52 protein-coding genes and 1 pseudogene (2 of these 53 running past the window's edge) are annotated in these 56393 nt (G+C 70.2%); 27 read left to right on the top strand and 26 right to left on the bottom strand.

What is annotated here, in order from left to right; translation table 11 throughout:
- Positions 1 to 2033: the 3' portion of a SpoIIE family protein phosphatase gene (locus J7E89_RS02030; protein ID WP_214967459.1), read on the top strand. It extends 91 nt beyond the left edge of the window; only the last 2033 of its 2124 coding nucleotides appear in the window; its start codon lies off the left edge, out of view; its stop codon occupies positions 2031 to 2033.
- A 32-nt stretch (positions 2034 to 2065) separates the two neighbouring features.
- Here J7E89_RS02030 and J7E89_RS02025 read toward each other — a convergent pair whose 3' ends face one another.
- The 6 genes from J7E89_RS02025 to J7E89_RS02000 all read right to left on the bottom strand — a co-directional run bounded on the left by J7E89_RS02025 (position 2066) and on the right by J7E89_RS02000 (position 6606).
- Positions 2066 to 3115: an AI-2E family transporter gene (locus tag J7E89_RS02025; RefSeq protein WP_214967457.1), complete on the bottom strand. Its 1050-nt coding sequence runs from the start codon at positions 3113 to 3115 to the stop codon at positions 2066 to 2068.
- Between the two features lie 90 nt (positions 3116 to 3205).
- Positions 3206 to 4168, bottom strand: a complete 963-nt coding sequence (locus J7E89_RS02020; protein WP_214967455.1) for a pirin family protein — start codon at positions 4166 to 4168, stop codon at positions 3206 to 3208.
- A gap of 166 nt (positions 4169 to 4334) precedes the next feature.
- Positions 4335 to 4880: a hypothetical protein gene (locus J7E89_RS02015; RefSeq protein ID WP_214967453.1), complete on the bottom strand. Its 546-nt coding sequence runs from the start codon at positions 4878 to 4880 to the stop codon at positions 4335 to 4337.
- Between the two features lie 104 nt (positions 4881 to 4984).
- Positions 4985 to 5446: an SseB family protein gene (locus J7E89_RS02010; RefSeq protein WP_214967451.1), complete on the bottom strand. Its 462-nt coding sequence runs from the start codon at positions 5444 to 5446 to the stop codon at positions 4985 to 4987.
- A 34-nt stretch (positions 5447 to 5480) separates the two neighbouring features.
- Positions 5481 to 5774: a DUF397 domain-containing protein gene (locus tag J7E89_RS02005; RefSeq protein WP_214967449.1), complete on the bottom strand. Its 294-nt coding sequence runs from the start codon at positions 5772 to 5774 to the stop codon at positions 5481 to 5483.
- On the bottom strand, positions 5755 to 6606 hold the full coding sequence (locus J7E89_RS02000) for a helix-turn-helix transcriptional regulator (protein ID WP_214967447.1): 852 nt from the start codon (positions 6604 to 6606) through the stop codon (positions 5755 to 5757). Before J7E89_RS02000 ends, J7E89_RS02005 begins: the two co-directional genes overlap by 20 nt.
- 112 nt (positions 6607 to 6718) lie before the next feature.
- Between J7E89_RS02000 and J7E89_RS01995 the strand changes: the two genes are divergently transcribed.
- From J7E89_RS01995 to J7E89_RS01970, 6 genes are all read left to right on the top strand, one after another.
- Positions 6719 to 6904, top strand: coding sequence for a hypothetical protein (locus tag J7E89_RS01995; protein WP_214967444.1), 186 nt, complete (start codon positions 6719 to 6721; stop codon positions 6902 to 6904).
- Positions 6901 to 7266 carry an ATP-binding protein gene (locus J7E89_RS01990; protein WP_374196772.1) on the top strand — a complete coding sequence of 122 codons (366 nt, stop codon included), beginning with the start codon at positions 6901 to 6903 and terminating at the stop codon, positions 7264 to 7266. Before J7E89_RS01995 ends, J7E89_RS01990 begins: the two co-directional genes overlap by 4 nt.
- Before the next feature lie 214 nt (positions 7267 to 7480).
- Positions 7481 to 9307, top strand: a complete 1827-nt coding sequence (locus tag J7E89_RS01985; protein ID WP_214967571.1) for an acyl-CoA dehydrogenase — start codon at positions 7481 to 7483, stop codon at positions 9305 to 9307.
- Positions 9308 to 9387: 80 nt separating this feature from the next.
- The gene (locus tag J7E89_RS01980) at positions 9388 to 10101 is read left to right on the top strand and encodes a hypothetical protein (protein ID WP_214967441.1); all 714 of its coding nucleotides are present in this window, start codon (positions 9388 to 9390) and stop codon (positions 10099 to 10101) included.
- Positions 10102 to 10160: 59 nt separating this feature from the next.
- Positions 10161 to 11456: a M18 family aminopeptidase gene (locus tag J7E89_RS01975; RefSeq protein ID WP_214967439.1), complete on the top strand. Its 1296-nt coding sequence runs from the start codon at positions 10161 to 10163 to the stop codon at positions 11454 to 11456.
- A gap of 91 nt (positions 11457 to 11547) precedes the next feature.
- On the top strand, positions 11548 to 11775 hold the full coding sequence (locus tag J7E89_RS01970) for a DUF6458 family protein (protein WP_214967437.1): 228 nt from the start codon (positions 11548 to 11550) through the stop codon (positions 11773 to 11775).
- Positions 11776 to 12467: 692 nt separating this feature from the next.
- Here the strand turns inward: J7E89_RS01970 and J7E89_RS01965 are convergent.
- On the bottom strand, positions 12468 to 14273 hold the full coding sequence (locus J7E89_RS01965; protein ID WP_214967434.1) for an NHL domain-containing thioredoxin family protein: 1806 nt from the start codon (positions 14271 to 14273) through the stop codon (positions 12468 to 12470).
- A gap of 116 nt (positions 14274 to 14389) precedes the next feature.
- Here J7E89_RS01965 and J7E89_RS01960 point away from each other — a divergent pair.
- A pseudogene (locus J7E89_RS01960) lies at positions 14390 to 14856 on the top strand (Uma2 family endonuclease).
- Positions 14857 to 14878: 22 nt separating this feature from the next.
- On the opposite strand, the gene J7E89_RS01955 reads toward J7E89_RS01960, so the two are convergent.
- Entirely contained in the window at positions 14879 to 15664 is a 786-nt protein-coding gene (locus J7E89_RS01955; RefSeq protein WP_214967430.1) for a carbon-nitrogen family hydrolase, read from the bottom strand.
- Between the two features lie 188 nt (positions 15665 to 15852).
- On the opposite strand from J7E89_RS01955, the gene J7E89_RS01950 reads away from it, so the two are divergent.
- Complete coding sequence (locus J7E89_RS01950) at positions 15853 to 16677, top strand: maleylpyruvate isomerase family mycothiol-dependent enzyme (protein WP_214967428.1); 825 nt, start codon at positions 15853 to 15855, stop codon at positions 16675 to 16677.
- Between the two features lie 15 nt (positions 16678 to 16692).
- Here the strand turns inward: J7E89_RS01950 and J7E89_RS01945 are convergent, their stop codons facing one another.
- Both J7E89_RS01945 and J7E89_RS01940 read right to left on the bottom strand, forming a co-directional pair.
- The gene (locus tag J7E89_RS01945) at positions 16693 to 18003 is read right to left on the bottom strand and encodes an MFS transporter (protein ID WP_308315297.1); all 1311 of its coding nucleotides are present in this window, start codon (positions 18001 to 18003) and stop codon (positions 16693 to 16695) included.
- Positions 18000 to 18659, bottom strand: a complete 660-nt coding sequence (locus J7E89_RS01940) for a GntR family transcriptional regulator (RefSeq protein ID WP_214967426.1) — start codon at positions 18657 to 18659, stop codon at positions 18000 to 18002. The genes J7E89_RS01945 and J7E89_RS01940 overlap by 4 nt, the downstream gene beginning before the upstream one ends.
- Positions 18660 to 18946: 287 nt before the next feature.
- Here J7E89_RS01940 and J7E89_RS01935 point away from each other — a divergent pair, with 287 nt between their 5' ends.
- The gene (locus tag J7E89_RS01935; RefSeq protein WP_251059957.1) at positions 18947 to 19891 is read left to right on the top strand and encodes a D-alanyl-D-alanine carboxypeptidase family protein; all 945 of its coding nucleotides are present in this window, start codon (positions 18947 to 18949) and stop codon (positions 19889 to 19891) included.
- A 185-nt stretch (positions 19892 to 20076) separates the two neighbouring features.
- On the opposite strand, the gene J7E89_RS01930 is transcribed toward J7E89_RS01935, so the two are convergent.
- The 3 genes from J7E89_RS01930 to pdhA (J7E89_RS01920) are packed head-to-tail and all read right to left on the bottom strand — an operon-like array spanning position 20077 to position 23672.
- Complete coding sequence (locus J7E89_RS01930; protein WP_214967424.1) at positions 20077 to 21507, bottom strand: dihydrolipoamide acetyltransferase family protein; 1431 nt, start codon at positions 21505 to 21507, stop codon at positions 20077 to 20079.
- 14 nt (positions 21508 to 21521) lie between these two features.
- On the bottom strand, positions 21522 to 22511 hold the full coding sequence (locus J7E89_RS01925; RefSeq protein ID WP_214967422.1) for an alpha-ketoacid dehydrogenase subunit beta: 990 nt from the start codon (positions 22509 to 22511) through the stop codon (positions 21522 to 21524).
- Between the two features lie 3 nt (positions 22512 to 22514).
- Positions 22515 to 23672 (bottom strand): pyruvate dehydrogenase (acetyl-transferring) E1 component subunit alpha, encoded by a 1158-nt coding sequence (gene pdhA, locus J7E89_RS01920; protein ID WP_214967420.1) that lies wholly within the window; start codon positions 23670 to 23672, stop codon positions 22515 to 22517.
- Between the two features lie 326 nt (positions 23673 to 23998).
- Between pdhA (J7E89_RS01920) and J7E89_RS01915 the strand changes: the two genes are divergently transcribed.
- The 3 genes from J7E89_RS01915 (at position 23999) to J7E89_RS01905 (ending at position 26295) form a co-directional block, all read left to right on the top strand.
- A complete protein-coding gene (locus tag J7E89_RS01915; protein WP_214967418.1) occupies positions 23999 to 24682 on the top strand; it encodes a response regulator transcription factor in 684 nt (227 codons plus the stop codon).
- A gap of 63 nt (positions 24683 to 24745) precedes the next feature.
- On the top strand, positions 24746 to 25213 hold the full coding sequence (locus tag J7E89_RS01910) for a pyridoxamine 5'-phosphate oxidase family protein (protein WP_214967416.1): 468 nt from the start codon (positions 24746 to 24748) through the stop codon (positions 25211 to 25213).
- Positions 25214 to 25236: 23 nt separating this feature from the next.
- On the top strand, positions 25237 to 26295 hold the full coding sequence (locus tag J7E89_RS01905; protein ID WP_214967413.1) for a phosphotransferase: 1059 nt from the start codon (positions 25237 to 25239) through the stop codon (positions 26293 to 26295).
- 19 nt (positions 26296 to 26314) lie between these two features.
- On the opposite strand, the gene J7E89_RS01900 is transcribed toward J7E89_RS01905, so the two are convergent.
- Positions 26315 to 27970: a protein kinase gene (locus tag J7E89_RS01900; RefSeq protein WP_214967411.1), complete on the bottom strand. Its 1656-nt coding sequence runs from the start codon at positions 27968 to 27970 to the stop codon at positions 26315 to 26317.
- Between the two features lie 396 nt (positions 27971 to 28366).
- Between J7E89_RS01900 and J7E89_RS01895 the strand changes: the two genes are divergently transcribed.
- The 6 genes from J7E89_RS01895 (at position 28367) to J7E89_RS01870 (ending at position 36070) form a co-directional block, all read left to right on the top strand.
- Positions 28367 to 30055 (top strand): protein kinase, encoded by a 1689-nt coding sequence (locus tag J7E89_RS01895; RefSeq protein ID WP_214967409.1) that lies wholly within the window; start codon positions 28367 to 28369, stop codon positions 30053 to 30055.
- Between the two features lie 199 nt (positions 30056 to 30254).
- Positions 30255 to 30956, top strand: a complete 702-nt coding sequence (locus J7E89_RS01890) for a hypothetical protein (RefSeq protein ID WP_214967407.1) — start codon at positions 30255 to 30257, stop codon at positions 30954 to 30956.
- A gap of 95 nt (positions 30957 to 31051) precedes the next feature.
- Positions 31052 to 31717 carry a PadR family transcriptional regulator gene (locus tag J7E89_RS01885; protein ID WP_214967405.1) on the top strand — a complete coding sequence of 222 codons (666 nt, stop codon included), beginning with the start codon at positions 31052 to 31054 and terminating at the stop codon, positions 31715 to 31717.
- 163 nt (positions 31718 to 31880) lie between these two features.
- Positions 31881 to 32597: an ABC transporter ATP-binding protein gene (locus J7E89_RS01880; protein ID WP_214967403.1), complete on the top strand. Its 717-nt coding sequence runs from the start codon at positions 31881 to 31883 to the stop codon at positions 32595 to 32597.
- A complete protein-coding gene (locus J7E89_RS01875) occupies positions 32594 to 35434 on the top strand; it encodes an ABC transporter permease (protein WP_214967400.1) in 2841 nt (946 codons plus the stop codon). The genes J7E89_RS01880 and J7E89_RS01875 overlap by 4 nt, the downstream gene beginning before the upstream one ends.
- A gap of 96 nt (positions 35435 to 35530) precedes the next feature.
- The gene (locus tag J7E89_RS01870; protein ID WP_214967397.1) at positions 35531 to 36070 is read left to right on the top strand and encodes a bacterial proteasome activator family protein; all 540 of its coding nucleotides are present in this window, start codon (positions 35531 to 35533) and stop codon (positions 36068 to 36070) included.
- Between the two features lie 136 nt (positions 36071 to 36206).
- Here J7E89_RS01870 and J7E89_RS01865 read toward each other — a convergent pair whose 3' ends face one another.
- The 7 genes from J7E89_RS01865 to pdhA (J7E89_RS01835) all read right to left on the bottom strand — a co-directional run bounded on the left by J7E89_RS01865 (position 36207) and on the right by pdhA (J7E89_RS01835) (position 44263).
- On the bottom strand, positions 36207 to 37190 hold the full coding sequence (locus J7E89_RS01865; protein ID WP_214967394.1) for an NAD(P)H-quinone oxidoreductase: 984 nt from the start codon (positions 37188 to 37190) through the stop codon (positions 36207 to 36209).
- Positions 37191 to 37294: 104 nt separating this feature from the next.
- On the bottom strand, positions 37295 to 38368 hold the full coding sequence (locus J7E89_RS01860; protein ID WP_214967563.1) for a TrkA family potassium uptake protein: 1074 nt from the start codon (positions 38366 to 38368) through the stop codon (positions 37295 to 37297).
- Between the two features lie 20 nt (positions 38369 to 38388).
- Entirely contained in the window at positions 38389 to 39768 is a 1380-nt protein-coding gene (locus J7E89_RS01855) for a molybdopterin molybdotransferase MoeA (RefSeq protein ID WP_214967392.1), read from the bottom strand.
- On the bottom strand, positions 39765 to 40652 hold the full coding sequence (locus J7E89_RS01850) for an NTP transferase domain-containing protein (RefSeq protein ID WP_214967389.1): 888 nt from the start codon (positions 40650 to 40652) through the stop codon (positions 39765 to 39767). Before J7E89_RS01850 ends, J7E89_RS01855 begins: the two co-directional genes overlap by 4 nt.
- A gap of 121 nt (positions 40653 to 40773) precedes the next feature.
- Positions 40774 to 42072 (bottom strand): dihydrolipoamide acetyltransferase family protein, encoded by a 1299-nt coding sequence (locus tag J7E89_RS01845; RefSeq protein WP_214967386.1) that lies wholly within the window; start codon positions 42070 to 42072, stop codon positions 40774 to 40776.
- Positions 42072 to 43100 carry an alpha-ketoacid dehydrogenase subunit beta gene (locus J7E89_RS01840; RefSeq protein ID WP_214967384.1) on the bottom strand — a complete coding sequence of 343 codons (1029 nt, stop codon included), beginning with the start codon at positions 43098 to 43100 and terminating at the stop codon, positions 42072 to 42074. Before J7E89_RS01840 ends, J7E89_RS01845 begins: the two co-directional genes overlap by 1 nt.
- Complete coding sequence (gene pdhA, locus J7E89_RS01835; protein ID WP_214967382.1) at positions 43097 to 44263, bottom strand: pyruvate dehydrogenase (acetyl-transferring) E1 component subunit alpha; 1167 nt, start codon at positions 44261 to 44263, stop codon at positions 43097 to 43099. The genes J7E89_RS01840 and pdhA (J7E89_RS01835) overlap by 4 nt, the downstream gene beginning before the upstream one ends.
- Positions 44264 to 44436: 173 nt before the next feature.
- Between pdhA (J7E89_RS01835) and J7E89_RS01830 the strand changes: the two genes are divergently transcribed.
- The gene (locus J7E89_RS01830; protein ID WP_214967379.1) at positions 44437 to 44976 is read left to right on the top strand and encodes an Lrp/AsnC family transcriptional regulator; all 540 of its coding nucleotides are present in this window, start codon (positions 44437 to 44439) and stop codon (positions 44974 to 44976) included.
- A 6-nt stretch (positions 44977 to 44982) separates the two neighbouring features.
- Here the strand turns inward: J7E89_RS01830 and J7E89_RS01825 are convergent, their stop codons facing one another.
- Both J7E89_RS01825 and J7E89_RS01820 read right to left on the bottom strand, forming a co-directional pair.
- Positions 44983 to 45585: a TetR/AcrR family transcriptional regulator gene (locus J7E89_RS01825; protein ID WP_214967377.1), complete on the bottom strand. Its 603-nt coding sequence runs from the start codon at positions 45583 to 45585 to the stop codon at positions 44983 to 44985.
- Positions 45582 to 47093, bottom strand: coding sequence for a 3-hydroxyacyl-CoA dehydrogenase (locus J7E89_RS01820; protein WP_214967375.1), 1512 nt, complete (start codon positions 47091 to 47093; stop codon positions 45582 to 45584). Before J7E89_RS01820 ends, J7E89_RS01825 begins: the two co-directional genes overlap by 4 nt.
- A 123-nt stretch (positions 47094 to 47216) precedes the next feature.
- Here J7E89_RS01820 and paaN point away from each other — a divergent pair, with 123 nt between their 5' ends.
- Positions 47217 to 48908, top strand: a complete 1692-nt coding sequence (paaN, locus tag J7E89_RS01815) for a phenylacetic acid degradation protein PaaN (protein WP_214967373.1) — start codon at positions 47217 to 47219, stop codon at positions 48906 to 48908.
- Between the two features lie 27 nt (positions 48909 to 48935).
- Here the strand turns inward: paaN and J7E89_RS01810 are convergent, their stop codons facing one another.
- From J7E89_RS01810 to J7E89_RS01800, 3 genes are read right to left on the bottom strand one after another with little or no spacing between them, the layout of a single operon-like run.
- Positions 48936 to 49727 carry an RNA methyltransferase gene (locus tag J7E89_RS01810; RefSeq protein ID WP_214967371.1) on the bottom strand — a complete coding sequence of 264 codons (792 nt, stop codon included), beginning with the start codon at positions 49725 to 49727 and terminating at the stop codon, positions 48936 to 48938.
- Positions 49724 to 50920: an HTTM domain-containing protein gene (locus J7E89_RS01805; RefSeq protein WP_308315296.1), complete on the bottom strand. Its 1197-nt coding sequence runs from the start codon at positions 50918 to 50920 to the stop codon at positions 49724 to 49726. The genes J7E89_RS01810 and J7E89_RS01805 overlap by 4 nt, the downstream gene beginning before the upstream one ends.
- The gene (locus tag J7E89_RS01800) at positions 50917 to 51759 is read right to left on the bottom strand and encodes a DUF5819 family protein (RefSeq protein WP_214967369.1); all 843 of its coding nucleotides are present in this window, start codon (positions 51757 to 51759) and stop codon (positions 50917 to 50919) included. Before J7E89_RS01800 ends, J7E89_RS01805 begins: the two co-directional genes overlap by 4 nt.
- A 148-nt stretch (positions 51760 to 51907) precedes the next feature.
- Between J7E89_RS01800 and paaA the strand changes: the two genes are divergently transcribed.
- From paaA to J7E89_RS01770, 6 genes are all read left to right on the top strand, one after another.
- On the top strand, positions 51908 to 52897 hold the full coding sequence (paaA, locus tag J7E89_RS01795) for a 1,2-phenylacetyl-CoA epoxidase subunit PaaA (protein ID WP_214967367.1): 990 nt from the start codon (positions 51908 to 51910) through the stop codon (positions 52895 to 52897).
- Positions 52894 to 53181, top strand: a complete 288-nt coding sequence (gene paaB, locus J7E89_RS01790) for a 1,2-phenylacetyl-CoA epoxidase subunit PaaB (protein ID WP_028810644.1) — start codon at positions 52894 to 52896, stop codon at positions 53179 to 53181. Before paaA ends, paaB begins: the two co-directional genes overlap by 4 nt.
- Positions 53182 to 53192: 11 nt before the next feature.
- Positions 53193 to 53894 carry a 1,2-phenylacetyl-CoA epoxidase subunit PaaC gene (gene paaC, locus J7E89_RS01785; RefSeq protein ID WP_214967561.1) on the top strand — a complete coding sequence of 234 codons (702 nt, stop codon included), beginning with the start codon at positions 53193 to 53195 and terminating at the stop codon, positions 53892 to 53894.
- Positions 53888 to 54385, top strand: coding sequence for a 1,2-phenylacetyl-CoA epoxidase subunit PaaD (paaD, locus tag J7E89_RS01780; protein ID WP_214967364.1), 498 nt, complete (start codon positions 53888 to 53890; stop codon positions 54383 to 54385). Before paaC ends, paaD begins: the two co-directional genes overlap by 7 nt.
- Positions 54386 to 55444: a 2Fe-2S iron-sulfur cluster-binding protein gene (locus tag J7E89_RS01775; protein WP_214967362.1), complete on the top strand. Its 1059-nt coding sequence runs from the start codon at positions 54386 to 54388 to the stop codon at positions 55442 to 55444.
- A 99-nt stretch (positions 55445 to 55543) separates the two neighbouring features.
- On the top strand, positions 55544 to 56393 hold the 5' portion of the coding sequence (locus J7E89_RS01770) for an acyl-CoA dehydrogenase family protein (protein WP_214967360.1). It continues 284 nt past the right edge of the window; 850 of the gene's 1134 nt are visible here — the first part of the coding sequence; its start codon is at positions 55544 to 55546; the stop codon falls past the right edge of the window.

The raw sequence follows: 56393 nt of genomic DNA, 5'->3' as shown, positions 1-56393 counted from the left end.
CCCGGCTCCTAGGGCTGCCCGCCGAGCCCGTGGCGCTGCCCGAGGCCGCCGTACGCTCGCGTTTTCATCCGGTCGACTGGAACGAGATCAACGGCGTCGTGAACCTCGCGGTCGCCGAAGGCACCCTCGCCGAGGCCCGGCTGCGGATCATGGATACGGAAGGACGGCTGCTCAGGACCGTACGCAGCCGCTCCAAGCCGGTCATCGAAGGCAACGACTACCAGCTCTTCGGCACCCTCCAGGAGGTCGCCGAGCCCCGGCCGGGCGACGCCGCGCACACCCCCGTCACCGGCGACTGGCGCCGCTCCCGCGAGGCGTTCCTGCTGGACGCGGGACGAGCGCTCGCGGAGGCGCGGTCCACGGCGGAGGTGCTGGGGGTCGCCGCGTCGCTGTCCATGCCGGGGTTCTCGCCGGACAGTCTCGCCGTCTTCGGTTCGTCGGGCGGGCGGATCAAGGTCCTGGGCCACCACGGGTACGGCCCCGGTGACGACCTCCCGTTCACCGACATGCTGCTGGACACGGACCATCCCGCCCCGGAGGTCGTACGGACCGGGCGGGCCATCTATCTGACGTCCCCCGAGGAGTACAGCCGCCGCTACCCCGCCGGCCGCCCCCTCGCCCGCAACGCCGAGCGCCGCTCCTGGGCCTTCGTGCCGCTGACAGTGGCCGGCCGCACCATGGGCGCCTGGATGGCGGGCTTCGCGCACCCCGTGGCGTTCACCCCCGACGAGCGCTCCGTGCTGGCGACGGTCGCCAGGATGCTCGCGCAGGCGCTGGAGCGGGCCTCGGTGGCCGAGAACGAACGCGAGCTGTCGCTGGGCCTCCAGCGGTCGATGATGCCGACGCTGGGGCCGGAGATCCCCGGCATGACGGTGGCCGCGCGCTACGTGCCGACCGGCGGCGGACTCCAGGTCGGCGGCGACTGGTACGACATGATCCCGCTGCCCAGCGGACGAATAGCCCTGGTCATCGGGGACGTACAGGGGCATGACGTACGGGCGGCCGGCCTGATGGGCCAGCTGCGGATCGCCCTGCGCGCGTACGCCTCCGAGGGCCACCGGCCGGACGCGGTCCTCTCCCGCGCCTCCCGCTTCCTGCACGGGCTGCATGATTTTCCAGGGGCGGACACCTACGACCCCGGCGACTACTCCAGCCCGCGCTTCGCGACCTGCCTCTACATCGAGGCGGACCCCGCCACCGGGCTCCTCGACATCGCCCGCGCGGGCCACCCCGAACCGGCGGTGCGCCTCAGCGACGGGACGGTGCTCGTCCGGCCGACGGCGGGCGGCCTGCCGCTGGGCATCGTGCCGGACACGGACTATCCGACGACGCGGCTCGTCCTCGAACCGGGCGAGACGATCATGATCTGTACGGACGGCCTCATCGAGACCGGCGGCCACGACCTGGACACCGGCTGGGCCAGGCTCCGCAGGATCATGGAAGAGCACACCGGCGACAGCCTGGAGAAGCTCGCCGACGCCCTCGTATCGGGCGTGCACGGCCCCTCCTCGCACCACACCACGGGCCCGCTCGTGGACCGCCGCGAGGACGACATCGCCGTGCTGCTGCTGTGCCGCGAGGGCGCCGGGTGCGACTGCGGCCCCGGCTCGACGGTGACGATGGCCCCGGCGCGGCGTACGGCGATGTCCGTGGCCCAGGCCGAACCGGAACGTATCGCCACCGCCCGGCAGCAGCTGCGGGACCTGCTGCACGACTGGGCGAACGGGGAACAACTCGACGCGGCCGTGCTGATGGTCTCGGAGATGGTCACCAACGTCCTGGTGCACACGGACGGCGACGCGATGCTGGTCGCCGAGGCGACGGGTGACCCGGGCGTACGGCGGCTGAGGGTCGAGGTGACGGACTCCAGCGACGAACTGCCGCACAAGCGGCGCCCGGGGGAGATGGCGTCCAGCGGGCGCGGGCTGATCCTGATGGAGATGCTCGCGGACGCGTGGGGTGTGGACCCGAGGGGCGAGGGCAAGTCGATCTGGTTCGAGCTGTACGAGGACGGGGAGTCCCGGAGCCTTTAGATCCTGCGACGGTGGGGTAGCCCTCCCGCCCCTCAGGGGCCCCCTGCTCGTAATGCCTGCCGCAGCTCTCCGATCACCCCGAACACGGCCGCCGTCAGCGGCACGGCGAGCAGCATCCCGAGGATGCCCGCGACGGACGCCCCGGCGGTGATCGCGAGCATCACCACGGCCGGGTGCATCTGCACGGTCCGGCTCTGGATCACGGGCTGGAGGACGTGCCCCTCAATCACCTGTACGGCGAGTACGACCCCGAAAGCCCACAGCGCGATCGCGAACCCCCGGTCGGCGAGGGCGACGAGCACCGCGACCGCGCCGGAGATGAAGGCGCCGAGGTACGGGATGTACGCGCCGACGAACACCAGCGCGCCCAGGCCGACCGCGCCGGGCACTTGCAGGACCAGCAGCCCGACGGTAATGAGGATGGCGTCGATCAGCGCGATGAACGTCGTACCGCGCATGAAGCCCTCGACGGCCTCGAAAGCGCGGCGGCCCATCGCTTCGACGGTGTCGCCGGTCGAGCCGGGTGCGAGCGACTTCAGGGTGTCGGCGGCCTTGTCCGAGTCCCGGAGGAAGAAGAAGATCAGCAGCAGGGCCAGGACGGCCATCGCGATCACCTCGCCGACGACGCTGAGCCCGGTGATCAGCCCGGTGGCAGCGGTCCCGCCGAACTTGCCGAGGAGCTCCCTGGCGTTCTTGGCCATGTCGTCCAAGGAGGTACCGGCCGCGCCGAGGTGCTTGGCCAGGTCCTTGGCGGCCTGCCGCAGCGAGTCGAGGATCTGGTCGCCGGTCTCGACGAGCGCGCTGACGACGATGTACGCGGCGCCGCCGACGACGGCGACGACCGCGACGCAGGTCAGCCCGGCGGCGAGCGACCGGTTCAGCTTCATCTTGATGAGCCGCCGGTGCAGGGGCCCGAGCAGCGCGGTCCCGAGGATGGCGAGCAGGACGGGCGTCACGGCGGTCGCGAAGGTGACGCACAGCCAGATCCCCACCGCGGCGACCCCGGTGACCAGCAGGGCGACGACACACCAGGCGGCGACCCGGCGTGCGAGCTCGGGAAGGAGCGGCTGCGTCGTCTGCACCGACCCAGCGGATCACGGACGGCGCGGGGCGGCCCGTCGGAGAGGACCGCCCGGGTGACTGGTCGTCAACCGGGTGGTCCGGAGCGGTCTTTACTCACCCATGCCGTGGACGGCCGGGATGGTGCCGAGACGGCCGCGCTGGAAGTCCTCGAAGGCGATCTTCAGCTCTTCCTGCGTGTTCATCACGAACGGCCCGTAGTGCGCCATCGGCTCCCGGATCGGCTGCCCGCCGAGGAGGACGACCTCCAGGTCCGGGGTGTTGGAGTCCTGGTGCTCGTCCGCGCGTACGGTCAGCGAGCCGCCGTCGCCGAAGACCGCGGTCTGGCCCTTGTGGACGGGACGGCGATCCGTACCGACGGCGCCGCGCCCGGCCAGGACGTACGCGAGAGCGTTGAAGTCCGAACGCCAGGGCAGCGTGATCTGCGCACCCGGCCGCAGGGTCGCGTGGATCATCGTGATCGGGGTGTGGGTGATGCCGGGGCCGTCGTGCCCGTCCAGCTCGCCCGCGATGACGCGGAGCAGCGCGCCGCCGTCGGGCGACGTCAGCAGCTGCACCTGGCCGCCGCGGATGTCCTGGTAGCGGGGGGCCATCATCTTGTCGGAGGCGGGCAGGTTGACCCACAGCTGGAGGCCGTGGAACAGGCCACCGGAGACCACCAGCTCCTCCGGCGGCGCCTCGATGTGGAGGATGCCGGAGCCGGCGGTCATCCACTGGGTGTCGCCGTTCTGGATGTTGCCGCCGCCACCGTTGCTGTCCTGGTGGACGAAGGTGCCGTCGATCAGGTACGTGACCGTCTCGAAGCCGCGGTGGGGGTGCCAGGGCGTGCCTTTCGGCTCCCCGGCTCCGTAGTCCACTTCACCCATCTGGTCCATCATGATGAACGGGTCGAGGTACTTGTAGTTGATGCCGGCGAAGGCGCGGCGTACCGGAAAGCCCTCGCCTTCGAAACCGCCCGGAGCGGTGGTGACGGCCAGCACGGGACGCGCTACGGCGTCGGTCGGTGCGGCGACCTTCGGCAGGGTCAGCGGGTTCTCAACGGTTACTGCGGGCATGGCGGGCCTCCTTGTACGTCCACTTTAGTTGAACGTAGAACTTCCTGCCAGTGCAAGGAGAAGCGCCCGGGAGGAATTCCCCCCGGGCGCGAGTGGCGCGGCCGATGTGCGGCGACCAAATGGCCCCCCGGTCCGGGGGGCGGCGTCTTCGCCTGCCTCTACTTCTCTACTTCTTGATCTCGTTGATGCAGAGCACGAACTGCTTGCCCGAGCTGCGCCGACCGCCGGTCTGCTCCTGGTAGCCGATGTCCGACTTGCCCTCGCACCTGGAGGTCTCCAGCGTGTCGGGGATCACCTCGACCACCTTGAACTTGGCGTCGGCTCCTCCGCACTCCACCACCTGAAGGTCAGGGGTCACCGTGGAGCCGTTGTTCTTGAGGCAGTCGCCGGCCTCCGCCTTGTCGGCGTCGTCCTTGCTCGCGATGTAGCCGACCACGCACATGATGGCGACGATCACGCCGGCGATGATCTTCAGGATCGTCTTTGCGCCCAGGCCACCACCCCTGGACGGCCCGGTGGGCGCCGGCGGCGGCGCGGCCCACTGCTGCTGGGGCGCGTACGGCTGCTGCTGTTGCTGCGGGTACCCGTATCCCTGCTGGGGCGGGTATCCCTGCGGCGGCTGCTGCTGCGGGTATCCCTGCGGCGACTGCTGCTGCCCGTGCGGGTAGGGCTGCCCATACGGGCCGGGGCCTTGCTGCGGCGGATAGGTCATGCGGGAGTCCCCCGTGAGTGTTACGTCCTATTGACGTGAGCACGCTATGACATGCCGCCGACATCCCCCCAACGGGGCCCTGCGTACGGGAATTGCGGTCTCGCTCAGCCGTACATCCGGCGCATCGCGAAGTCGACCATCTGCTCCACGGCCTTCGCGTCGAAGACCATGCGGTGCTCGCCCTCCATGTCGAGTACGAAGCCGTACCCGGTCGGCAGCAGGTCGATGACCTCCGCACCGGTGATCACGAAGTACTTCGACTCCTTGCCGGCGTACTTCCGCAGCTCCTTGAGCGAGGTGAACATCGGGATCACCGGCTGCTGGGTGTTGTGCAGCGCGAGGAAGCCCGGGTTGTCACCGCGCGGGCAGTAGACCTTCGACGTGGCGAAGATCTGCTGGAAGTCCTCGACGGACAGCGTCCCGGTGGTGAAGGCGCGCACCCCGTCGGCGAGCGAGGGCGGCGACGGCTCCGGGTAGAGCGGCTGCTCGCCGTAGCCGCCCTGGGGCGGGGGCTGCGGCGGCGCGTACTGCTGCTGTCCACCCTGGTTCTGGTCGTAGCCGTACATGCGCGTAAGAGTACTGAGTAAGGAGCCCCCGCGCTCAGCCGTCCAGCCGACCGGCCTTGAGCGCGGCGACGAAGGGGACCCATGCGGTGGCGGGGAGGACGAGGGCGGGGCCGTGGGGGATCTTGGAGTCGCGGACGGGTACGACGCCGGGGATGTTGTCAGCGACTTCGAGGCAGAGCCCTCCGGAGCCGTTGCTGTAGCTGCTCTTACGCCAGCGGGCGGCGCCCGGGAACGCTTCGGCGACCTCGACGCACTCGCCGCCGTCGCCGTTGCTGTAGCTGCTCTTGCGCCAGACGGCGGCGCTCAAGTCAAAGTCGCTGCTTGCCATTTCGGTACTCCTCGGCCGCATCTTCGATCAAGGCGAGGGACGCCTCCGGCGGCAGTGCGGCGGCCCTGAGCCGATCGTATGCCTTGCGGTACTGCTTCACGAGGGCCGGATCGTCGACGGTCTGGCCGTGATACGGCCCCTCCGTGTACATGAGCGGCGGTTCGTCGTCGAACTCCATGAACATGAGCGACAGCTCCATGAAGGGCTGGGTCGGCGCGTTCCACTGCACGATCTGTGGAACGATGCGGCCGCGTCCCGCCAAGGCCGCGATCTGGTCGAGCTGTTCGGCCATCTCCGCAGGCGGCAGCAGTGAGTTCCGCAGCAGTGACTCGTGCAGGATGACCCAGTACTCGGGCTTCTTCGGGTCGTCGAAGAGACCGGCCCGCCGCAGCCGGGCGCAGATCCTCGCGTCGACCTCCTCCGGGAGGTCCAGCGGGTGCGTGGCGCGGATGACCGCGCGTGCGTACGCCCCAGTCTGGAGCAGCCCCGGAATGAGCGCGTTGCTCCACCGCTCGATAGTCCGCGCCCGCGACTCCGCCTCCGCGATCGGCGCGAAGTACTCCGCGTGCGCGCCACGCCTCGCCTTCCGGACGTCCTCGCAGCGGCGCTCAAAGAACCCGTCCGTCACCAGCGCGCGGTCTACGTGCCGCGCCAGATCCAGCGGCATCCGCCGCGTACCGCGCTCGATCTCGCTCAGATAACTCGCCGCGTAGAAGCTGCCCTCGACGGTCTGCTGAAGCGTGCGGCCCGCCTCCTCCCGCCTCCAGCGCAACTCCTTGCCGTAAAAGGCAGGAACGCTCTCCGAGCCGTCGATGTCCTTGCGTGCCGCCACGGTTGACCGCCTTCCACACCGCGCCCTGTGGCGCCGAAACCCTTCCACGGTACGCCGCGACACGTCAGCGTGTGACTACTTCGTCACAGCACGCAACGGAAGGGTGCCCCCCATGAACCTGGACCTCGAAGCGCAGACCACCATCGAAGAACTCCGCGCCGCGCTCACCGAGCACGGCATCACGCTGCCGTCCCTCGGCCGGGACTTCGGCACGCCGCCGCTCGTGATCCTCGGCAACTGCAACCTCGCCACCGCCCGCGCGCTGACCGCCGTCCTCCGCAAGGCGGCGGACCGGTGACGCCGTTCACCGCCGGCCTCCTCGCCACCCCGAAGGCGGTGCCGATGCTCCGCCACGCCGTGCGCGAGCACCTCGGCGGGCAAGCGTGCCCCGACCTGCAGCTCTGCGTCAGTGAGCTGCTCAGCAACGTGATCACGCACCTCGGCGAGGGCACCCCCGTCACCGTCCACATCACCCGAACCGCCGACAACGCCCGCACCCGCGTCGAGGTCACCGACCCCGATCCGCGCGTGTGGCCCGTACTGCGCCAGGCCATCTGTGACGACGAGTCCGGTCGCGGCCTCGCGCTGCTCGCCGCCGTATCGCTGCGCTGGGGCGTGAACCAGGGGCCCGGCAGCAAGACGGTCTGGTGCGAGCTGTAGGGCTGCGCAACGCAGGGCAACGCCGGGGATGCCGCGAAACCACTGATTGCGTCTGGGGGGGGACCCGCGTCCCCTACCCTCCGCACCTCGACCACCACCCACCGTCACCCGCGCTAGAGACGCTTCACAAAAGGATGGATTGGGGTTGCCCTTATTACCGACGGGTAGCATCATCGTAGTTACTTGCTGGTATGTGTACGAGAGGGCCGTCGCCATGGGGCACTACAAGTCGAATCTCCGCGACATCGAGTTCAACCTCTTCGAGGTACTCGGCCGCGACAAGCTGTACGGCACCGGCCCGTTCGCGGAGATGGACGTCGAGACCGCCAAGAGCATCCTTGACGAGATCGCCCGCCTCGCGGAGAACGACCTCGCCGCCTCCTTCGAGGACGCCGACCGCAACCCCCCGGTCTTCGACCCGGCCACCAACACCGCTCCCGTACCGGCGTCCTTCAAGAAGAGCTACCAGGCCTTCATGGACAGCGAGTACTGGCGTCTCGGCCTCCCCGAGGAGATCGGCGGCACCACCTCGCCCCGCTCGCTGATCTGGGCGTACGCGGAGCTGCTGCTCGGCGCGAACCCGGCGGTCTGGATGTACTCCTCGGGTCCGGCGTTCGCCGGCGTGCTCTTCGAGGAGGGCAACGAGGCCCAGAAGAAGATCGCGAAGATCGCCGTCGACAAGCAGTGGGGCTCGACGATGGTCCTGACCGAGCCGGACGCCGGTTCGGACGTCGGCGCGGGCCGCACGAAGGCGATCCAGCAGGCTGACGGCTCCTGGCACATCGAGGGCGTGAAGCGCTTCATCACGTCCGGTGAGCACGACATGTCGGCCAACATCCTTCACTACGTGCTGGCGCGCCCCGAGGGCGCGGGACCGGGCACCAAGGGCCTGTCCCTCTTCCTCGTCCCGAAGTACGAGTTCGACTGGGAGACCGGCGAGCTGGGCGCGCGCAACGGCGCCTACGCCACGAACGTCGAGCACAAGATGGGCCTCAAGGCGTCCAACACGTGCGAGATGACCTTCGGCGACCAGCACCCCGCCAAGGGCTGGCTGATCGGCGACAAGCACGACGGCATCCGCCAAATGTTCATGATCATCGAGTTCGCCCGGATGATGGTCGGCACGAAGGCGATCGCGACGCTCTCGACCGGTTACCTCAACGCTCTTGAGTACGCCAAGGAGCGCGTCCAGGGCCCGGACCTCGCCAACTTCATGGACAAGACCGCGCCCAAGGTCACCATCACGCACCACCCCGACGTCCGCCGCGCGCTCATGACGCAGAAGGCGTACGCCGAGGGCATGCGCGCCCTGGTCCTGCACACCGCGTCCGTCCAGGACGAGATCGCGGCCAAGGAGGCCGCGGGCGAGGACGCCTCCGCGCTCGTCGCCATGAACGACCTGCTGCTGCCGATCGTGAAGGGCTACGGCTCCGAGAAGTCGTACGAGCAGCTGGCGCAGTCGCTCCAGACGTTCGGCGGCTCCGGGTACCTCCAGGAGTACCCGATCGAGCAGTACATCCGCGACGCGAAGATCGACACCCTGTACGAGGGCACGACCGCGATCCAGGGGCAGGACTTCTTCTTCCGGAAGATCGTCCGCAACCAGGGCGCGGCGCTGAACTCGCTGGCGGAGGACATCAAGAAGTTCATCGCGGTCGGCACCGGCGGCGACGAGTTCGCCGCGGCCCGCGACCAGCTCGCCAAGGCGGCCGTGGACCTGGAGGCCATCGTCGGCGCCATGCTGACGGACCTCGCGGGCACCGAGAAGGACGTCAAGTCCATCTACAAGGTGGGCCTGAACACCACCCGCCTGCTGATGGCCTCCGGTGACGTCGTCGTCGGCTACCTGCTGCTCAAGGGCGCGGCCGTCGCGGCCGAGAAGCTGCCGACCGCGTCCCCGAAGGACGTGCCCTTCTACACGGGCAAGATCGCGGCGGCGAAGTTCTTCGCCGCGAACGTCCTGCCGGGCGTCGGTGTCGAGCGCGCCCTGGCCGAGTCCGTGGACCAGTCCCTGATGGAGCTGGACGAGGCGGCCTTCTAGTCCACTGCGAAACCCTCTGGCGACGGGCCGGGCACTTTGTGCCCGGCCCGTTGTCAGTGGCCCGTGCGACTCTTGTCGACATGAGTTCCATGGAACCCCGCAGGGGTGGCTATTCCGTCCCGGCCGGCCGGCCGTACGCGCTCAGTGAGCTGCGCGGAAAGCTCGGCTCTGTGGGCGACCAGATCGGCGACCTGTACGACGGCTCCCATCCGCTTGAGTACGAACCCATCGCCGACACCCTGTACGTCGCCTTCAAGACGGCCGCCGACCTCGCCCCCGTCAAGAGCTACACCGGCTGCGAGCTGCACCCCAACGGCGCCATCGACCCCGAGGCCCCCGGCGGCTGGGGCCGCTGCCTGCTCTGCAACGACCGCCGCCGCCGCGGCGAGCGCAGCGTCCCCGCCCCGGCCGAGCAGCGCCGCCTCGGCTACCCCGTGCCGGATCCGCCGTACACGCTGGACGCGCTCAAGGGGTACGTCCAGAGGGTCAACGACCGCGCCTTCGCCGTCACCGTCTCTTCCCCCGGCGAGGAGTTCGTGGAGCTCGCGGACACCCTGCACCGCGCCTTCATCGTGGCCCGCGAGCTCTCCCGGCCGCGCAACGCGTCGGGCTGCTCCGAGCACCCCGGCTCGCCCATCGACCCGACCGCGCCGCCCGGCGAGGGCTGCCTGTTCTGCGTGGGACGCCGCCGTCAGCAGCAGCGTCCGCCCGGCGCCCCGCAGATGCTGCCGCAGGTGCGCCGCGGCGAGCGCCGGACGATACAGCGGCGCTTCGAGCGACCTCCGGGCCTCTGACGAACCGGCTCCGAGACAGGCTGCACGGCCCGTAGTTAACCCTGGTTATGGTGAACCCCATGAGCGCACCCGCCCGCTTCGACCGCGGCCACACCGACGACCTGATGTCCTTCCTGGCGGCCAGCCCGACGCCGTACCACGCGGTGGCCAACGCCGCCGAGCGGCTGGACAAGGCCGGGTTCCGGCAGGTCGCGGAGACCGAGGCCTGGGACGGGACAACGGGCGGCAAGTACGTGCTGCGCGGCGGGGCGATCATCGCCTGGTACGTACCGGAGGGCGCGGAGGCGAGCACGCCGTTCCGGATCATCGGCGGCCACACCGACTCCCCCCACCTGCACGTGAAGCCGCTGCCCGACATGGGCTCGGAGGGCTGGCGGCAGATCGCCATCGAGATCTACGGCGGGACGCTCCTCAACACCTGGCTCGACCGCGACCTGGGCATCGCGGGCCGCCTCACACTGCGCGACGGCTCGCACCGCCTCGTCAACATCGACCGGGCACTGCTGCGCGTGCCGCAGCTGGCCGTGCACCTGGACCGGTCGGCGAACACCGAAGGCCTCAAGCTCGACAAGCAGCGGCACATGCAGCCGATCTGGGGCCTCGGCGACGTACACGAGGGCGACCTGATCCGCTTCCTGGAGGAAGAGGAAGGCCTCACCGAGGGCGAGGTCGCGGGCTGGGACCTGATGGCTCACAGCATCGACGAACCGGCCTACCTCGGCCGCGACCGCGAGCTGGTCGCCGGTCCCCGCATGGACAACCTGATCTCCGTACACGCGGGAGTCGCCGCGCTGACGGCCGTCAGCACTGCGGACGGCCCTCTCCCGTACATCCCCGTCCTCGCCGGCTTCGACCACGAGGAGAACGGTTCACAGTCCGACACCGGCGCCGACGGCCCTCTCCTCGGCAACGTACTGGAGCGCTCGGTCTTCGCGCGCGGCGGCAGTTACGACGACAAGGCGCGCGCCTTCGCCGGCACGATCTGCCTCTCGTCCGACACCGGCCACGCGGTGCACCCCAACTACTCCGAGCGTCACGACCCGACGCACCACCCGCGCGCCAACGGCGGACCGATCCTCAAGGTCAACGTCAATATGCGGTACGCGACGGACGGCAGCGGCCAGGCGGTGTTCGCGGCGGCGTGCGAGAAGGCGGGTGTGCCGTGGCAGGTCTTCGTGTCGAACAACTCGATGCCGTGCGGCACGACGATCGGCCCGATCACCTCCGCCCGGCACGGCATCCAGACCGTCGACATCGGCGTAGCGATCCTCTCCATGCACAGTGCGCGTGAGCTGTGCGGAGCGGACGACCCGTACCTCCTCGCGAACGCGATGACGGCATTCCTGGAAGGCTGAACCCCACTCGCAGGCTTGTCTGTTGAAGGGCCGGGTACGCGAAGTGCGTACACCGGCCCGGACCAGCCGGGCCGACAGGGAGGCGGAAGTCATGGGACTGGGAGGATTCATACTCCTCATCGCGGGCGGGGCGATACTCGCCTTCGCCACCGACTGGGAGATGGAAAGCGTCAACCTCGACCTCGTCGGGGTCATCATGATGCTCGTCGGCATCATCGGGGTGGCGGTCTACGCCAGCGTCGCCAGGCGCCGCCGCATGGTCGTGCCCCCGGCCACCACCGTGGTCACCGACGACGACCGGCACCACCACACCCCCTGAGCCGACCGGCTCACCTCGCCCCTTCCCGCTGTGACCTTTTGCGGCTCGGCCGCGCGGTGGGGGCAAGCCCCCGGACGCCCTACGGGCGTGTCCTCAAACGCCGGGCGGGCTTGATTTCGCGGGGTCGCACATTGCAAGTGCCGCCCGGCCCGAAGGGGACCCGCCGGACGGGCTGGACTTCGCCCGCCCGGCGCCGGTCTCGCACGCACGGTGCCAGGAGGGGACGTGCCGGGGCGCTCCCCGCAGGGCGCCGAACGCAACAAGCCCGAATACAAAAACGAGTACCCGAACGTTCGACGCCCGAGGAGACGCCACGGCGCGGCGCCGACCCCCGGAGCCCCCAAAAGACGGCCACCGCACCGGCGCCACCCGACGGACGAAGTCCGGCGCAGCGGCACGAAGCCCGGGAGGCCCCTGGGGCCGAGCGGCGCGAGTGCGGCGTCCCAAACAGCCGCCCCGGCGCGGCGCCGACCCCGCAGCCCCCGCAAAAGACAGCCACCGCGACCCCGACGGACGGAGTCCGGCGCAGCCACACGAAGCCCGGGAGGCCCCTGGGGCCGAGCGGCGCGAGTGCGGCATCCCGAAACAGCCGCCCCGGCGCGGCACCGACCCCGCAGCCCCCGAAAAAGACAGCCACCACGACCCCGACGGACAGAGTCCGGGAGGCCCCCGGTCCCGAGCAGGCGCCCGGCTCAGGAATCCATCCCCGCCAACACCAGCGGCAGCCGCGGCGCTCCCCCCGCGGTCACGCGGACCGGCACACCCCAGTCCTGCTGGTGGACATGGCACGCCGGGTACTCGTTCTCCGGGTCGTCGTCGCACGAAGCGGCCGTCGCCGACACGTGCAGCACACCCTCCACAACCTCCGGGTTCAGCTCCAGCTCGCGGCTGAGATCCGTTCCCGAACCCTCGCCCTCAGCCAGCAGCTCCGGCGGCGTGGAGGACACCAGCAGCCGCGTCGAAGGCCCGTACCGCGTGTCCAGCTTCTGCCCGCTCGGCGCCTGGAAGACGATGTCCAACCGGAGCTTCCCGGGCGCCACTTCGGTCGCCGCCCGCTGCGTGCGGTGCGCGACGGCCTCCACCCGTACCGCCTCGTCGGGCAGCCGCAGCCGCGTGAGCCGGTGGCGGGCGGACTCGACGACGACGATGTCGTCACCGACGAGCACCGCGTCGCTCGGCTCCCTCAAGTCGGTGGCCACAGTGGTCACTTCACCACTGGCCGGGTCGTAGCGCCGCAGCGCCTGGTTGTACGTGTCGCTGATCGCGACCGACCCGTCGGGCAGCGCGGTCACCCCGAGCGGATGCTGGAGCAGCGCCTGCCCCGCCGCGCCGTCCCGGTGCCCGAAGTCGAAGAGCCCGGTCCCGACGGCGGTGTGAACCACCAGCTCACTGTCGACGTACCGCAGCGCACTCGTCTCCGAGTCCGCGACCCACAGCCGGTCGCCGTCCGGCGCGACCGCCAGGCCCGAGGGCTGCGCGAACCACGCCTCGGGGGCGGGTCCGTCCACCAGCCCCTCGTTCGTCGTCCCGGCCGCGACCTGCACGGTCCCCGCCTCGGGGTCGTACGTCCACAGTTGGTGTACGCCGGCCATGGCGATCCACACCTTGCCCTGCCACCACGCCACGTCCCACGGCGAGGACAGATCGACCTCACGGGCGGGCCCGGAGGTGGGCGAGCCCTGCCACCACTGCTTTCCGGTACCGGCGACGGTCTCGACGGCGCCGGTCGCCGGGTCGTACGTACGCAGCCGATGGTTGACCGTGTCGGCTACGACGACCCGCCCGTCCGGCAGCAGCGCGAGCCCCTGCGGCTCCTTGAACTCGCCGTCCCCGCCGATGCGCCGTACAACCGTCTCGGCATCCGCCTCCAGCTCGACGAGCTGATGCCGGGTGGTGTCCGAGACCAGGAAATTCCCGGTGCCGGACAGCAGCAGCGCCTTGCCGGGGAAGCGCAGGTCGGTCGCGACGGGCTCGGGCGCGACGTACGGTCCGTCCCCGCGCCGCAGCGTCCCCTTGGCTCCGTGAGCGGCTTCCAGCTCCTCGACGAGCTTTTCGATGGCGTGCGCGTGCCCCTCGCCGGCGTGCTGCGCGACGACGTAACCTTCGGGGTCGATGACGACGAGCGTCGGCCAGGCCCGTACGGCGTACTGCTTCCACGTCGCGAGCTCGGGGTCGTCGAGGACGGGGTGGTGCACGCCGTACCGCTCGACCGCGTCGACGACGGCCTGGTGCTCGGCCTCGTGCACGAACTTCGGCGAGTGGACGCCGATGATCACCACCGTGTCGCGGTGCTTCTCCTCCAGCTCCCGCAGCTCGTCCAGAACATGCAGGCAGTTAACGCAACAAAAGGTCCAAAAATCGACCAGAACGATCTTCCCTCGCAGGGCGGAAAGGGTGAGATCCTCTCCGCCGGTGTTCAGCCAGCCCCCTTTGCCGATGAGCTCGGGGGCACGGACACGGGCGCGGCGGGGCGAGGGCGAGGGCGAGGAAGCGTTCATGCAGACCAGGGTGCCATCCCCGTCGTACGCACTGACGAGTGACGGTGGGCCGCGGCGAAGACGCGGCAGGCCCCGTAGTGGGACCGTGGACGTGACGGCAGGAAGGAGCACGCCAGATGGCCAGCGCGCCCGAGTACACCGAAGGCATCGACCCGGGCGCGCCTTGAAGTACGCCGTTCAGAGGATCCGGGGCAACCGTGCTGACGAATTGGGCTGCATCGAAGGATCGGGGGACCTGGACCTGCCCAGGTCGCCCAATTGGTACGTACCGGACATCGCCGTAGTCCCCGAGGCTCTCGCGAAGGGCGGGGGCGCGCTCCTGCCGGACCAGACGCTCCTCGTCGTCGAGGTGACCTCGGAGTCCAACGCCGAGACCGACCGTGTCGTCAAGCGGAAGCGGTACGCCGAATATGGCGCGCCCCTCTACCTCCTCGTCGACCGGGTCGAGCAGAGCGTCACCCTGTTCTCGGAGCCCGGCCGCCTGGGATACACCCGCGTCGAAGGCCCCCGCCCCTTCGGCACACCCCTGCACCTCCCGGCCCCGTTCGACCTCGACCTCGACCTCGACACCAGCGACCTCTGAGCCGGGGCACTACCGCAGGCGGCTACCGCAGCCGACGGTCCTTCAGGGCCGGGAACTGCTCGCGCGTAGACGCCACCTTCGCCGGATCGAGGTCCACCACCAGCACCTCCTCCGCCGCACCCGCCTCCGCCAGCACCTCACCCCACGGGTCCACGACGATGCTGTGCCCCGCCTGCTCCACCCCCGCGTGCGTGCCGGCGGTGCCGCAGGCCAGGACGTACGCCTGGTTCTCGACCGCGCGGGCGCGGGCCAGCAGCGTCCAGTGCTCGCGGCGCCTGGCGGGCCAGCCGGCCGGGACGACGAAGGCCTGCGCGCCCGCGTCCACGAGGCCGCGGAAGAGTTCGGGGAAGCGCAGGTCGTAACAGGTGCCGAGGCCGAAGGTGAGCCCCATGGCCGACACCGTCACCACCTCCTCGCCCGCGCCCATCATCACGGCCTCGCCCTTGTCGAAGCCGAAGCGGTGGATCTTCCGGTACGTACGGACGAGTTCGCCGCCGGGGGAGAAGACCAGCGAGGTGTTGTAGAGGGGGCCGTCGGGGTCGCGCTCGACGATCGACCCGGCGTGCAGCCACACCCCGGCGTCGGCCGCCGCCTTCGACATCACGTCGTACGTCGGGCCCTCCAGCGGCTCCGCCTCCTCGACGAAGGACTCGTACGCGAAGGCCCCGGTCGGCCACAGCTCGGGCAGGACCACGAGATCCGCGCCGCACTGTTCACGCTGCTCGCGCACGAGTGAAGCGACGCGCTGCCGACGGGAATTAACTGATTCGTCCGGGTCTACTGCGATCTGGATGAGGGAGGCGCGCACACTACCACCGTCCTGGCATTCGAGCCGTCAACACGGGCCTACGATCGTCACACCAAAGCACTGCCAGGGTGCCACGGGGCAGCGTAACTTAGCGTGCGAGCCTCCCACGCAGTCCGGCACGTACGTCCAGCCCAACCCGCCAGTCCAGCCAGCCCGCGCCACCGCCACTGAACCGCACGAGGGGTCCCGTGACCGTCCATCCCAGCCTCCAGACATACGCCGAAGCCTGGACCCACTCCATCGAAGCGATATCCGAGCTGGTGACACCGCTCGTCGAAGGGGAGTGGAACCGGCGCACGCCATGCCCCGGCTGGTCGGTGCGCGACATCGTCTCGCACATCATCGGCATGGAGTGCGAGATGCTCGGCGACCCCCGGCCGATCCACTCACTGCCGCGCGATCTGTACCACGTGACCTCGGAGTTCGCTCGGTACATGGAGATGCAGGTCGACGTACGGCGCCACCACACCGCGCCGGAGATGACCTCGGAGCTCGAGTACACGATCATCCGCCGCCAGCGTCAGCTCCGCAACGAGACCCGCGCCCCCGACACCATGGTCCGCGCCCCGCTCGGCGCCGAGCAGACCCTTGAACTCGCTCTGCGGATGCGGGCGTTCGACACCTGGGTGCACGAGCAGGACTTGCGTACGACCTTCGGCCGGCCCGGCAACCTCGACTCGCCCGGCGCGCTCGTCGCCCGCGACATCCTCGTCCACGGCCTGCCGAAGGTCGTCGCGAAGCACGCGGGCGCGCCCGCCAACTCCGCGGTCGTCTTCGACGTACACGGCCCGGTCGAATTCATGCGCACGGTCCGCGTGGACGCCGACGGCCGCGGCACGGTGGACGGCACGCCGTCGCTCGGCCCGCTCGCGACGATCGCCCTGGACTGGGAGACGTACGTACGCCTGGCCTGCGGCCGGGTTCGCTACGACGCGGTCGCCGACCGCGTCAAGGTCGAGGGCGACCAGGCGCTGGCGGACGCGATCCTGCGCAACTTCGCGGTCACGCCGTAACGCAAGAACATCGTCTTACGCCGGGACGTGCACCGCCTCGACGCGGCTGGCGACCAGGTGGTCCCGCTCCCGGCGGGCGGTCCGCTTGCGCAGGCGCAGGATCTGTACGACGCCGAACGCCTCCAGCACGAAGACCGACGCGAACGCGACCCGGTAGTTGTCGCCGGTCGCGTCGAGCAGCACGCCCACCGCGAGCAAGGTCGTCATGGAGGCGACGAAGCCGCCCATGTTGACGATGCCGGAGGCGGTGCCCTGACGCTCCGGCGGGTTGGCCGGCCGCGCGAAGTCGAAGCCGATCATCGACGCCGGCCCGCACCCGCCGAGCACCGCGCACAAGGTCACCAGCAGCCACACCGGGGCATGGTCACCCGGGTACGCGATGGTCGCCGCCCACAGCAGGGCGGTGGCTCCGACGGTGCCGAGGGCGAGCGGCGCGCGGGCGGCGCCGTGGCGTGCGATGAGCTGCCCGTACACCAGCCCCAACGCCATGTTCGACAGCACGACGAGCGTCAGCAGCTCGCCCGCCGTGCCGCGCGAGAGGCCCTGCGCCTCGACCAGGAACGGCATCCCCCACAGCAGCAGGAACACCATCGCCGGGAACTGCGTCGTGAAGTGCACCCACATCCCGAGCCGCGTCCCGGGCTCGCGCCACGCGGCGGCGATCTGCTTGCGGACGTACGCCGCACCCGCGTGCTGGGCCGGCGCCGGCTCGTACCCCTCGGGGTGGTCCTTCAGGAACAGCAGCAGCAGTACGAGCACGAGCACCCCGGCGAGCGAGCTGCCCGCGAAGGTGGCGGTCCAGCCCATGCCGTGCAGCATGCGCGCGATGACGAGGGTCGAGACGAGGTTGCCCGCCATCCCGCACAGCCCGGCGAGCTGTGCGATCAGCGGCCCGCGACGGACGGGGAACCAGCGCGCGCCGAGCCGCAGCACAGCGATGAACGTCATCGCGTCGCCGCATCCCAGCAGGGCGCGGGCTGCGAGGGCCATGCCGTACGAGGGGGAGAGGGCGAAACCGAGCTGTCCGAGGGTGAAGAGGACAACCCCGAGTGTCAGGACTCTCTTCGTCCCGAGCCGGTCGACCAAGAGCCCCACGGGTATCTGCATACCCGCGTACACCAGCAATTGCAGTATCGAGAACGTCGACAGCGCGGACGCGTTGACGTCGAACCGGTCGGCGGCGTCGAGCCCGGCCACGCCCAGGCTCGTACGGAAGATGACGGCGACGAAGTAGACGCCGACGCCGATGCCCCAGACGGCGGCGGCGCGCCGGCCGCCGGGCGGATCGCCGGGCAGGGAGGCAACCGGAGCGATGGGGCTCCTCACCGCTCCTCACCCCGGACCAGCACCTTCACCCGGCTGACGTGGCGGCGTACGCACTGGGCGGCGGCTTCGACGTCCCCCGCCCTGATGGCTTCGAGCATTTCGGCGTGCTCGGTGATGTTCTTGGCGATGCGGTCGGGGTGCGCCTCCATGATGGTGACGCCCATGCGCAGCTGACGGTCGCGCAGCTGGTCGTACAGCCGGGAGAGGATCTGATTCCCGGCGTTACGGACGATCTCGGCGTGGAAGCACCGGTCGCTGACGGCGACTTCGGCGAGGTCGCCTTCGAGGGCGCGCTGCTTCTGCTCCTCCAGCAGCTCTTCGAGCCGCGCGACGAGAGCGGCGGACGCGGGCACTGCGCGACGGACCGCGAACTCCTCCACCAGCAGCCGGGTTTCGACGACGTCGGAGATCTCCTGGGCGGAGACGGCGAGGACGAGGGCGCCCTTCTTCGGATACAGCTTGATGAGCCCCTCGACCTCCAGCCGCAGCAGTGCCTCCCGTACGGGCGTCCTGGACACGCCGACGGCGTCGGCGAGGTCGCCCTCGGTGAGGAGGGTGCCGCCTTCGTAGTGGCGGTCGAGTACGCCCTTCTTGATGTGGGCGTAGACGCGCTCGGCGGCGGCGGGCTGCTTGGGGAGCGGGGGCGCGGTGGGCATGCGCACAGCATAGATACAACAGAGGTGCAACAGATAGCCGCGTCCGCATCCCGGAACGGGCGCCGGCCAGCACGAGGGCAAGGCGGCCGTGTCCAGGAAGTTCGCGCACCGACGCATCACACCCCAACCGCCACAACCCGCCAACGGGTCGGGACGGTGACGTCGCGCACAGGACGGAAATCACACCCAGGGGCGTACATCCTTTCGGCGTGCCCGCGAGTCTCTTGTCGGGACCCTCGATCCGAGGTGGTCCACTTTCAACGCATTCGCGAACTTCGGAGCGTTCTTTGATCACCAGCCTCCCGGCCGTCCGCAGAGCCGCCGCGGTCCTCGTCACCACGGGCGCACTGCTGACTGTCTCGCCCCTGGCCGCGCCCGCGCAGGCGGCCACCGCGCCCTCCGTCACGGCCAAGGGCGCGTTCATGCTGAACAACGCGACCGGTGCCACGGTTTACAGCAAGGGCGCGGACACCAAGCGCCAGATGGCCAGCACGACGAAGATCATGACGGCTGCCGTGGTGCTCAGCACGACCAACCTCGACCTCAACCGCAAGGTGACCGTCAAGCAGGCCTACCGCGACTACGTCACCGCGCAGGGCGCGAGCACCGCCGACCTGAAGACCGGCGACAAGGTGACCGTCCGTCAGCTGCTGTACGGGACGATGCTGCCCTCCGGCTGCGACGCGGCGTACGCCCTGGCCGACGCCTTCGGCACCGGCACCACCGTCGCGGCGCGCAAGACGAACTTCATCTCGAAGATGAACGCGAAGGCGAGCTCGCTCGGCCTGACGAACACCAAGTTCGACTCTTTCGACGGCATCACGACGACCGGCAACAACTACACGACCCCGCGCGACCTCGCGAAGCTCGCCCGCTACGCCATGAAGAACACCAACTTCCGCGCCGTCGTCAAGGCGCCGTCGTACAAGAGCACCGCGACGACGAGCACCGGCGGCACGCGCACGTACACCTGGTACAACACGAACAAGCTGCTGGGCTCCTACAGCGGCGCCATCGGCGTCAAGACCGGCACCGGCTCGACTGCCGGTCCGTGCCTGGTCTTCGCCGCCACCCGCGGTACGAAGACCCTCATCGGCGTCGTCCTGAACAGCACCACTGTCACGGAGCGCTACAACGACGCCGGCAAGATGCTGAACTACGGCTTCGGCACCAGCACCACGTCGTCGCCCATGAAGCTGCGCACCCTGCCCTCGGGCGCACAGCAGGACTAATCACGTACAGCACGCACAGCACGCACAGCACGTAAGAGTGCCCCGCCGGGATTCCCGGCGGGGCACTCTTACGCATGCGCCTGGCTGGAGCGATGCGCTGGGGGTAACGAATTCTGCGTCAACTGGGGGAAGAGGAAGGCCGTGAACCGGGCCTCGCCCATGGCGAGGCCCGGTTCTGCCCATGCCTAAGCCCACGTAATCAGGCGCTTCGGCTGTTCCAGGATCGCCGCCACGTCCGCCAGGACGCGGGAGCCCAGTTCGCCGTCGACCAAGCGGTGGTCGAAGGAGAGCGCCAGGGTGGTGACCTGGCGCGGCTTCACCTTGCCCTTGTGGACCCACGGCTGGAGCTTGATCGCACCGACCGCGAGGATCGCGGACTCGCCCGGGTTGAGGATCGGCGTACCGGTGTCGACGCCGAAGACGCCGACGTTGGTGATGGTCACCGTGCCGCCCTGCATCGCCGCCGGCGACGTCTTGCCCTCACGGGCCGTCGCCACCAGCTCGCCCAGCGCCGCCGCCAGTTCCGGCAGTGTCTTCGCTCCCGCGTCCTTGATGTTCGGGACGATCAGGCCACGCGGCGTGGCCGCCGCGATGCCCAGGTTCACGTACTCCTTGTGCACGATCTCCTGGTTCTCCTCGTCCCAGGACGCGTTGACGGCCGGGTTGCGCTTGATCGCGACCAGGAGCGCCTTGGCGATCAGGAGGAGCGGGTTGACGCGCAGGCCCGCCATGTCCTTGTCGGACTTCAGCTCTTCGACGAGCTTCATCGTGCGCGTGATGTCGAAGGTGATGAATTCCGTGACGTGCGGCGCGGTGAACGCACTGTTCACCATCGCCGACGCGATCGCCTTCCGTACGCCCTTGATGGGCGTACGGGTCTCCCGAGCCGCAGCCTCGGAGGCCGATACCGCTGCCGGTGTCTGAACCGGAGCCCCAGCCGCCTCCGGCTCGGACGGCACCGCGACCGGCTCCGGGCGCAGCGCGCTCGCGGCCGCCGCGTGGACGTCCTCGCGGGTGATGACCCCGTCGGGGCCGGTCGGCGTGACCGTGGCCAGGTCGATGCCCAGGTCCTTGGCGAGCTTACGGACCGGAGGCTTGGCCAGCGGGCGGGATTCGGGCACCACGGTGGCCGCGCCGCCGCCGTGGCCGTTGAGCTCCGCCTGGACCGCGGCCGCGGCCGCAACCCCGGCCTCCGGGGCCGCCACGCCCTTGCGGGCGCGGCGCTTCGTCGAGGCTTCGGACACGCCGTACCCGACCAGCACCGGCTGGCGGGCCGCAGGCTTGGCTTCCTCCTCCGGCGCGGGCTCCGGAACACGTTCCGGCTCCGCCACAGGCGCCTGCGCCACATCAGGTGTCCCCGGCGCCACATCCACCGTAATGATCACCTGGCCGACATCGACCGTCACGCCCTCGCCGAAGCGAAGCTCGTGCACCACACCGTCGAACGGGATGGGCAGCTCGACAGCGGCCTTCGCCGTCTCGACCTCGCACACCACCTGGCCGTCGGTGACGGTGTCGCCCGGCTGGACGTACCACTTGAGGATCTCGGCCTCGGTCAGTCCCTCGCCCACGTCGGGCATCTTGAACTCACGGAACCGCTGGGAAGTCTCAGTCATCGTCACGGCTCTCCTCAGTACGCAAGCGAGCGGTCGACGGCGTCGAGTACCCGGTCAAGCCCTGGCAGGTACTCCTCCTCCAGGCGCGCCGGCGGGTACGGCGCATGGAAGCCGCCCACCCTCAGCACCGGCGCCTCCAGGTGGTAGAAGCACCGCTCCGTCATGCGAGCGGCGATCTCCGCGCCCGAGCCGTAGAAGACCGGGGCCTCGTGGACCACGACCAGTCGGCCGGTCTTCTCCACCGACGTCTGGATCGTGTCGAAGTCGATCGGGGACATCGACCGCAGGTCGACGACCTCGATCGACTTTCCTTCCTCGGCCGCCGCCGCTGCCGCCTCGACGCAGACCTTCACCATCGGGCCGTAAGCCGCCAGCGTCAGATCCGTCCCCTCCCCCACAACCCGCGCCTTGTGGAGCGGGCCGGGGATGGCCTCGACGTCGACCTCGCTCTTGTCCCAGTAGCGCCGCTTCGGCTCGAAGAAGATCACCGGGTCGTCGCTCTGGATGGCCTGCTGCATCATCCAGTACGCGTCCGACGAGTTCGACGGCGAAACGATCTTCAGCCCCGCCACGTGCGCGAACAGCGCTTCGGGGGACTCGCTGTGGTGCTCCACCGCGCCGATGCCGCCGCCGTACGGGATGCGGATGACGACTGGCATCTTGATCTTGCCGAGCGAGCGAGCGTGCATCTTCGCGAGCTGCGTGACGATCTGGTCGTACGCCGGGAAGACGAAGCCGTCGAACTGGATCTCCACCACCGGGCGGTAGCCCCGCAGAGCCAGCCCGATCGCCGTACCCACGATGCCTGACTCGGCCAGCGGGGTGTCGATGACCCGCTCCTCGCCGAAGTCCTTCTGGAGTCCGTCCGTGACCCGGAAGACTCCGCCGAGCTTTCCGACGTCCTCGCCCATGATCAGGACCTTGGGGTCGGTTTCGAGGGCCTTGCGCAGCGACTCGTTGATCGCCTTCGCGAGAGGGAGTTTCTGTACAGACTTCACGGTCATGGCTTACTTACCCTCCTCGGCGAAGGACGCCTGGTACGCCGCGAACTGCGCGCGCTCCTCGTCGACGAGGGCGTGTCCGTCCGCGTAGACGTTCTCGAAGATCGCCATCTGGTCCGGGTCGGGCATCGCCCGCACCGCCTCGCGGACCCGCTTGCCCAGCGACTCCGACTCCGTCTCCAGCTCCGCGAAGAAGGCCGCGTCCGCGAAGCCTTCCCTCTCCAGGTACGTACGCAGGCGCAGGATCGGGTCCTTCGCCTCCCACGCCTCGCGCTCCTCGTCGGCCCGGTACTTCGTCGGGTCGTCGGAGGTGGTGTGCGCGCCCATCCGGTACGTGAAGGCCTCGACCAGCGTCGGCCCCTCACCCCGGCGCGCGCGCTCCAGCGCGTCGCGCGTCACGGCCAGGCAGGCCAGTACGTCATTGCCGTCGACCCGGACGCCCGGGAAGCCGAAGCCCTGCGCGCGCTGGTAGAGCGGGACGCGGGTCTGGCGCTCGGTGGGCTCGGAGATGGCCCACTGGTTGTTCTGGCAGAAGAAGACGACCGGGGCGTTGTAGACCGCGGAGAAGGTGAACGATTCAGCGACATCGCCCTGGCTGGAGGCGCCGTCACCGAAGTACGCGATGACTGCCGAATCCGCGCCGTCCTTGGCCACACCCATCGCGTAACCGGTCGCGTGCAGCGTCTGCGAGCCGATCACGATCGTGTACAGATGGAAATTGTTGGTGTTGGGGTCCCAGCCACCGTGGTTCACGCCACGGAACATTCCCAGCAAATTGGTCGGGTCGACGCCACGGCACCAGGCGACACCGTGCTCGCGGTACGTCGGAAAGACGTAGTCGTCGTCACGGAGAGCGCGTGCGGAGCCGATCTGCGCCGCCTCCTGGCCGAGCAGCGAGGCCCACAGGCCCAGCTCGCCCTGACGCTGGAGCGAGGTGGCTTCGGCGTCGAAGCGTCGGGTCAGGACCATGTCCCGGTACAGGCCGAGCAGTTCGTCCGGGGTGAGATCGATCGAGTAGTCCGGGTGCTCGACACGCTCGCCCTCGGGGGTGAGCAGCTGTACGAGCTCCGGCTCGGCCGGGTCGGACTGCTGGGCTTTCTTGGCGCTGACGCGCTTGGTGCTGCTGCGTCGCGGCTTACGCGCGGCAGTGCTCTCCACGGTCACGTGCGTGCTCCTCCGTCTGTCCGGCCCCCGGGGTCTGCCGGTGACCAGTGCGGCTCACCTGCTTGCGTCCTCGTGCACGGGGTGGGTGCGACTCGGCCGGGAACAGGTGTGACAGGTGCCCCGGCGAAACGCCCTGCCAAAGGAACGTTACCCAGTGCTTCGCATAACTGCGAAACCCCATTTGACCTGCGATTTTGCTTGGAAATCCAAGTAAATCGAAGAATTCGGGAACAACCACTGGTCACAGCCTTGCGGGCCGCCGGAACAACGGCACGTTATCCCGGCGACCCACGGCACGGGAAGACTTTCCGTGTGAGGATGACGGCGTGCCCGAAGACCGAAAAATCACCGTATTTCTCGTTGACGACCACGAAGTGGTCCGTCGCGGCGTCCACGAGCTGCTCTCCGTAGAGGACGACATCGAGGTCGTCGGTGAGGCCGGTACAGCCGCAGAATCCCTGGTCAGAATCCCTGCGACCCGTCCCGACGTCGCTGTTCTCGACGTACGGCTGCCCGACGGAAGCGGTGTGGAGGTGTGCCGCGAAGTCCGTTCCCAGAATGAGGACATCAAATGCCTGATGCTGACCTCATTTGCCGACGACGAGGCACTTTTCGACGCGATCATGGCCGGTGCGTCCGGTTACGTTCTCAAGGCGATCCGCGGCAATGAGCTGCTGACGGCCGTACGGGACGTGGCGGCCGGCAAGTCGCTGCTCGACCCGGTGGCGACCGCCCGCGTCCTGGAGCGGCTGCGCTCGGACAACAACAACAGCAGCAACAGCACCACCAGCAGGAACGACAGCCGGCTCTCGAACCTCACCGAGCAGGAACACAAGATCCTCGACCTGATCGGCGAAGGCCTGACCAACCGCGTCATCGGTGAACGGCTGCATCTCGCGGAGAAGACCATCAAGAATTACGTCTCCAGCCTGCTCTCCAAGCTGGGCATGGAGCGCCGCTCGCAGGCCGCCGCGTACGTGGCGCGCAAGCAGGCGGAGGAGAGGCGCTAGCCACGCGCCATTCGGGACTTCCGTCCCTTTTACGGGCACCCCCGGTGGCCGAAGGTAAGAAGCATGCCCACTGAGGACCAGGATCCGCGCGCCATCGAGCTCCGCGCCATCGAGCCCCGCGCCATCGACCTGCGCGCCATCGAGCTCCTCCGCCGCGTCCCCTACGGCCGAGTCGCCACGAGCATGCGGGCACTGCCCTTCCTCGCCGTCGCCCGCCACATCGTCGTACACGGGCGAGTCCTGCTGCGCATGCACGCGGGTTTCAACCACCATCAGGCCTGCCACGGCAGCGTGATCGCCTACGGCGCGGACAACTTCGGCTCCCGCCACGGCACCATGTGGTCCGTCCAGTGCACCGGCACCGCCGAGATTTTCGACCCGGACAACGCCGAACTGGAGCTCTTCGGCCGCGGCCCTCATTACGTCGACGGCCAGCCCTTCGACCCCGTCTACATGCGCATCGAGCCGCAGTTCGTCACCGCGCACACCCTGAACAGCGCCCCTGAGCGACGGTTCGAGCACGCTCTGTGAATCGGTGATCTAACATCTGGCGGGTGCCACGCTCATCTGCACTCGCCGCCCCTCCACCGCCCGTCGGCGACCTGCTGCGCCGCTACCGCGACCCGGGCGACCCGCTCTCCTGCGAGCCCGTGGCCCAAGGCCTGCTCAACCACGGCTACCGCCTCGTCACGACCCGCGGCGACTACTTCCTCAAGCACCACCTCGACGGCGACCGCGACACGATCAGGCGCCAGCACCGCGCCACCCGCCACCTCCAGGCCTTCGGCGTCCCCGTCGCCCCGCCCGTCGAGGACACCCAGGGCGGCACCGTCACCGTGATCGCCGGCCGCTGCTACGCGCTGCACCCGTGGATCGAGGGCCGGCACCGGAACGGCGCCCAGCTGACGACGGTGGAGTCGCGGCGGCTCGGGTCACTCCTGGGGCTCGTGCACACCTGCCTCGACCGGGTGATGCCCGACGGGGTGATGGAGGAGGCCTCCCGGCGTACTCACGACGACCATGCGCACGACCGTCCCCACGACTGCGCCGACCCCGCCGACACCTTCGCCCTCATCGACGAGCTGCTGACGCTGGCGCGCGGGCGGAGGCCCCGGGACACCTTCGACGTACTGGCGGAACACCGCCTCCTGGAGCGGCGGACGCTCCTTGAGCGGCACGCCCACCGGCGGCCCCCACCGGTCGCCGCGACCGCCACCGGGTGGGTGCACGGCGACTTCCATCCGCTGAATCTGCTCTACCGGGGCGCCGAGCCCGCCGCGATCGTCGACTGGGACCGGCTCGCGGTGCAGCCGCGCGCGGAGGAGGCGGTACGGGCCGCCGCGATCTTCTTCGTACGGCCGGACGGGGAGCTGGAGCTGGCAAAGGTACGGGCGTACGCGGCGGCGTACCGGCGGGCGGCCGGGGCCGGGACGGAGGAGCTGGCCGCGGCGGTGCACCGGGTGTGGTGGGAGCGGCTCAACGACTTCTGGATACTGCGCTGGCGCTACCAGCGGCACGACCGAAGGGCCGACCCGCAGTTTCCTGCGGCGTCGGCCCTGGCGGTGTGGTGGACGAAGGAGTACGAGGCGGTGTGCGAGGCGTTCTCGGGGTGAGCGGCCTCGCCTCGCCGGGTCAGCCTCCGGTGGTACCCGCGTCGGTCGTGCCACCCTCGGTCGTGCCGGCGTCCGTCGTACCGCCGGCGTCCGTGCCCTCGGTCGTACCGCCGGCGTCCGTGCCCTCGGTCGTACCGCCGTCGTCGGTGCCGCCCTCGGTGGTACCGCCGTCGTCCGTACCGGGGTCTCCGTTGTCTCCGCCCTCGGTCGTCCCGCCGTCCGTCGTCGTGCCCGGAGCGGTGTCCGTCGGGCTCGACGGGGTGTTGCTGGGCGTGTTCGACGGCGTGTTGCTCGGGGGCGTCGACGGAATGTACGTCGGGGTATAGCCCGGCTGCTGGCCGCCGGTCGAGGACGTGCCCGGGTCCGTCTCGGGGGAGGTCTCCTCGTCGTGCGAGGGCTCCTTCGAGGGCTCCTTCTCCGACTGGCTCGGGCTGGTCTCGGAGATCTTCGGCGGGTCCTTCTTCTCCTTGGTGCCGTCGCTGCCCGCGCGTTCCATCGCGAAGGCGACACCCGCCGCGATCGCGATGATCGCGAGTACAGCGAAGATCCACATCTTGCCGCGGCCGCTCCTGCCGCCTTGGTGCCCGCCGTCGTACGCACCGTCGTGCGGGTTCATCGGCGGCAGTATCGCGCCGCCCGCCTTCATCTGCGACGTGTCGCCGTGGTTCGGGTGGCCCATCGCGGTCGTCGCGTAGGTGCCGCCGGCCGGGGTGTGGCCGCCCTCGTGCATTTCGACGGGGCCGGTGTTCCACATCCCGGTGTGGCTGCCCTGCTCCTGGAGCATGGACAGGCCGTACTGGACGAGACCGCGCATCTCCTCGGCGCTCTGGAACCGGTCGTCCGGGTCCTTCGCGAGGGAACGCATGACGAGCCCGTCGAGCTCGGGCGGCGCCACGTCCGACATCTCGGACGGCGGTACGGGGATGTCCTGCACGTGCTGGTAGACCACCGACAGAGGGGTCTCGCCGGTGAAGGGCGGCCGCAGCGCGAGCAGTTCGTACAGCAGACAGCCCGTCGCGTACAGGTCACTGCGGTGGTCGACGGCCTTGCCCAGCGCCTGCTCCGGGGAGAGGTACTGGGGCGTACCCATGACCATGCCGGTCTGCGTCATCGTCGACTGCACGCCGTGCAGGGCACGGGCGATGCCGAAGTCCATCACCTTGACGGCGCCGCCGTGCGTGATGATCACGTTCGCGGGCTTGATGTCGCGGTGCACGATGCCGTGCTGGTGGCTGTACGCGAGCGCTTCGAGTACGCCGGAGACGATGATCAGGGCCTGCTCGGGCCCTGGCGCCTCGGCGTTCTGCAGCAGCTCGCGGATCGTGCGGCCCTCGACGAGCTCCATCACGATGTAGGGGACGACGCTCGGGCCGACCTGGTCCTCGCCGGAGTCGTACACGGCGACCACCGCGTGGTGGTTCAGGCCGGCGACCGACTGTGCTTCACGGGTGAACCGGGCCTTGGATGTCGGGTCCTCCGCAAGGTCGGAGCGCAGCAGCTTCACTGCGACGGTACGGCCGAGCCGTACGTCCTCGGCGGCGAATACTTCCGCCATGCCGCCGCGGCCGAGGCGGTGCGTCAGCCGGTATCGGCCATCGCCGACCAATCCGTCCTTACCCCATGCTTCCGGGGCATCCGACACTCCGCCGCCGCTTCCCTCGGGTTCGGGTGCCATCAGTCCTCGCCGTCGTTTCTGTCCGCGTCGCGTCCGCGGTGATCCTCATGGGCCTCAAGGTATGGGCTCAAGGTGCTCCGCCACGTCACGCTACAGCCTCCGCGCGACGCTCCGGTTCGAGATGGACCGGCCATCAAACCCGTTGCCGATGTACCCGTGCAAATTCCGGACCCGTCGCGGACGGCAGGCGGACCACAGGCGGACCATAAGCGGACCCCTGACAGACACGTGCCACCAGCCCTCCCGTGCACGTGCGGTGCGCGTGGGACGGCCGCGCTGTAACGCTTCCGCGACGCTTCTTGCGCGTACGGTCACGGAACGGGCACCGCGCTTGACGTGTCCGTGCCCTGGGGCAGACTTGGCCCGTAAATCTTGCGCTGAGGGGGAAGCACAGTCATGAGCCAGGACGGCCGACAGGGCCGCTACGCGGGCGGCTCGGTCGCGGGCGGGCGGTACCAGCTGCGCGACCTGCTCGGAGAAGGCGGAATGGCGTCGGTGTACCTCGCGTACGACTCCGCGCTCGACCGCCAGGTTGCCATTAAGACACTGCACACGGAACTGGGCCGGGAACAATCCTTCCGCGAACGGTTCCGGCGCGAGGCACAGGCGGTCGCCAAGCTTTCCCACACCAACATCGTCTCGGTCTTCGACACCGGCGAGGACGAGCTGGACGGCGCGCTGATGCCGTACATCGTCATGGAGTACGTCGAGGGGCAGCCGCTCGGCTCCGTACTCCAGGCCGACATCGAGCAGTACGGCGCCATGCCGGCCGACAAGGCGCTGAAGATCACGGCGGATGTGCTGGCCGCGCTGGAGACCAGTCACGAGATGGGCCTGGTCCACCGCGACATCAAGCCCGGCAACGTGATGATGAACAAGCGCAATGTGGTCAAGGTCATGGACTTCGGCATCGCGCGCGCCATGCAGTCGGGCGTCACGTCGATGACGCAGACCGGCATGGTCGTCGGTACGCCGCAGTACCTGTCGCCCGAGCAGGCGCTGGGGCGCGGGGTCGACGCGCGCTCCGACCTGTACTCGGTCGGCATCATGCTGTTCCAGCTGGTGACGGGGCGGCTGCCGTTCGACGCGGACTCGCCGCTCGCGATCGCGTACGCGCACGTCCAGGAGGAGCCGGTGGCTCCTTCGTCGATCAACCGGTCGATTCCGCCGGCGGTCGACGCCCTGGTCGCACGGGCGCTGAAGAAGAACCCGAACGAGCGTTTCCCGAGCGCCGCCGCGATGCGCGACGAGTGCGCGCGGGTTTCGGGGTCGGGCCAGACCGGCGCCGCGCCGGTGATCGTCGCCGGTGGCCCGTCGCAGAGCGGGTCCGGGGTCGGGTCTGCGGTCTTCCCGCCGGTCGGCGGGCAGACCGGATACCCGCAGAGCGGCAACGTACAGACGCCTTACCAGCCGCCGACGCCGGGGCCGGGGCCGTACGCGCCGCACACGCCTGCCCCTGGCCCCGCACAGCCGGCTTACGGATACCCGACGCCGGCGCCGATGCACACGCCCGCCCCTTCGCCGTACGCCCAGCACAACGGCATGCAGCAGCAGGGCGGGCAGACTCCGCCGCCGTACACGATGTCGCCTCAGACGGCGCCGAATTCGGGCGGCGGGAGTGGCGGCGGTGGCGGCAGCGACCGGAACATGCCGGTGATCGTGGGGGCGATCGCGGTCGTGCTGCTGGCGATCGGCGGCCTGATCACCGCGATTTCGCTCAAGGACGACTCGGGGGGCGAGGACCCGCCCACCGACGACCCCACCCAGAGCGACGTGGCGGCCAAGCCCGGCTACAAGGGCCCGGACCGCTCCCGCACCATGAAGACCACCGAATGCTCGCCCGGCAGGGAATCGGCGACCGACCCGGAAAAGGTCGAGGTGCCGAGCTTCCTCTACAAGGACCTCCGCTCGGTGAAGCTCTGCCTCAATGCCGGCGGGTGGAAGATCAAGGAGACCAGGGTCGACAACCCGCTCTGGGGCGAGGATCTTGTGGTCAACCAGTTCCCCAAGACCGGCTCCGACATTGACCCCGAGGACGCCACGATCGAGCTTGAGATCTCCACCGGCAACCCGGCGTCGGATTAGGCCGAACAGACGCGGGGTCCGGTTCGGACCTGTGAAGGGGCCCGGTGCGCGCTGCGCGCGCCGGGCCCCTTTCGTGTGACCTGGCGTGCCGGAAATGTTGCGGCATGTGACGCTGAGTCTGTTGTCTCAGTGGTCCGGCTCACACCGTGGTCCGGCTCACACGGTGGTCCGGCGCGTTTCGGTCAGGAGGCGGAGTCCCATGGCTGTCCGGTTCAGGGCGGTGGGGGTCACTGCAGTGCTGGTGCTGGCGGTCTCGGGGGCGGCCTCGGGGGCGAACGCCGAGGAGCACGCGTCGGAGCCGACGCCCGCATCCACGCCCACGTCCATGTCGGCATCCACATCCGAATCCGGCTCCATCTCGACGACTTCCCCGCTCGACGGTGAGGACCGCGAGCTGGTGCCGGGCGTAGGGGCGCCGGACTGGCCCGAACGGCCCTCCGCCTCCGCCGCCTCGCCCGCCAAGAGCCTCGCGGGGCGGCAGGCCGGGGAGGGGCGTACGCGGCCGGGCCGGGCGCCGGACAAGGGCGCGGCCGAGGGGCGCGAGGAGGAGGGCGGACAGGCGTCCCCGAGCGGCAGGGGGAGTCCGTCCGGCAGCCCCGGTGTCACGCCCAGCCCCTCCGCGTCCGGCTCCGCTGCCGCGTCGGCGAGCTCGTCGGCCACCCCCCTCAAGTCGTACGCTCCCGAGCCCTCGGACGTACACGAGGAGGCGTTGGAGGAACCCGGCCACGAGCCCGCCGCCTCCCCCTCGATTGCCGCCCCGCCGGGAGCCGCGCACGAGGGCTCCGGGCAGGTCGTGGCGCAGTCCGACCCGCTGGGTGTCCATGTGCTGCCCCTGGGGGCAGGGCTCACGCTGGTCGGGCTGGGGCTGGGGTTCCTGGGGCTGCGGCTGCGGCGCAGCTGACCGGCCCTCCGGGAGCCGTCCCCCTCAAGACCTACTGACGACGTCCTCCTCAAGAGGGTTGGCCTGGAGCGGCATACTCGGTATACATACTCGGTATGTCGATCCGTCACGGGCTGCTTGCCCTCCTTGAGCACGGGCCCCGTTACGGCTCTCAGCTGCGTACCGAATTCGAGTCGCGCACCGGCGCGACCTGGCCTCTCAACGTCGGCCAGGTCTATACGACCCTGGGCCGCCTCGAACGCGACGGCATGGTCACCCAGGACGGCGAGGACGGGGCCGGCCACGCGCTCTACGTGATCACGGACGCGGGGCGGGGCGAGCTCCGGAGCTGGTTCGGGCGGCCCGTCGACCGTGCCAGCCCACCCCGTGACGAGCTGGCCATCAAGCTCGCCATGGCCGTCGGCGCCCCCGGCGTCGACATCAGGGCCGTCATCCAGGCTCAGCGTCACGCCACGCTCAGGGCCATGCAGGACTACACGCGCCTCAAGGCCCAGGCGCTCGCGGCCGTCGAGCACGTCGAGCACGTCGACAGCGCAGGCGGCGAGCAGGCGCGCGACGACGTGGCCTGGTTGCTCGTACTGGAACAGCTGATCTTCCAGACCGAGGCCGAGGCGCGCTGGCTCGACCACTCCGAGTCCCGGCTCGCCCGGCTCTCCGCGACGGCCGCGCGCAGGGCCGAGAACACTCCTGCGGCCGCTTCGCCCGCCCCGGCCGCCGCAACCGCTCGTACCGCTTCGACGTCTGGCAACGCACGGCGCTAGAGCCGCGCGGCCGCATCAGTAACCCGCACATCCGTATCGCGTCCCAGGGGGGACCTCCTTCATGCCTGAAGCCATGCCCGAATCCGTGCCCCAGAAGTCACATCAGCCTCAACAGACCCGTGTGGCACAGGAGTCACAGAAGTCACAGCAGTCAGAGCAGCCCGTGCTGCAGCTTGAGCAGCTGACCCGCGTCCACGGCAGCGGCGCCACCGAGGTGCACGCGCTGCGCGGCGTCAACCTCTCCGTCTTCCCCGGTGAACTCGTCGCCGTCATGGGCCCGTCCGGCTCCGGCAAGTCCACCCTGCTCACCATCGCGGGCGGGCTCGACCTCCCCACATCCGGCCGGGTCGTCGTCGAAGGTACGGACATCACGACCGCCGGCCGCAAAGAGCTCGCCACGCTGCGCCGCCGCAGCATCGGCTACGTCTTCCAGGACTACAACCTCATACCGGCCCTGACCGCCGCCGAGAACGTCGCCCTGCCCCGCGAACTGGACGGCGTATCCGCCCGCAAGGCCCGCGTCTCCGCAGTCGCCGCGCTGGAGGAGATGGGCCTCGGCCAGCTCGCCGACCGCTTCCCCGACGAGATGTCCGGCGGCCAGCAGCAGCGCGTGGCCATCGCCCGCGCGCTGGTGGGCGACCGCCGTCTGGTCCTCGCCGACGAGCCGACCGGCGCCCTGGACTCCGAGACGGGCGAATCCGTACTCGCGCTGCTGCGCGCCCGCTGCGACGCGGGCGCCGCCGGCATCCTCGTCACCCACGAGCCGCGCTTCGCGGCCTGGGCCGACCGGGTCGTCTTCCTGCGTGACGGCTCCGTCGTCGACGAGACGCTGCGCAGCCAGGCCGACTCCCTGCTCTCGGGGCAGGCGGCCGCACAGTGAACCGCTGGTACCACTCATGGGTGGCCGCGGTGCGCATAGCCCGCCGCGACGCCTGGCGCTTCAAGGGCCGCAGCTCTCTCGTACTCGCCATGATCGCCCTGCCGATCCTGGGCGTGAGCGCCGCCGATCTGACCGTGCGCAGCGCCGAGCTCTCCGCCGGCCAGAAGATGGAACGCGAACTGGGCGCCGCCGACGCCCGGATGTCCGATCCGGGCATGGGCGGCGTGCCGATCCACCAGTCCCCCGACGGCCTCAACAACACACCGGTGAAGGAATACAAGGACGGAGAGTGGCCCTCGGGCCACGGTGACATCCGGGCCGCCATCCCCGAGGGCGCCAAGACGCTCAAGGACTCGAACGGCAGCGGCAAGCTGCGGACCGCGCACGGCCTGCTCAACACCGTGATCCACGAGCTGGACACGACCGACCCCATGGCCAGGGGCATCATGACCCTCGACCAGGGACGGTTCCCCGACAAGGCCGGCGAGGTCGCGGCGAGCACGCACTTCCTGGAGACCGGCGGCCTGAAGGTGGGCTCGATCGTCACCGCCCGCGGGCTCGCCACCGAGTACCGGATCGTCGGCTCGTACGAGCTCCCCGACGCCCTGAAGTCCGACGAGGTCCTGGCACCGCCCGGCACGTTCCTGGCGCCGCTCGACAAGGCGCTGAAGGCCGACGGCCTGCCCGGCACGGAGACCAGCAGTACCTACCTGGGGTCCGTCGGCGGCGACGGTTTCACGTGGAACATGGTCAAGGAGGTCAACACCCGAGGCGTCATGGCGATTTCGCGGGCCGTCGCCCTCGCCCCGCCCGCCGACTCCGAGGTTCCGCTGTTCCAGCACGAGGGCTGGTCGAACTACGAGCAGAGCGCGGCGTCCGAAGCCGCGGCGCTCGCCGTCGTCGGCACCGTCGTCGGTCTCGCCATCCTGGAGATCTGTCTGCTGGCCGGACCCGCGTTCGCGGTCGGCGCCCGGCGCTCCGCCCGCCAGCTCGGCCTGGTCGGCGCCAACGGCGGCGACCGCCGCCACATCCGTGCCATCGTGCTCTCCGGCGGTCTGGTCATCGGCTTCGCCGCGGCCGTCCTCGGCACCGCGCTCGGCCTGCTGCTCACCTTCGCGCTGCGGCCGGTGCTGGAGGACTACATCGGCAAGCGGTTCGGCAGCTTCGACGTCCGCCCGCTGGAACTGCTCGGTATCGGCCTGGTCGCCGTCCTCACCGGCCTGCTCGCCGCTGTCGTCCCGGCCATCACCGCGTCCCGGCAGACCGTACTGGCCTCGCTCACCGGCCGCCGCGGGGTACGCCGCTCCAGCCGCGTCCTGCCCGTCATCGGCCTGATCGCGGCCGGCCTGGGCATCACGATCACCCTGTACGGGGCCGCCGCCACCGACAGCGTCGTCATCGTCGCGGGCGGCAGCGCCCTCGCCGAGCTGGGCATCGTCGCGCTCACCCCCGCCCTGGTCGGCCTCTTCGGCAAGACCGGCCGGTGGCTGCCGCTGTCGCCGCGCCTCGCCCTGCGCGACGCCGTACGCAACCGGGGCCGTACGGCTCCCGCCGTGGCCGCCGTGCTGGCCGCCGTCGCGGGCACGGTCGCCGTGGCGACGTACGCCGCCAGTGACGACGTACAGCAGCGCGCCGCTTACCAGGCACAACTGCCGCACGGCGCGGTGACCGTGCTGAACTCCGAGGGCGGCGGACGCGATGTGCCGGCCCTGCGCGCGGCCGTACAGAAGCACTTCCCCGTCGACGTACGCGCCGATGTCAGCCGGATCGCCGTCGGCAACGCCAACTGCGCGCCGTACAGCGAAGTGAAGGGCTGCGGGCGGTACGAGATCTTCACGCCCAAGGACAACCGGTGCGCCCTGTGGTTCGAGGACGTCCCGGGCTCGAAGCAGTTCACGGCGGACGAGCGCCGCAAGCTGGCGGAGGACTGGCGCTGCAAGGAACCCCGTTCCTACTCCGAGTACGACGTCCTCGTCGCCGACGAGAAGCTGCTGTCGGTCCTCGCGATCGACAACCCGGGCGTCGTCAACGCGCTCAAGAGCGGTAAGGCCATCTCCTTCGACAGCCGCAACGTCGAAAAGGGCCAGGTCGGCATCAAGCTGATCACCGACACCGACAAGGCCGAGCTGATGCAGGCCAAGGGCAAGGACGCCCCCGGCGAGATCAAGTCCTTCCCCGTCCACCAGGCCCCCAAGTCGGCCACGGCCTACGGAGTGCAGATCATCCTGCCCGAGCAGGCCGCGAAGGCCGCCGGGCTCATCACCGCCCCCGTCGGCGCGTACTTCTCGACCGACAAGCTGCCCGACAGCACGCAGCAGCAGAAGCTCGACGCGGCACTCGACGCGCTGGGAGTCGACGGCGGCCTGTACGTCGAAAAGGGCTACACCAGCGACAACAGCATCGTCCTGCTGGCCCTGACCGTATTCGCCGGACTCGTCACCATCGGCGCGGCAGGCATCGCCACGGGCCTCGCCCAGACTGACGCCGAACCCGACCTGAAGACCCTCGCAGCGGTCGGCGCACCCCCGCGGGTACGCAGGACGCTGAGCGGATTCCAGTGCGGGGTGGTCGCCGCGATGGGCGTGGTGCTCGGCTCGGCGGCGGGCGTACTGCCCGCGATCGGGCTGCGGCTGACCGAGGAACGCCAGGAAATGAAGTGGTACCAGGAGGCGCTGGATTCCGGCATGGGCGGCCTGAGCGACCCGCCGTACATCCCGATCGTCATCCCCTGGGAGACCCTCGCGGCACTGCTCGTCGCCGTACCCGTGGGCGCGGCCCTCCTGGCCGCACTGGTCACCAGGTCCCGTACCGCGGTGGCGCGGCGCGCGGCGGGCTGAGACACGGCGGTTGTTTCCCGTGCCCCCGTACAGGGTGGATCACCTCTGTGCGGGGGCACACCGTGTTGTGACGCAGGTGTACGAGAGAATGGCTGCATGGAGATGCCGAGGAGTGAACGGTCGCAGGAGAGCCCCCATGTCCTGGTCGTAGGACAGGACGGAATGGCTCTCGGCGGCGCGGACGACGAGTCGCGCGAGGTGCCAGTGACGGAGATGGTCGAACAGCCCGCAAAGGTCATGCGCATCGGCAGCATGATCAAGCAACTCCTGGAGGAAGTACGGGCGGCTCCTCTTGACGAGGCGAGCCGGGTACGGCTGAAGGACATTCACGCCAGCTCGGTGAAGGAGCTCGAAGACGGCCTCGCGCCCGAGCTCGTCGAGGAGTTGGAGCGGCTCTCCCTGCCGTTCACGGACGAGGCGATCCCCTCCGAGGCGGAACTGCGCATCGCGCAGGCCCAGTTGGTCGGGTGGCTCGAAGGCCTCTTCCACGGCATCCAGACGGCGCTTTTCGCCCAGCAGATGGCGGCGCGGGCGCAGTTGGAGCAGATGCGGCGGGCGCTTCCGCCGGGCGCGGGCCACGAGGACGACGGCCAGGACGACGGCCACGGCCCGGTGCGCTCGGGCCCGTACCTCTAGCCGCCGGCCCTTTTACGAGCCTGACGAGTTCTACGAATTTACGAGCTTTACGAGCTTTACGAGCTTTACGAGCTTTACGAGCGCCGAGAGGCCCGCACCGCCACGACGGCGGTACGGGCCTCTCGCACGTGTCTGCTCAGGCAGTCGTCGTCAGCAGGATCTTGCCGACATGATCGCCCGCGTCCAGGGCCCGGTGGGCCTCCGCCGCCTGCGCCATCGGCACAACCCGGTCCACGACCGGGCGTACGCGGCCGGTGCTGATCAGCGGCCACACATGCTCCCGTACGGCCGCGACGATCGCCGCCTTCTCGCCGAGCGGGCGCGCCCGCAGCGTCGTCGCCGTGATCGCGGCGCGCTTGCGCATCAGCGCACTCAGGTTGAGCTCGCCCTTCACACCGCCCTGCATGCCGATGATCGCGAGGCGGCCGTTGACGGCGAGCGCCTTCACATTCCGGTCCAGGTACTTCGCGCCGATGATGTCGAGGATGACGTCGGCGCCGGTCCCGTCGGTGGCCTTGCGGAGCTCCTGTACGAAGTCCTGCTCGTTGTAGTCGATGAGGATGTCGGCGCCCAGCTCCGCGCAGCGCGCCAGCTTCTGCGGACTGCCCGCGGTGACCGCGACGCGTGCCCCGACCGCCTTGGCGAGCTGGATCGCCATCGTGCCGATGCCGCTCGCGCCGCCGTGCAGCAGCAGCGTCTCGCCCGGCCGCAGGTGGGCGATCATGAAGACGTTCGACCAGACCGTCGAGGTCGACTCGGGCAGGGAAGCCGCCGTGACCAGGTCCACGCCGCCGGGCACGGGCAGCAGCTGCCCCGCCGGTACGACGACCTTCTCGGCGTACCCGCCGCCGGTCAGCAGCGCGCACACCTCGTCGCCGACCGACCAGCCCGAGACACCGGGCCCCAGGGCGGCGATCCGGCCTGAGCATTCGAGACCGGGATACGCCGACGACCCGGCCGGCGGGTCGTAGAAGCCCTGGCGTTGCAGCAGGTCGGCGCGGTTGACGGCGCTCGCGGCGACCTCGACGAGGACCTCGCCCTCGCCGGGTACGGGATCGGGGACCTCCGCCCATACGAGCGCCTCGGGGCCACCGGGTTCAGGGATCGTGATCGCATACATGGCCGCGAGGCTACTCCGCACCGGTACGAACCACTCCGGCTACCCGGTTACCTTCAGCCTCACCTCGCGGCCACTCCTGCTTCACGGCCACCCCGCCTTCGCGGCTACTCCGGCGACGTCAGCCGCATGTCCCCCGCACTCGTGACACCGGGCGAGGCACGCACGATGGTGATCACCCGGTCCGTCAGCTGGAGCGGACTGGCCAGCGGATCGTCGTAACCGAGCAGCCGGTGCCCGCGCAGGACGCTGACCACCAGGTCCTCGGTCTCCCGCACGTTCCGTCCCACCTCGGCCTTTATTACCGGCCGCTCGATGAGATCGAGGCCGCTGCCCTGCTGGATCAGGTCCTCCATCACCGTGCCCGCGCTGGGGCTGAGTACGGACAGACCCAGCAGGCGGCCGGCCGCGCTCGCGCTGGTGATGACGGCGTCGGCGCCCGACTGACGCAGCAGTGGCGCGTTCTCTTCCTCGCGGACCGCGGCAACGATCTTCGCCCCCCGGTTGAGCTGGCGCGCGGTGAGGGTGACCAGGACCGCCGTGTCGTCACGCTGGGTCGAGATGACGATCTGGCGGGCCCTCTGGACCTCGGCGCGCAGCAGTACGTCGCTGCGGGTCGCGTCGCCCAGGACGCCCGTGAACCCGTCGGCGTTCGCCGCTTCGATGACCTTCGCGCTCGGGTCGACGACCACGATCTGCTCTTTCCTGAGCCCCGTGGCCGCCAGAGTCTGGACCGCGGAACGGCCCTTGGTGCCGAACCCGACGATGACGGTGTGGTCGCGCAACTGGGTCCTCCAGCGGTTCAGCCGCCACTCCTCCCGCGTCCTCTCGGTGAGGACTTCGAGAGTGGTGCCGACCAGGATGATCAGAAAGAGCACGCGCAGCGGCGTCACGAGCAGCACATTGGTGAGCCTGGCGCTGTCGCTGTGCGGCACGATGTCGCCGTAACCCGTCGTGGAGAGGGTCACGGTGGAGTAGTAGACGGCGTCGAGGAAGTCGAGGCTCTCGTCGGCGTTGTCGTGGTAGCCGGCGCGGTCGACGTAGACGATGAACACCGTCAGTGCCAGGACCGACATCGCCATCAGCAGCCGCTTGCCGACCTGCCGCAGCGGGCGGTCGACGATACGGCGCGGCAGCCTGATCCGAGCGGTAACGAGGTGCTCGTCGGCGTGCCTGGCCATCGCATCTTGGCCGGGAAGTTTCACGTGAAACGTCCTTCTGTGGTCCAGGGCAGATCGAGGATTTCGAGTTCCTGGCCGGCTCGTGCGCCCCCGGGCGGGACGACGGCCAGGCCGTCGGCGGCGGCGATTCCGCGGAGCATTGCCGGACCGTTGTAGTGCAGCGGCACGGCCTGCTCCGCACGGTGGACGACGGGGACGAGCCGGGTGTCGTGCGGATGACCGTTCACCTCGTCCCGTACGGGCGAGAGGTACGGCGCGAGCGGTGGCCGCTGGGCCCGGGCGCGCAGCAGCGGCTCGGCGAGGGTGAGCAGCCCGGACACTGCGGCCAGCGGATTACCGGGCAGGCCGACGAGGTACCGGCCCTCAGCGCCCCCGCTGAGACGCGCCAGCAGCATCGGGTGCCCCGGCCGGACCGCGACACCGTCCACCAGCAGCTCGGCGCCCGCCTTGCGCAGGATGGGGTGGACGTGGTCGACGGGACCGGCCGCCGTACCGCCCGTGGTGATGACGAGGTCGGCCTCGGAGTCGGTGACGGCCCCGTGGAGCGCGTCGGCGTCATCACCGAGATGCCGGGTGCCGATCACGTCGGCGCCGAGGGCGCGCAGCCACGGGTCGAGGAGGGGGCCTAGGGCGTCGCGCACCATCCCGTCGTGCGGCAGCCCCTCGCTCAGCAACTCGTCACCCAGTACGAACACTTCGACGCGCGGCCGGGGCACGACGGACAGCCCGTCATAACCGGCGGCAGCGGCCAGCCCGAGGACGGCGGGGGTCACCAGGGCGCCGACGGGCAGCAACCGGTCGCCGGTACGGCACTCCTGGCCGCGCGGCCGGATGTCCTGCCCCTGGACGACCTCACGGCGCGCGTACAGCCGCCCCTTGGACTCGTCCAGCCGGGCGTGTTCGCTGCGGATCACGGCGGTGGCGTCGGGCGGGATACGGGCGCCGGTGGCGATGCGTACGGCGGCACCGTCGGCGAGCGCTGCGGGCGCTGCATGCCCGGCAAGGACCTGGCCGCCCTCTTCGACGCTCCACCACGGCCCCGGACCAGCGACGGCCCAGCCGTCCATGGCCGACGTATCGAAGGAGGGCAGGTCGGTGAGGGCGTCCAGAGGCTCGGCGAGGACCTGCCCGAGGGCCTGCCCCAGCGACACCCGCCGCGCACGGGACGCGCCGGCCCCGCCCGCCCGGGCGGCCACGGCGCGGGCCTCGCTCCACGGCGTGGCGCGGTGGCGCGCCGGGGACGCGGGCAGGGCGGCGGGACCGGTCTCCTGTCCCGCCTGCTCCGACTGCGGCTCCGTTTCGGACTCCGACCCCGCACCCGGATCCGGTGATGTCTGCGCCCGCGCCGCCCGGCTGACGAGAGCGAGCGCCTCGTCCACATCGCGGTCCTCCTGGCTCACCCCGCGCCGTCTTCCGTGCCGTGTCCCGCGGCCTCACCCTTGGGCTCTTCCTCTTCCGCCCAACGGGCGGCCAGAGCCGCTGCTTTGCGAGCCGCTTCGGCAACGGCCTGCGGCCCGTCCCCGCCGGCCTTCGCCGCCGCGTAACCGACCAGGAAGGTGGTGAGCGGGGCGGCGGGCCTGGCGACACCGTGGGCGGCGTCGCGGGCGAGGTCGAGCAGGACGTTGATGTCGACATCCAGCTCGATGCCGAGTTCGTCCTTGACTGCGGTCATCCATTCATCCAGCACGTGTCCATGCTCCCTGATCCTGGACCGGGCTGCGGCAATGTCTTCCCAGGTGTCGCAGTCGAAGGAGTCGAGCGGCCCGGCGGCGACGCGCGACAGCGCGAGTTCGTGCGTCAGCAGCCGGAGCGGCAATCCGGAGAGGCTGCCGTGCTCGGCGGCGAGGAGGGCCAGTTCGCGGCGCAGTGGTTCGGCGCGGTAGGCGGCGACGAGCGGCTGGTCGCGCCCGCCCGCGTCCACGAGCAGCGCCGCCTCGCGTCCGCCGCTGTCCAGGGCATCGAGGAGCCTCTGAACCGTCCCGTTGTGGATGAAGGGCAGATCGGCGGAGAGTACGAGCAAGGTATGTGCGGAAGTACGCCGCACCCCGGCGTCGAGCGCGGCCAGCGGCCCGCCCCTGGCCGGTTCCTCACGCGCCCACTCGACGGCGCGTACGGTGGCCCGCCGCCCGCCGACGACGACGGTGGTTCCGGCCCCGCGGCAGACGCCCAGCACCCGGTCGAGCAGTGTCCGCCCGCCCACGCGCACGCCGGGCTTGTCCACCCCACCGAGCCGCTTGGCGGCCCCTCCGGCCAACACGATGGCGTCGTACGCGGTCGCGGTCATGCCATGAGTATGCGGGGCGGCTTTCTTCTTTCATCGCCGGAGGGGCTCCGTAGGAGCCCCTCCGGCGATTGAGGACACGCCGAAGGGCGTCGGGGCCTGGGGAAAGCCCCGCGCAGCGGCCCTAAAGAGTCCGCAGCAGCACCGTCGGCCGCTCCACGCAGTCCGCCACGTACCGCAGGAACCCGCCCGCAGTCCCCCCGTCACACACCCGGTGGTCGAACGTCAGCGACAACTGCACAACCTTGCGCACCGCCAGCTCACCCTCATGCACCCAAGGCTTCGGCACGATCCGGCCGACCCCGAGCATCGCCGCCTCCGGGTGGTTGATGATCGGCGTGGACCCGTCGACCCCAAACACCCCGTAGTTGTTCAGCGTGAACGTGCCACCGGTCAGCTCCGCCGGCGTCAGCGACCCCTTCCTGGCCGACTCCGTCAACCGGGCGAACTCCGCGCTCAGTTCATCCACGTTGCGGGCATGCGCGTCCCGTACGACGGGAACGACCAGCCCCCGCTCCGTCTGCGCCGCGAACCCGAGGTTCACACCGGGCAGCCGCACGATCTCGCGGGAGGCCATGTCCACGGTCGAGTTGAGTTCCGGGAAGCGGGCCAGCGCGGCCGTACAGATCCGGGCGAGGAGCGCGATGACAGAGACCGGTGGCCCGCCCGCCTGATTCATCGACGTACGAGCCGCCATGAGCTCGGTCGCGTCCGCGTCCACCCAGCAGGTGGCGTCCGGAATCTCGTTGCGGCTGCGCGACAGCTTGTCCGCGACGGCGCCGCGCATCCCGCGCAACGGGACGCGTTCGCCCACAGCGGCGGAAGCGGCCGCAGGCACCGGCGCCGGCACCGCCGCCGCCCCACGAATCGCACCCTCCACGTCGGACCGCAGGATCAGACCGTCGGGCCCAGAGCCCTTCAGCACCCGCAGATCCAGACCGTTCTCGCGCGCCAGCCGCCGCACCAGCGGCGAAATCACCGGCCCGGGCCCGTCACTCTCGACCGCCACCGAAGCAGCTGCCTCAGCCACCGCCACAGACCCGGCAGCACCGGCAACCCCGGCAGCCGCGTCCGGACGGATACGCCTGCGCCGCGCCACCGCGGCCCCCGTGCCGTACCCCACCAGCACATTCCCTGAGGACTCCGCGTCAGCAGGAGCAGCCTGAGGCGCTGCCGCCGCCCCGACCGCGACCGTCAGCAGCGGTGACCCGACCGGCAGTTCGGTCCCCTCCTCGCCGAAGCGGGCGGTCACCACGCCCCCGTACGGGCACGGCACCTCCACCATCGCCTTGGCCGTCTCGACCTCGACGACCGGCTGGTCGACAGCGACCACGTCGCCGACCTCCACCAGCCAGCGCACGATCTCCGCCTCGGTCAGCCCCTCACCGAGGTCCGGCAGCTTGAACTCCAGAACCTGAGGCATCAGATGCCCGCCTCCCACTGGAGCCGCGCGACCGCGTCGAGGACCCGGTCCACTCCCGGCAGATGGTGCCGCTCCAGCATCGGCGGCGGATACGGAATGTCGAACCCGGCGACCCGCAGCACCGGCGCCTCCAGATGATGGAAGCACCGCTCCGTCACCCGGGCGGCGATCTCCCCGCCGGGACCGCCGAAGCCGGTGGACTCGTGGACGACGACCGCCCGGCCGGTACGCCGTACCGAAGCCGCCACCGTCTCGTCGTCGAACGGCACGAGCGAGCGCAGGTCCACAACCTCCAGGTCCCAGCCCTCCGCCTCGGCCGCCTCCGCCGCCTCCATACACACCGGCAGGGACGGCCCGTACGTGATCAGCGTCGCGCTGCGCCCGGAGCGGCGTACGACCGCGCGCCCGATCGGCTCGACGGCGGTGGGCGCCTCCGGCGACCAGGCCGCCTTCGACCAGTAGAGCCGCTTGGGCTCCAGGAAGACCACCGGATCGTCCGACGCGATCGCCGCCCGCATCAGGCCGTACGCGTCCTCGACCGTCGCCGGCGTCACGACATGGAGCCCCGGAGTCGCCATGTAGTACGCCTCGGACGAGTCGCTGTGGTGCTCGACCCCGCCGATCCCGCCGCCGTACGGCACGCGGATCACCATCGGCATCGGCATCGCGCCGCGCGTGCGGTTACGCATCCGCGCCACATGGCTGATGAGCTGCTCGAACGCCGGATACGCGAACGCGTCGAACTGCATCTCGACGACGGGCCGCAGCCCGTACATCGCCATGCCCACGGCCGTTCCCAGGATCCCCGCCTCGGCGAGCGGCGTGTCCGTGACCCGGTCCTCGCCGAACTCCTTCACGAGCCCGTCGGTGACCCGGAAAACCCCGCCGAGCGCGCCGACGTCCTCGCCCATCACATGGACACTCGGGTCCTCGGCCATCGCGTCGCGCAGCGCACGCCCGAGGGCCTGCGCCATCGTCGCGGGCTTGGCGGGCTTCGCGTTGACGGCGGTCGCCGCTGCCGCCGTCATCGCTCGTCCTCCGCATCGAGCTCGGCCCGCAACAGGGCTTCCTGCTCCCGCAGTTGCGCGGTCTTCTCCGCGTAAACGTGCGCGAAGAGATCCATGGGGTCGAGCACCGCGTCCGCGTTCATCCGCTCCCGCAGTTCCGCGGCCATCCTCTCGGCGGCCTCACGTGCGTCGCTTATCGCGTCCTCGTCAAGCATTCCGCGCTCCGTGAGCTCCCGCTCGAGCAACTGGACAGGGTCATGGGCGCGCCACGCCTCGACCTCCGCCTCGCCCCGGTAACGGGTCGCATCGTCGGCGTTCGTGTGGGCCTCGATGCGGTACGTGACGGCCTCGACCAGTGTCGGACCGCCACCCCGCCGGGCCCGCTCCACCGCTTCGGCCAGCACCTCGTGCACGGCGGCAGCGTCGTTGCCGTCGACGAGCCGGCCCGGCATTCCGTACCCGACGGCCTTGTGGGCCAGGGACGGGGCCGCGGTCTGCTTGGCGAGCGGCACGGAGATCGCGAAGCCGTTGTTCTGCACGAGGAAGACGACCGGTGCCTGCCAGACGGCGGCGAAGTTCAGCGCCTCGTGGAAGTCGCCCTCGCTGGTGCCGCCGTCGCCGACCATGGCGAGCGCGACCACGTCGTCGCCCTTGAGGCGCGCGGCGTGCGCCAGGCCCACCGCGTGCGGCAGCTGGGTCGCGAGCGGGGTGCACAGCGGCGCAATGCGGTGCTCACGCGGGTCGTAACCGGTGTGCCAGTCGCCCCGCAGCAGCGTCAGCGCCTGTACGGGGTCCAGCCCGCGCGCCACGGCGGCCAGCGTGTCCCGGTAGCTCGGGAAGAGCCAGTCCCGGTCCTCCAGGACGAGCGCGGCCGCGACCTCGCAGGCCTCCTGCCCGGTGCTGGAGGGGTAGACGGCGAGGCGGCCCTGCTTGGTGAGGGCGGTCGCCTGCGCGTTGTACCTGCGGCCGCGTACCAGCTCCGCGTACAGCCGCCGCATCAGCCCGGCGTCGAGCCGGTCCGCGGCGTCGGTGCCGAGCACGCGGTACGGCTCGCTGTCGGGCAGCAGCGGTGCGGGGTCCGTGCGGGGCCTCCAGGCCGGGGGAGGGGTGGGCCTGTAGGCGGCAGCACCGGGCAGGTCCTGGACCGGCTGGGCGGGCTGGACCGTCATCGTGCTTTTCTTCATCGCGTGCACCTCCTCGTGGGAGCGGTGAGAGGGCACAGCAATGTGGTGTGCCTCACCTACCGATTGTTCGGTCGTGGACGCAATTTGGCTACAGGCGCCTCCAGCCTGTGGACAAACGGTTCTCCACAGCCTGGGATAGAGGCAGGTCGTCCATGAGAGGGAGGCGGGGGGACATGGCAGCTGAACAAATGGCCGACGCGGGAGCAGGCCCTCCCGCACGCCCGCTGGACGCCATCGACCGTGACATCCTCCGAATGCTCCAGAGGGACGGCCGCGCGTCGATACGGTCCGTGGCCGAGCGCGTGCACGTCTCGCGCGCCAACGCCTACGCACGCATCAACCGCCTCATCGACGACGGCGTCATCCGCGGCTTCAGCGCACGCGTGGACCACGAACGCGCGGGGCAGGGAGCATCGGCGTACATCACGCTCAAGATCGTGCAGAACTCCTGGCGCACGGTCCGCGAACGGCTTCAGGAACTGCCGGGCGCCGCGCACATCGCGCTGGTCAGCGGCGATTTCGACGTACTGCTGCTCGTGCACACGGCGGACAACAGGGCGCTGCGCGAGCTCGTACTGACGAAGATCCAGTCGATACCGGAAGTGCTCAGCACGCGCACCCTGCTGGTCTTCGAGGAGACGGATCTCGACTCGTCGGCCTCCCCACAGCCGCCCCAGCCGCTGCAGTCACCCCCGTCACCCCCGGAGCTGTGAGCAACCTCAGTGGGTGGTCCGCAGCCCGTCGAACGCCAGCCGCACCACGGTCTCGGCGAGCTGCTCCCCGTCCACGCCGCCATGGCCCTCGGCCGCCTGGGGCCGGTACCACTCCACCAGCGAGTTGATCATTCCGAAGAGCAGTCGCGTCGCCATACGTATGTCCACGTCGGTGCGCAGATCACCGTCGGCGGCCGCCGCCTTCATCAGATCGGCCACCCGCTGGTCGAACTCGCGGCGCCGCTCCAGCGCCCAGCGCTCGGCCTTCGTATTGCCGCGTACGCGAAGGAGCAGCGTGACGTACGGCAGCTCGGCCATCAGCACCTCCACGGTGCGCCGGGTGACGTACTCCACCCGCTCGATCGCCCGCCCGCGCACCGCGCCCGGCTCGTCGAGGATCCCGAAGAGCCCGTCGAGGGCCCGGCTGACGGCGCGGCGCAGCAGCTCCTCCTTGCCCGCCACGTGGTGGTAGATCGAGGACTTCGAGATGCCGGCGGCCTTGGACAGGTGCTCCATGGACGTGCCGTCGTAGCCACGCTCGTTGAAGACCCGGACAGCCACCGTCAGAAGGGTCTCGGGGGTGTACGTGTCGCGCTTGGCTGTGGTCATGAGGCGCCCTCTTCCTTGGCGGCGAACGCCTGCCGGTAAAGCGCCAAGGACGGGGCGTAGCGCCCCGTCGGGCAGCACTCGTGCAGGTTCTCCAGCAGGTCGTACGCCCAGTCCTGGCCGAGCGCGCTGCTCCATTCGACCGGCCCGAGGGGGTAGTTCACGCCCAGGCGCATCGCTGTGTCGATGTCCTGCGGCGAGGCGACGCCCCGCGCGACGGCGTCGGCGGCCAGGTCGATGAGCATGGCGACCGTACGGGCGACGATCATGCCGGGGACGTCGCCGATGACACTGACGTCCTTGCCGAGCTTCTGGAAGAGCCCGGTGGCTTCGGCGAGCGCCCGCGCGGACGTGTCCTCGGAGGCGGAGAGCGCGATACGGGTCGCGCCCCGGTAGTCGAGGGCAAGGTCGAAATAGACGACGTCCGCGTACTCCACGGAGGTCCGGCCGTCGGCCGGTACGAGCTGGCCTTCGCCCGGCAGCTCGATGTACGGGCCGCCCGCCTCCGCCCGCTCCACGGCGATGCCCGCCTCCTCCATCATCGCGACGAGCACGTCGGCGTGGCCGAGGTCCCCCACGACGGTGACGGCTTCGGGGGCGTCCTCGGGACCGGCGGTGCGGGGAGCGGGCTTCGCCGCACCGTCGCCTCCGTACGGAAACCATCCGTGGCCCGACTTGCGGCCGAGCCGGCCCGACTCGACGAGGCGGCGCTGGGCGAGCGAGGGAACGAACTTGGGGCTCTGGAAGAACGACTCCCAGACGGACCGGCTGACCGCTTCGTTGACGTCCTGTCCGATCAGGTCGGTCAGCTCGAAGGGGCCCATCCTGAAGCCGCCCGACTCGCGCAGTACGGCGTCGATGGTGGCCGGGTCCGCGCCCCGCTCCTCGTACACCGCGAAAGCCTCGGCATAGAAGGGGCGGGCGATGCGGTTCACGATGAAACCGGGGGTGTCCGCGCAGCGCACCGGGGTCTTGCCCCAGGCGGCCGCAGTCGCCCACGCGCGCGTGGCGCACGCTTCGTCGGTCGCGAAGCCGCTGACGACCTCGACCAGGGGCAGCAGGGGCGCGGGATTGAAGAAATGCAGCCCCACAAAGCGGCCGGGGTTCTTCAGGGGACCCGCGATGGCCGTGACGGAGAGGGAGGACGTGTTGGTGGCAAGCAGGCAGTCCTCGGAAACGATCGCTTCGAGGGCGGTGAACAGCTCCTGCTTGACCGAAAGCTTCTCGACAATCGCCTCGACGACGAGTGAGGCGTCGGCGAGCTCGGAGAGATCGCTTGCCGCGTGCAGCCGGGCGCGGGCACTGTCCGCTTCCGTCCGTTCGAGCCGGCCCTTCTCGACGAGCCGGTCCAGGCGCGCGCCGACGGCCTCCGCGGCCTCCTGGGCGCGCCCCGGGACGGCGTCGTAAAGACGCACCGGGTGGCCGGCGAGAAGAGCGACCTGGGCGATGCCCTGACCCATGGTGCCGGTGCCTACGACGGCGACGCTGCGGGCTCGATCGATAGCTGTCATGACCCGATCCTCCCGTATGAGTTATCCACAGGTTTTACCGGGCCCTCTTGTCCCGACCGATCGTTCGGTTACTGTATCCGTGTCCGCCTGTCCCTGCCCAGCTCGACGAGGAGTTGGTCCGCCGTGGCCGCCGAACTCACCACTTCCCAGCTGTCCCAGAAGCACCGGGCCACGCTCGCCCAGGCGCTCGAGGTGATCCGCACGCGGGCGTACTGGTCCCCGCACCCCGAGCACCCCAAGGCGTACGGCGAGAACGGCAGCCTGAGCGCCGCCGAAGGCCTCGCGGCCTTCCAGGCCCTGCACGGCACCCGCTTCGAACTCGACCAGCCCGGCACCGACGGCTGGACGGGCGCCGAGGTGTCGCCGTACGGCCCGGAGCTGGGCGTCGAGTACCCGCACGCCGACCTCGACGTACTCCTGCCGGCGATGCGAGCGGGCATGGGCGCCTGGCGGGACGCCGGACCGGAGACCCGCGCCCTGGTCTGCCTCGAAATCCTGTCGCGCATCAGCGCCCGTACGCACGAATTCGCGCATGCGGTCATGCACACCAGCGGCCAGGCCTTCATGATGGCGTTCCAGGCCGGCGGCCCGCACGCCCAGGACCGCGGCCTGGAGGCCGTGGCCTACGCGTACGGCGAGCAGGTCCGTACCCCCGAGGCGGCCGACTGGTCCAAGCCGCAGGGCAAGCGCGACCCGCTCAACCTGAGCAAGTCCTTCACCGCCGTCCCGCGCGGCATCGCGCTGCTCATCGGCTGCAACACCTTCCCGACGTGGAACGGCTACCCGGGCCTCTTCGCCTCCCTGGCCACCGGCAACCCGGTCCTGGTCAAGCCGCACCCCCGCGCGGTCCTGCCGCTGGCCCTGACGGTCAAGGTCGCCCGCGAGGTCCTCACCGAGGCCGGCTTCGACCCGAACCTGGTGGCACTGGCGGCCGAGCGCCCCGGCGAGGGCATCGCCAAGACGCTCGCGACCCGCCCGGAGATCCGGATCATCGACTACACGGGGTCCACCTCGTTCGGTGACTGGCTGGAGACCAACGCCCGCCAGGCGCAGGTCTACACCGAGAAGGCCGGCGTCAACACGGTGGTGATCGACTCCACCGACGACTACAAGGGAATGCTGTCCAACCTGGCGTTCTCGCTGTCCCTCTACAGCGGCCAGATGTGCACCACTCCGCAGAACCTCCTGATCCCCAGGGACGGGATCATGACGGACGCCGGTGCCAAGTCCTACGACGAGGTCGTCTCCGACCTCGCGGCCTCGGTCGCCGGACTGCTCGGCGACGACGCCCGCGCGAACGCGCTGCTGGGCGCACTGGTCAACCCCGACGTCAAGGCCCGCCTCGAAGCGGCCGCGGGACTGGGCGAAGTGGCGCTCCCCTCACGGGAGATCACCAACCCGGACTTCCCGGATGCGGTGGTCCGTACGCCGGTCATGGTCAAGCTCGACGGCGCCAAGCCGGACGCGGAAGCGGCGTACATGTCCGAGTGCTTCGGCCCGGTCTCCTTCGCCGTCGCCGTCGACTCCACGGAGGACGGCCTGGAACTGCTGCGCCGCACGATCCGCGAGAAGGGCGCGATGACGGTCGGCGCGTACACGACCTCGCAGATCACAGAGGCCGCCATCGAGGACGTCTGCCTGGAGGAGTCCGCGCAGCTTTCGCTGAACCTGACGGGCGGGGTGTACGTCAACCAGACCGCGGCGTTCTCCGACTTCCACGGCTCGGGCGGCAACCCGGCGGCCAACTCCGCCCTGTGCGACGCGGCGTTCGTCGCCAACCGCTTCCGGGTGGTGGAGGTCCGCAGGCAGGCATAGTCGGTCAGCTGATCGCCCGCCCCACCTTCAGGCAGGGGTGGTGGCGGGCGGTCCTCCCCAGTGGAACAGCGTCATGGCGACGCTGGTGGCGAGGTTGTAGCTGGACACCTGCGGCCTCATGGGGAGGGACACCAGCTTGGTCGCCCTGCTCCGCAGCTCGGGTGAGATCCCGTGCCGCTCGGAGCCGAACGCTACGAGCGCGTCGTCGGGGACCTTGACGGACCTGATGTCCTCGCCCTCCGGGTCCAGTACGTACAGCGGGCCGGGCGGCAATTCGTCGAGGCCCCTGTGCTCGACGGCTGTGGCGTAGTGCAGCCCCGCTCCGGCACGCACCACGTTTGGGTGCCAGGGGTCCATGTCGCCGGTCGTGACCACGCCCGTGGCACCGAATCCGGCAGCCAGGCGCACCACCGCTCCGACGTTGCCGAGATTACGAGGGTTGTCGAGCACGACGATCGGGGACATCCGAGGCAGCCGGGACAGCGTCTCCGCGTTCGCCCGGGCATCGCGCCGGACGGCCAGTGCGGCTATCCCCGTGGTGTGAACCCTGGGGACCAGCTCACGCAAGGCGTGTGCCGGAATTTCGACGACGGACTGGGCGATCACGTCCGACACGTCATCGGCCAGCTCTCGCGCAAGCGCCACCGCGGCCTGCCGGTCGCTGGTAACCGTCATTCGCACGTCCGCACCGAAGCGCAGCCCGTGCTTCAGGGCATGGAACCCGTCGAGCAGAACGGTGTTCGGGGCTGCCTCACGCCACTGCCGCATCACAGCGTCGGCCACGTCCTCGGCGCTGTCCCCGGCCACGTCCTCAGTCATGACTTCAGCCTACGGGGGCGTCCGACCAGGCCCGATACGTCGAGCCGCGCCCCCCACCGGCCGATACGCCGCAGGAAGCCGGTCGGCAGGAAGACCGCGTCGGCGGCGATCATCGCGAGCGAGAAGAAGGGCAGCCCGAGCAGCACAGCGATCGCCGCGTGCTCAGTGATCATGACGGCGAGCAGGACGTTCTTGACCTGCCGGTTGAAGAGCGTGAAGGGGAACGCGACCTGAACAGCCACCGTCCCGTACGTCAGCAGCATCACGATCACGCCGCTGGAGGCAAGCAGCCCGGAAAGCACGGGCCAGGGCGAGAAGTAGTCCAGGTGCAGCGGGTAGTAGAGCGCGGTGCCGTCCTGCCAGCGCGAGCCCTGGATCTTGTACCAGCCGGCAGTCGCGTAGACGAGACAGACCTCAGCCATGATCACGAAGAGGCCGGCGTTGTGCGCGAGGTTGGCGATGACGTCCAGCAGGATGCGCGGCTGCCCGGGCGCGTACCGGCCGGCCGCCCACCACAGACCGTGCACGACCAGCAAGCCCCAGAAGATCAGCAGCCAGCCGCCGCTGAGCTCGCCCGAGAACGTAAGCGCGACAAGACAGGCACCGAGCGCACCCCACAGGGCCGGCCCCACCTGGTCGCCGCGAGAGGGGTCGCGCCGCGCGTCCAGCGACCACACCTGCCCGCACCGCGTGAACACCAGGTAGATCGCCATCAGGTGGATGACGTTGTCGCCGCCGTCGCCCATGAAGATGCTGCGGTTCTGCAGCGACAGCACGCCGATCATGAAGAGGACGGACATGGTCCGGGTCCGCCAGCCCAGCATCAGCAGCGCCGCCGACACGACCGCGAGCCCGTAGACGATCTCGAACCAGAGCGAGCTCTCCGACCACATCAGCGCGGTGAAGGCGTGATTGTTCGCTATCAGCTGCTGGGCCATGTCCCAGTTCCACGGCCCGTCCGGCCCGTACAGCTCACGGCGGTGCGGGTACTCCCAGAGGAGGAAGAGCAGCCAGGTCAGCGAGAACCCGATCCGGACGACGGCGCTCTGGTACGGCCCGAGGGCGGTGGAGGTGACGCGCTGAGCGGCGCGCGCGAGCTTACGGGCCGGAGCGCGGCCGGGGGCGCGGAGCGGGACACGGCCCGGTGTACCCGCGGGGGCGCGGTCAGGAGTACGGACGGACGACGAGCTCACCGGGCCGCCTCCGATGCGCGCCGGGCGCCTTCCGGAAGATCCGCCTCGGTCACCGGCCACCACGGAAGCACTCGATGGGCCGGCCGGCCGTTCGTCTTCTCGTTGCTCCACGCCGGCGCCTTCACCCACATCGTCTCGGACCTGACCTGTATCCGCTCGACCTTGCCGCCCAGGTCCTGGTCGGCGAGGCGCAGCATGACGGTGCGGCGGACGTAGCGCTCTGAGAGGGCGCCGCGCATACCGTTCGGCTTGTTCGCGTTGTCGTGCGAGGCGGTGTAGAAGTCCCAGGCGCGCCGCAGCGCGTTCTGGACGGTGTGGCTCGGCAGCAGATTGCCGCGGATCGCTTCGCCGTCCTGGGCGGAGAGGTCGATCCAGTCGCTGGTCTTCCACTGCCCGTCGGCCGTACGGACCTGCGCCCGCACCTGTACGGAAATGTTCTGCTGGAGCGGATTGGGAGCGAAGAGCTTCCAGTTCTGCTCGAATTCGGGGTAGATCCAGTCGTCTATGGCCTCACCGTTCTGCTTGGTGAGGGTGTTGGACGGTGCGACGTGAAGGAAAACCATCCCGAGGTGCACACACGCGATGACGCCGACGACGGCGAGCGCGAGGGCTGCCACGGCCTGGTACGGGAGAGAGAGCGCCGCGATACCGCCGCTCGGTATGCCAGGGCCTGGAGGGTCTTCGGGGGCGCCGGTGGCGTCCGAGGACCTTACGGAATCCCCAGACTCCGCGGCGTCCGGGGCTTCCGGCACCTCGGGGGCGCCCGGGGCGTCCGTGGCGCCCGGGACGCAACCCGCCGCCCGCCCGGCGGTCACGCCCCTGTCGTCGTACGAATCCATCCCGCCCCGATCACCGTCGGTCAACCTCAGTTATCCACAGGGTTGACACCCTACGGGCCGCCGACTCACCATTGAAGTCATCGAACCGAACGATCGGTCGGTCGGTTGGCCGCTCGGCAAGAAGCGGCAGGGACGGCAGGGGGCTCGGATGGCTACAGCAGCTGCGCACCGTACGACGGCTGATGCGCAGACCGGACAGGCGGAGCAGGCGGCCGCGTACGAAGCGGCGTTCAACACCGCGGTCGCGGCGGACGAGCGCATCGAGCCGCGGGACTGGATGCCCGACGCCTACCGGGCCTCGCTGGTCCGCCAGATGGCGCAGCACGCCCACTCGGAAATCATCGGCATGCAGCCGGAGGCGAACTGGATCACCCGCGCGCCCTCCCTGCGCCGCAAGGCGATCCTGATGGCCAAGGTGCAGGACGAGGCGGGGCACGGGCTCTACCTCTACAGCGCCGCCGAGACCCTGGGCACCGGCCGCGAAGAGCTGCTCGACAAGCTCCACTCCGGCCGCCAGAAGTACTCCTCGATCTTCAACTACCCCACCCTGACCTGGGCCGACGTCGGCGCCATCGGCTGGCTCGTGGACGGCGCAGCGATCACCAACCAGGTGCCGCTGTGCCGCTGCTCCTACGGCCCGTACGCCCGCGCGATGGTCCGGATCTGCAAGGAGGAGTCCTTCCACCAGCGGCAGGGGTACGAGCTGCTGCTGCACCTCAGCAAGGGGACGCCGGAGCAGCACGCGATGGCGCAGGACGCGGTGGACCGCTGGTGGTGGCCGTCGCTGATGATGTTCGGCCCGCCGGACGACGAGTCCGCCCATTCGGCGCAGTCCATGGCGTGGAAGATCAAGCGGCACTCCAACGACGAGCTGCGCCAGCGTTTCGTCGACATCGCCGTTCCGCAGGCCGAGGCCCTCGGGCTCACGCTGCCCGATCCGGACCTGCGGTGGAACGAGGAGCGCGGCCAGTACGACTTCGGGCCGATCGACTGGGACGAGTTCTGGGACGTACTGAAGGGCAACGGTCCCTGCAACGAGCAGCGGATCACGCAGCGGCGCACGGCGCACGAAGAGGGCGCCTGGGTCCGGGAAGCGGCAAGTGCGTACGCCGCGAAGCATGGGAAGGCAGCAGCATGACGAACTCCGACTGGCCGTTGTGGGAGGTGTTCGTGCGCTCGCGCCGCGGACTGTCCCACACTCACGCCGGCAGCCTGCACGCGCCGGACGCGGAGATGGCCCTGCGCAATGCCCGCGACCTCTACACCCGCAGGTCCGAGGGCGTCTCGCTGTGGGTGGTGCCGTCGTCGGCGATCACCGCGTCCTCGCCCGACGAGAAGGACCCGTTCTTCGAGCCGGCCGCCGACAAGCCGTACCGGCACCCGACGTTCTACGAGATCCCGGAAGGCGTGCGGCATCTGTGAACCAAGTACCTGTGACCGCGGCCCTCGCCCTGGGCGACGACGCGCTGGTGCTTTCGCACCGGCTGGGGGAGTGGGCGGGACATGCGCCCGTGCTCGAAGAGGAAGTGGCCCTCGCGAACATCGCGCTGGACCTGCTGGGGCAGGCGCGGATCCTGCTCTCGCTCGTCGGTGACGAGGACGAGCTGGCGTACCTCCGCGAAGAGCGTGCCTTCCGCAATCTCCAGCTGGTCGAGCAGCCGAACGGCGACTTCGCGCAGACCATCGCCCGCCAGCTCTGCTTCTCCACCTACCAGCGGCTGCTGTACGGGCAACTGGCAGCCGGGGACGGAGAGTTCGCGCCGCTGGCGGCCAAGGCGGTCAAGGAGGTGGCCTACCACCAGGACCACGCCGAACACTGGACGCTGCGCCTGGGCGACGGCACGGAGGAGAGCCACGGGCGGATGCAGCGGGGCTGCGACGCACTGTGGCGGTTCACCGGTGAAATGTTCCAGCCCGTCGAGGGCGTCGACGTCGACTGGCAGAAGCTGGAAGCCGGCTGGCGGGAGTCGGTCGGCGCCGTGCTGGAGCGAGCGACACTGACCGTGCCCGAGGGGCCGCAGTGCGGAGCCTGGGCTGCGGGCGCCGGCCGCCAGGGGCTGCACACCGAACCGTTCGGGCGGATGATCGCCGAGATGCAGCACCTGCACCGCAGCCACCCGGGGGCGACATGGTGACCGAGACGCTCCTGGAGGCCGAGCTGCGCAAGGTCGCCGGCTCGGTCCCCGACCCGGAACTGCCGGTGCTCACCCTGGAGGAGCTCGGCGTCCTGCGCGCCGTCCACGTCCACGGGCCCGGCAAGGTCGAGGTCGAGCTGACACCGACGTACACCGGCTGCCCGGCGATCGAGGCGATGTCCTCGGACATCGAGCGTGTGCTGCACGACCACGGCATACCGGAGGTCTCGGTCCGCACGGTCCTGTCCCCCGCGTGGTCGACGGACGACATCAGCGCGGAGGGCCGCCGCAAGCTCGCCGAGTTCGGCATAGCGCCGCCGCGCCCGCAGCCCGCCGACGGCGGGCCCGTGCCGCTCACGCTGTCGGTGCGCTGCCCGCACTGCGGCTCCACGGACACGGAGCTGCTCAGCCGGTTCTCCTCCACCGCGTGCAAGGCGCTGCGCCGCTGCGTTTCCTGCCGCGAACCGTTCGACCACTTCAAGGAGTTGTAGATGTTCCATCCGCTCCGGGTCCGCGAGGTCGAGCGGCTCACCGACGACTCCGTGGCCGTCACCCTCGACGTGCCGCCCGAGCTTCAAGAGACCTTTCGCCACACACCCGGCCAGCACATCGCGCTGCGCCGCGTCGTGGCAGGCGAGGAGATCCGCCGTACGTACTCGATCTGCGCCCCGGCCACCGAAGCGCCACTGGAGCCGGTGCTGCGGGTCGGCATCCGGCTGGTCGACGGCGGCGATTTCTCGACGTACGCCCTCAAGGAACTGAACGTCGGCGACACGGTCGAGGCCATGGCTCCAACCGGCCGCTTCATCCTGGAGCCGCGCCCGGGTCGATTCGCGGCGATCGTGGGCGGCAGCGGCATCACGCCGGTGCTCTCGATGGCGGCGACGGTGCTGGCGCGCGAGCCCGACTCCAGTTTCTGCCTGGTCCGCAGCGACCGCACGGCGGCTTCGACGATGTTCCTGGAGGAGGTCGCCGACCTGAAGGACCGCTATCCGGACCGTTTTCAGCTGGTCACCGCACTCTCCCGGGAAGAGCAGCAGGCGGGGCTGCCGTCGGGCCGCCTCGACGAGGAGCGGCTGACCGAGCTGCTGCCGGCGCTGCTGCCGGTGGCGGAAGTGGACGGCTGGTTCCTGTGCGGGCCCTTCGGTCTCGTCCAGGGCGCCGAGCGGGCGCTGCGCGCTCTCGGGGTGGGCAGAAACCGCATCCACGAGGAGATCTTCCACGTCGACGACGGGACGGGAACGGTCACCAGCGGTGCGGCAACGGCGCCCACGAGCAGCACCCTCACCGCCACGCTCGACGGCCGGTCGGGCAAGTGGCCGGTACAGGACGGCGAATCGCTGCTGGAGACGGTGCTGCGCAGCCGTGCGGACGCGCCGTACGCCTGCAAGGGCGGCGTCTGCGGGACGTGCCGGGCCTTCCTGGTCTCCGGTGAGGTGCGGATGGACCGCAACTACGCGCTGGAGCCGGAAGAGACGGAAGCCGGCTACGTCCTGGCCTGCCAGTCGCACCCGGCGACGCCGGAAGTGGAGTTGAACTTCGACCGCTGACGCCAAGCCCGTTCCCGCACCTTCCCTTCATCTAGAACCTGTTCTATCTTGACGACCCGTCAGGTGAATGCGGTACCGGGGCACGGGAGGGCAAGGGACGTGGACTTCACCTTCACCGAGGAGCAGCAGGCGGCCGTCGAGGCCGCGAAGGCGGTCTTCTCGGGCGTCACGCCCGACCAGGTCCCGAGCCCGGCACTCACCCCGGGCGCGGTGGCCGAGGACTTCGACCGGCCGCTGTGGGCCGGGCTCGCCGATTCCGATCTGCTGAGCCTGGTCCTGGCCGCCGAATACGGTGGTGCGAGCCTCGACCCCATCGCGCTCTGCCTCGTGCTGCGCGAGTCCGCGAAGGTGCTCGCCCGCGTACCGCTGCTGGAGACCAGTGCGGTCGCGATGACCGTACAGGCCTACGGCAGCACCGAGTTGGCCGCCGAGGTCCTTCCCCGCGTCGGCCGCGGCGAACTGGTGCTGACGGCCGGTGCCAACGGCCGCACCGGCCACGACCCGGCCGAGCTCGCCGTCACCGCACAGCGGGACGGCGAGCACTGGCTGCTCGACGGGGTCCAGACGGGCGTGCCCTGGGCGCAGAGCGCGGACCGTATCGCCGTGCCCGCGCACACCGGCGCGGGCCGCGCCGTGCTCGCCCTGGTCCCCCGTGACCACCCGGGCGTCACGCTCGCCGAGCAGGTCTCCACCAGCGGCGAACGCTTCGCCGAGGTCCGCCTCGGTTCCGTACGGATCACCGCGCCACAGGTGATCGACGCCGAGGGCGCCTGGGAGTGGCTGCGCGATCTCCTCACCACCGGAACCTGCGCGCTCGCGCTGGGGCTCGGCGAGCGCGTACTGGCCATGACGAGCGAATACACCGGCAAACGCGAGCAGTTCGGCTTCCCCGTCGCCACCTTCCAGGCCGTGGCCGTCCAGGCAGCCGACCGCTACATCGACCTACGCG

Origin of the sequence: Streptomyces sp. ISL-100, assembly GCF_018614615.1 — a bacterium.
Taxonomy (GTDB): domain Bacteria; phylum Actinomycetota; class Actinomycetes; order Streptomycetales; family Streptomycetaceae; genus Streptomyces.
Note: the sequence above shows the minus strand (reverse complement) of the source record. Positions and strands in the feature narration are given on the sequence as shown.

What these genes read in the sequence shown, in the direction of transcription:
- pdhA (WP_214967382.1), bottom strand. Translation starts at nt 44,263, where the DNA reads ATGAAGAAAAGCACGATGACGGTCCAGCCCGCCCAGCCGGTCCAGGAC.
- J7E89_RS01850 (WP_214967389.1), bottom strand. Translation starts at nt 40,652, where the DNA reads ATGACCGCGACCGCGTACGACGCCATCGTGTTGGCCGGAGGGGCCGCC.
- J7E89_RS01995 (WP_214967444.1), top strand. Translation starts at nt 6,719, where the DNA reads ATGAACCTGGACCTCGAAGCGCAGACCACCATCGAAGAACTCCGCGCC.
- J7E89_RS01800 (WP_214967369.1), bottom strand. Translation starts at nt 51,759, where the DNA reads ATGGATTCGTACGACGACAGGGGCGTGACCGCCGGGCGGGCGGCGGGT.
- J7E89_RS01860 (WP_214967563.1), bottom strand. Translation starts at nt 38,368, where the DNA reads ATGGCCAGGCACGCCGACGAGCACCTCGTTACCGCTCGGATCAGGCTG.
- J7E89_RS01940 (WP_214967426.1), bottom strand. Translation starts at nt 18,659, where the DNA reads ATGCCCACCGCGCCCCCGCTCCCCAAGCAGCCCGCCGCCGCCGAGCGC.
- J7E89_RS01930 (WP_214967424.1), bottom strand. Translation starts at nt 21,507, where the DNA reads ATGACTGAGACTTCCCAGCGGTTCCGTGAGTTCAAGATGCCCGACGTG.
- J7E89_RS01845 (WP_214967386.1), bottom strand. Translation starts at nt 42,072, where the DNA reads ATGCCTCAGGTTCTGGAGTTCAAGCTGCCGGACCTCGGTGAGGGGCTG.
- J7E89_RS01965 (WP_214967434.1), bottom strand. Translation starts at nt 14,273, where the DNA reads ATGAACGCTTCCTCGCCCTCGCCCTCGCCCCGCCGCGCCCGTGTCCGT.
- J7E89_RS01830 (WP_214967379.1), top strand. Translation starts at nt 44,437, where the DNA reads ATGGCAGCTGAACAAATGGCCGACGCGGGAGCAGGCCCTCCCGCACGC.
- J7E89_RS01975 (WP_214967439.1), top strand. Translation starts at nt 10,161, where the DNA reads ATGAGCGCACCCGCCCGCTTCGACCGCGGCCACACCGACGACCTGATG.
- J7E89_RS01840 (WP_214967384.1), bottom strand. Translation starts at nt 43,100, where the DNA reads ATGACGGCGGCAGCGGCGACCGCCGTCAACGCGAAGCCCGCCAAGCCC.
- J7E89_RS01775 (WP_214967362.1), top strand. Translation starts at nt 54,386, where the DNA reads ATGTTCCATCCGCTCCGGGTCCGCGAGGTCGAGCGGCTCACCGACGAC.
- J7E89_RS01895 (WP_214967409.1), top strand. Translation starts at nt 28,367, where the DNA reads ATGAGCCAGGACGGCCGACAGGGCCGCTACGCGGGCGGCTCGGTCGCG.
- J7E89_RS01825 (WP_214967377.1), bottom strand. Translation starts at nt 45,585, where the DNA reads ATGACCACAGCCAAGCGCGACACGTACACCCCCGAGACCCTTCTGACG.
- J7E89_RS01885 (WP_214967405.1), top strand. Translation starts at nt 31,052, where the DNA reads ATGTCGATCCGTCACGGGCTGCTTGCCCTCCTTGAGCACGGGCCCCGT.
- J7E89_RS01970 (WP_214967437.1), top strand. Translation starts at nt 11,548, where the DNA reads ATGGGACTGGGAGGATTCATACTCCTCATCGCGGGCGGGGCGATACTC.
- J7E89_RS01980 (WP_214967441.1), top strand. Translation starts at nt 9,388, where the DNA reads ATGAGTTCCATGGAACCCCGCAGGGGTGGCTATTCCGTCCCGGCCGGC.
- J7E89_RS01870 (WP_214967397.1), top strand. Translation starts at nt 35,531, where the DNA reads ATGGAGATGCCGAGGAGTGAACGGTCGCAGGAGAGCCCCCATGTCCTG.
- paaB (WP_028810644.1), top strand. Translation starts at nt 52,894, where the DNA reads ATGACGAACTCCGACTGGCCGTTGTGGGAGGTGTTCGTGCGCTCGCGC.
- J7E89_RS01810 (WP_214967371.1), bottom strand. Translation starts at nt 49,727, where the DNA reads ATGACTGAGGACGTGGCCGGGGACAGCGCCGAGGACGTGGCCGACGCT.
- J7E89_RS01820 (WP_214967375.1), bottom strand. Translation starts at nt 47,093, where the DNA reads ATGACAGCTATCGATCGAGCCCGCAGCGTCGCCGTCGTAGGCACCGGC.
- paaA (WP_214967367.1), top strand. Translation starts at nt 51,908, where the DNA reads ATGGCTACAGCAGCTGCGCACCGTACGACGGCTGATGCGCAGACCGGA.
- J7E89_RS02005 (WP_214967449.1), bottom strand. Translation starts at nt 5,774, where the DNA reads ATGGCAAGCAGCGACTTTGACTTGAGCGCCGCCGTCTGGCGCAAGAGC.
- J7E89_RS02020 (WP_214967455.1), bottom strand. Translation starts at nt 4,168, where the DNA reads ATGCCCGCAGTAACCGTTGAGAACCCGCTGACCCTGCCGAAGGTCGCC.
- J7E89_RS01910 (WP_214967416.1), top strand. Translation starts at nt 24,746, where the DNA reads ATGCCCACTGAGGACCAGGATCCGCGCGCCATCGAGCTCCGCGCCATC.
- J7E89_RS01985 (WP_214967571.1), top strand. Translation starts at nt 7,481, where the DNA reads ATGGGGCACTACAAGTCGAATCTCCGCGACATCGAGTTCAACCTCTTC.
- J7E89_RS01890 (WP_214967407.1), top strand. Translation starts at nt 30,255, where the DNA reads ATGGCTGTCCGGTTCAGGGCGGTGGGGGTCACTGCAGTGCTGGTGCTG.
- J7E89_RS01925 (WP_214967422.1), bottom strand. Translation starts at nt 22,511, where the DNA reads ATGACCGTGAAGTCTGTACAGAAACTCCCTCTCGCGAAGGCGATCAAC.
- paaD (WP_214967364.1), top strand. Translation starts at nt 53,888, where the DNA reads ATGGTGACCGAGACGCTCCTGGAGGCCGAGCTGCGCAAGGTCGCCGGC.
- J7E89_RS02015 (WP_214967453.1), bottom strand. Translation starts at nt 4,880, where the DNA reads ATGACCTATCCGCCGCAGCAAGGCCCCGGCCCGTATGGGCAGCCCTAC.
- J7E89_RS02010 (WP_214967451.1), bottom strand. Translation starts at nt 5,446, where the DNA reads ATGTACGGCTACGACCAGAACCAGGGTGGACAGCAGCAGTACGCGCCG.
- J7E89_RS01865 (WP_214967394.1), bottom strand. Translation starts at nt 37,190, where the DNA reads ATGTATGCGATCACGATCCCTGAACCCGGTGGCCCCGAGGCGCTCGTA.
- J7E89_RS01900 (WP_214967411.1), bottom strand. Translation starts at nt 27,970, where the DNA reads ATGGCACCCGAACCCGAGGGAAGCGGCGGCGGAGTGTCGGATGCCCCG.